This window comes from Rhodospirillales bacterium (assembly GCA_016710335.1).
GTDB lineage: Bacteria > Pseudomonadota > Alphaproteobacteria > Rhodospirillales > Defluviicoccaceae > JADJXQ01.
The window spans coordinates 401922-458484 of the sequence record JADJXQ010000002.1 but is presented as its reverse complement, the minus strand read 5'-3'; the positions used below and the strand labels follow the sequence as shown (position 1 = coordinate 458484).

General features: G+C 66.9%; 51 protein-coding genes, 1 tRNA gene, 1 other RNA gene and 5 pseudogenes (1 of these 58 running past the window's edge). 20 read left to right on the top strand and 38 right to left on the bottom strand.

The window, feature by feature from the left end; genetic code table 11:
- From IPM60_05405 to IPM60_05375, 7 genes and pseudogenes are all read left to right on the top strand, one after another.
- Positions 1-300, top strand: a pseudogene (locus IPM60_05405) (NAD(P)-binding protein) (it extends 1441 nt beyond the left edge of the window).
- Positions 297-3850: pseudogene (gene nifJ / locus IPM60_05400) on the top strand (pyruvate:ferredoxin (flavodoxin) oxidoreductase). The pseudogenes IPM60_05405 and nifJ overlap by 4 nt, the downstream one beginning before the upstream one ends.
- Positions 3851-3891: 41 nt before the next feature.
- On the top strand, positions 3892-4896 hold the full coding sequence (locus IPM60_05395) for a dihydroorotate dehydrogenase-like protein (protein ID MBK8907340.1): 1005 nt from the start codon (positions 3892-3894) through the stop codon (positions 4894-4896).
- A 22-nt stretch (positions 4897-4918) separates the two neighbouring features.
- On the top strand, positions 4919-5383 hold the full coding sequence (locus IPM60_05390; protein ID MBK8907339.1) for an SRPBCC family protein: 465 nt from the start codon (positions 4919-4921) through the stop codon (positions 5381-5383).
- A 17-nt stretch (positions 5384-5400) separates the two neighbouring features.
- The gene (locus IPM60_05385) at positions 5401-5823 is read left to right on the top strand and encodes a VOC family protein (protein MBK8907338.1); all 423 of its coding nucleotides are present in this window, start codon (positions 5401-5403) and stop codon (positions 5821-5823) included.
- Positions 5824-6293: 470 nt separating this feature from the next.
- Entirely contained in the window at positions 6294-7100 is an 807-nt protein-coding gene (locus IPM60_05380) for a response regulator transcription factor (protein MBK8907337.1), read from the top strand.
- A gap of 128 nt (positions 7101-7228) precedes the next feature.
- Positions 7229-9970, top strand: a complete 2742-nt coding sequence (locus IPM60_05375) for a hypothetical protein (protein ID MBK8907336.1) — start codon at positions 7229-7231, stop codon at positions 9968-9970.
- Positions 9971-11128: 1158 nt separating this feature from the next.
- Here IPM60_05375 and IPM60_05370 read toward each other — a convergent pair.
- The 7 genes from IPM60_05370 to IPM60_05340 all read right to left on the bottom strand — a co-directional run bounded on the left by IPM60_05370 (position 11129) and on the right by IPM60_05340 (position 15043).
- Positions 11129-11416 carry a type II toxin-antitoxin system RelE/ParE family toxin gene (locus tag IPM60_05370; GenBank protein MBK8907335.1) on the bottom strand — a complete coding sequence of 96 codons (288 nt, stop codon included), beginning with the start codon at positions 11414-11416 and terminating at the stop codon, positions 11129-11131.
- Positions 11413-11664, bottom strand: a complete 252-nt coding sequence (locus tag IPM60_05365) for a type II toxin-antitoxin system ParD family antitoxin (protein ID MBK8907334.1) — start codon at positions 11662-11664, stop codon at positions 11413-11415. The genes IPM60_05370 and IPM60_05365 overlap by 4 nt, the downstream gene beginning before the upstream one ends.
- Positions 11665-12577: 913 nt before the next feature.
- The gene (locus tag IPM60_05360; protein MBK8907333.1) at positions 12578-13429 is read right to left on the bottom strand and encodes a YmdB family metallophosphoesterase; all 852 of its coding nucleotides are present in this window, start codon (positions 13427-13429) and stop codon (positions 12578-12580) included.
- Positions 13426-14049 (bottom strand): 5-formyltetrahydrofolate cyclo-ligase, encoded by a 624-nt coding sequence (locus IPM60_05355; GenBank protein MBK8907332.1) that lies wholly within the window; start codon positions 14047-14049, stop codon positions 13426-13428. The genes IPM60_05360 and IPM60_05355 overlap by 4 nt, the downstream gene beginning before the upstream one ends.
- Before the next feature lie 44 nt (positions 14050-14093).
- A non-coding RNA gene (gene ssrS / locus IPM60_05350) (6S RNA) lies at positions 14094-14249 on the bottom strand.
- 104 nt (positions 14250-14353) lie between these two features.
- Positions 14354-14689, bottom strand: coding sequence for a cell division protein ZapA (gene zapA, locus IPM60_05345; GenBank protein ID MBK8907331.1), 336 nt, complete (start codon positions 14687-14689; stop codon positions 14354-14356).
- A gap of 75 nt (positions 14690-14764) precedes the next feature.
- A complete protein-coding gene (locus IPM60_05340; GenBank protein MBK8907330.1) occupies positions 14765-15043 on the bottom strand; it encodes a hypothetical protein in 279 nt (92 codons plus the stop codon).
- A gap of 344 nt (positions 15044-15387) precedes the next feature.
- Here IPM60_05340 and gap point away from each other — a divergent pair, with 344 nt between their 5' ends.
- A complete protein-coding gene (gap, locus tag IPM60_05335) occupies positions 15388-16392 on the top strand; it encodes a type I glyceraldehyde-3-phosphate dehydrogenase (GenBank protein MBK8907329.1) in 1005 nt (334 codons plus the stop codon).
- Between the two features lie 58 nt (positions 16393-16450).
- Here gap and ppsR read toward each other — a convergent pair whose 3' ends face one another.
- The 10 genes and pseudogenes from ppsR to IPM60_05285 all read right to left on the bottom strand — a co-directional run bounded on the left by ppsR (position 16451) and on the right by IPM60_05285 (position 24623).
- The gene (gene ppsR, locus IPM60_05330) at positions 16451-17308 is read right to left on the bottom strand and encodes a pyruvate, phosphate dikinase/phosphoenolpyruvate synthase regulator (protein MBK8907328.1); all 858 of its coding nucleotides are present in this window, start codon (positions 17306-17308) and stop codon (positions 16451-16453) included.
- A 37-nt stretch (positions 17309-17345) separates the two neighbouring features.
- The gene (locus tag IPM60_05325; GenBank protein MBK8907327.1) at positions 17346-18098 is read right to left on the bottom strand and encodes an SDR family oxidoreductase; all 753 of its coding nucleotides are present in this window, start codon (positions 18096-18098) and stop codon (positions 17346-17348) included.
- A 70-nt stretch (positions 18099-18168) separates the two neighbouring features.
- Positions 18169-18381 (bottom strand): annotated as a pseudogene (locus tag IPM60_05320) (DUF86 domain-containing protein).
- Positions 18378-18689 (bottom strand): nucleotidyltransferase domain-containing protein, encoded by a 312-nt coding sequence (locus IPM60_05315; GenBank protein MBK8907326.1) that lies wholly within the window; start codon positions 18687-18689, stop codon positions 18378-18380. The pseudogene IPM60_05320 and the gene IPM60_05315 overlap by 4 nt, the downstream one beginning before the upstream one ends.
- A 3-nt stretch (positions 18690-18692) precedes the next feature.
- Entirely contained in the window at positions 18693-19823 is a 1131-nt protein-coding gene (locus IPM60_05310) for a M20 family metallopeptidase (GenBank protein ID MBK8907325.1), read from the bottom strand.
- A 26-nt stretch (positions 19824-19849) separates the two neighbouring features.
- On the bottom strand, positions 19850-20572 hold the full coding sequence (locus IPM60_05305; protein MBK8907324.1) for an ABC transporter ATP-binding protein: 723 nt from the start codon (positions 20570-20572) through the stop codon (positions 19850-19852).
- The gene (locus tag IPM60_05300) at positions 20569-21354 is read right to left on the bottom strand and encodes an ABC transporter ATP-binding protein (protein ID MBK8907323.1); all 786 of its coding nucleotides are present in this window, start codon (positions 21352-21354) and stop codon (positions 20569-20571) included. Before IPM60_05300 ends, IPM60_05305 begins: the two co-directional genes overlap by 4 nt.
- Positions 21351-22541 carry a branched-chain amino acid ABC transporter permease gene (locus IPM60_05295; protein ID MBK8907322.1) on the bottom strand — a complete coding sequence of 397 codons (1191 nt, stop codon included), beginning with the start codon at positions 22539-22541 and terminating at the stop codon, positions 21351-21353. The genes IPM60_05300 and IPM60_05295 overlap by 4 nt, the downstream gene beginning before the upstream one ends.
- On the bottom strand, positions 22538-23458 hold the full coding sequence (locus IPM60_05290; protein MBK8907321.1) for a branched-chain amino acid ABC transporter permease: 921 nt from the start codon (positions 23456-23458) through the stop codon (positions 22538-22540). Before IPM60_05290 ends, IPM60_05295 begins: the two co-directional genes overlap by 4 nt.
- Before the next feature lie 34 nt (positions 23459-23492).
- Complete coding sequence (locus IPM60_05285) at positions 23493-24623, bottom strand: branched-chain amino acid ABC transporter substrate-binding protein (protein MBK8907320.1); 1131 nt, start codon at positions 24621-24623, stop codon at positions 23493-23495.
- A gap of 471 nt (positions 24624-25094) precedes the next feature.
- Between IPM60_05285 and rpmB the strand changes: the two genes are divergently transcribed.
- Positions 25095-25424, top strand: coding sequence for a 50S ribosomal protein L28 (gene rpmB / locus IPM60_05280; GenBank protein ID MBK8907319.1), 330 nt, complete (start codon positions 25095-25097; stop codon positions 25422-25424).
- Between the two features lie 64 nt (positions 25425-25488).
- Here rpmB and IPM60_05275 read toward each other — a convergent pair whose 3' ends face one another.
- Positions 25489-26394 carry a folate-binding protein YgfZ gene (locus IPM60_05275; protein MBK8907318.1) on the bottom strand — a complete coding sequence of 302 codons (906 nt, stop codon included), beginning with the start codon at positions 26392-26394 and terminating at the stop codon, positions 25489-25491.
- A 173-nt stretch (positions 26395-26567) separates the two neighbouring features.
- Between IPM60_05275 and IPM60_05270 the strand changes: the two genes are divergently transcribed.
- Both IPM60_05270 and IPM60_05265 read left to right on the top strand, forming a co-directional pair.
- A complete protein-coding gene (locus IPM60_05270) occupies positions 26568-27527 on the top strand; it encodes a hypothetical protein (GenBank protein ID MBK8907317.1) in 960 nt (319 codons plus the stop codon).
- Between the two features lie 12 nt (positions 27528-27539).
- Positions 27540-29599 (top strand): annotated as a pseudogene (locus IPM60_05265) (CocE/NonD family hydrolase).
- A gap of 66 nt (positions 29600-29665) precedes the next feature.
- On the opposite strand, the gene IPM60_05260 reads toward IPM60_05265, so the two are convergent.
- Positions 29666-29740: transfer RNA gene (locus tag IPM60_05260), tRNA-Val, on the bottom strand.
- 170 nt (positions 29741-29910) lie between these two features.
- On the opposite strand from IPM60_05260, the gene IPM60_05255 reads away from it, so the two are divergent.
- The 3 genes from IPM60_05255 (at position 29911) to IPM60_05245 (ending at position 31089) form a co-directional block, all read left to right on the top strand.
- Positions 29911-30354 (top strand): hypothetical protein, encoded by a 444-nt coding sequence (locus tag IPM60_05255; GenBank protein ID MBK8907316.1) that lies wholly within the window; start codon positions 29911-29913, stop codon positions 30352-30354.
- A 79-nt stretch (positions 30355-30433) separates the two neighbouring features.
- Positions 30434-30727: a nucleotidyltransferase domain-containing protein gene (locus IPM60_05250; GenBank protein MBK8907315.1), complete on the top strand. Its 294-nt coding sequence runs from the start codon at positions 30434-30436 to the stop codon at positions 30725-30727.
- Positions 30724-31089 (top strand): DUF86 domain-containing protein, encoded by a 366-nt coding sequence (locus tag IPM60_05245; protein ID MBK8907314.1) that lies wholly within the window; start codon positions 30724-30726, stop codon positions 31087-31089. Before IPM60_05250 ends, IPM60_05245 begins: the two co-directional genes overlap by 4 nt.
- Here IPM60_05245 and IPM60_05240 read toward each other — a convergent pair.
- The 12 genes and pseudogenes from IPM60_05240 to coxB all read right to left on the bottom strand — a co-directional run bounded on the left by IPM60_05240 (position 31041) and on the right by coxB (position 42741).
- Positions 31041-32408 carry an MFS transporter gene (locus IPM60_05240; GenBank protein MBK8907313.1) on the bottom strand — a complete coding sequence of 456 codons (1368 nt, stop codon included), beginning with the start codon at positions 32406-32408 and terminating at the stop codon, positions 31041-31043. The genes IPM60_05245 and IPM60_05240 overlap by 49 nt on opposite strands.
- 97 nt (positions 32409-32505) lie before the next feature.
- Positions 32506-33498, bottom strand: coding sequence for an adenosine kinase (locus tag IPM60_05235; GenBank protein MBK8907312.1), 993 nt, complete (start codon positions 33496-33498; stop codon positions 32506-32508).
- A gap of 66 nt (positions 33499-33564) precedes the next feature.
- Positions 33565-34533, bottom strand: a complete 969-nt coding sequence (gene ftsY / locus IPM60_05230) for a signal recognition particle-docking protein FtsY (protein ID MBK8907311.1) — start codon at positions 34531-34533, stop codon at positions 33565-33567.
- Positions 34530-35774 (bottom strand): tRNA (N(6)-L-threonylcarbamoyladenosine(37)-C(2))-methylthiotransferase MtaB, encoded by a 1245-nt coding sequence (mtaB, locus tag IPM60_05225; protein MBK8907310.1) that lies wholly within the window; start codon positions 35772-35774, stop codon positions 34530-34532. Before mtaB ends, ftsY begins: the two co-directional genes overlap by 4 nt.
- Positions 35771-36616, bottom strand: coding sequence for a diaminopimelate epimerase (locus tag IPM60_05220; protein MBK8907309.1), 846 nt, complete (start codon positions 36614-36616; stop codon positions 35771-35773). The genes mtaB and IPM60_05220 overlap by 4 nt, the downstream gene beginning before the upstream one ends.
- 73 nt (positions 36617-36689) lie before the next feature.
- Positions 36690-37391: a hypothetical protein gene (locus IPM60_05215; protein MBK8907308.1), complete on the bottom strand. Its 702-nt coding sequence runs from the start codon at positions 37389-37391 to the stop codon at positions 36690-36692.
- 3 nt (positions 37392-37394) lie between these two features.
- Positions 37395-38216, bottom strand: a complete 822-nt coding sequence (locus tag IPM60_05210; GenBank protein ID MBK8907307.1) for a DUF2189 domain-containing protein — start codon at positions 38214-38216, stop codon at positions 37395-37397.
- Positions 38217-38229: 13 nt separating this feature from the next.
- Positions 38230-38610 (bottom strand): DUF983 domain-containing protein, encoded by a 381-nt coding sequence (locus IPM60_05205; GenBank protein MBK8907306.1) that lies wholly within the window; start codon positions 38608-38610, stop codon positions 38230-38232.
- A gap of 37 nt (positions 38611-38647) precedes the next feature.
- Positions 38648-39463, bottom strand: coding sequence for a cytochrome c oxidase subunit 3 (locus IPM60_05200; GenBank protein MBK8907305.1), 816 nt, complete (start codon positions 39461-39463; stop codon positions 38648-38650).
- Positions 39464-39509: 46 nt separating this feature from the next.
- A complete protein-coding gene (locus tag IPM60_05195) occupies positions 39510-40142 on the bottom strand; it encodes a cytochrome c oxidase assembly protein (protein MBK8907304.1) in 633 nt (210 codons plus the stop codon).
- A 34-nt stretch (positions 40143-40176) separates the two neighbouring features.
- Positions 40177-41828: pseudogene (gene ctaD / locus IPM60_05190) on the bottom strand (cytochrome c oxidase subunit I).
- A 46-nt stretch (positions 41829-41874) separates the two neighbouring features.
- Positions 41875-42741, bottom strand: coding sequence for a cytochrome c oxidase subunit II (gene coxB, locus IPM60_05185; GenBank protein ID MBK8907303.1), 867 nt, complete (start codon positions 42739-42741; stop codon positions 41875-41877).
- A 455-nt stretch (positions 42742-43196) separates the two neighbouring features.
- Between coxB and IPM60_05180 the strand changes: the two genes are divergently transcribed.
- From IPM60_05180 to IPM60_05170, 3 genes are all read left to right on the top strand, one after another.
- On the top strand, positions 43197-43646 hold the full coding sequence (locus tag IPM60_05180; GenBank protein MBK8907302.1) for a DUF420 domain-containing protein: 450 nt from the start codon (positions 43197-43199) through the stop codon (positions 43644-43646).
- A 1161-nt stretch (positions 43647-44807) separates the two neighbouring features.
- A complete protein-coding gene (locus tag IPM60_05175; protein MBK8907301.1) occupies positions 44808-46034 on the top strand; it encodes a protoheme IX farnesyltransferase in 1227 nt (408 codons plus the stop codon).
- The gene (locus IPM60_05170; protein MBK8907300.1) at positions 46031-47551 is read left to right on the top strand and encodes a carboxypeptidase M32; all 1521 of its coding nucleotides are present in this window, start codon (positions 46031-46033) and stop codon (positions 47549-47551) included. The genes IPM60_05175 and IPM60_05170 overlap by 4 nt, the downstream gene beginning before the upstream one ends.
- Here the strand turns inward: IPM60_05170 and IPM60_05165 are convergent.
- Together IPM60_05165 and IPM60_05160 are read right to left on the bottom strand one after the other, a co-directional pair.
- Positions 47538-48077, bottom strand: coding sequence for an acyloxyacyl hydrolase (locus IPM60_05165; protein MBK8907299.1), 540 nt, complete (start codon positions 48075-48077; stop codon positions 47538-47540). The genes IPM60_05170 and IPM60_05165 overlap by 14 nt on opposite strands.
- Positions 48078-48271: 194 nt before the next feature.
- Positions 48272-48985, bottom strand: a complete 714-nt coding sequence (locus tag IPM60_05160) for a methyltransferase domain-containing protein (GenBank protein MBK8907298.1) — start codon at positions 48983-48985, stop codon at positions 48272-48274.
- 100 nt (positions 48986-49085) lie between these two features.
- Here IPM60_05160 and gloB point away from each other — a divergent pair, with 100 nt between their 5' ends.
- The 3 genes from gloB (at position 49086) to IPM60_05145 (ending at position 51737) form a co-directional block, all read left to right on the top strand.
- The gene (gene gloB / locus IPM60_05155) at positions 49086-49856 is read left to right on the top strand and encodes a hydroxyacylglutathione hydrolase (protein ID MBK8907297.1); all 771 of its coding nucleotides are present in this window, start codon (positions 49086-49088) and stop codon (positions 49854-49856) included.
- 92 nt (positions 49857-49948) lie between these two features.
- Positions 49949-51151 (top strand): pyridoxal phosphate-dependent aminotransferase, encoded by a 1203-nt coding sequence (locus tag IPM60_05150; GenBank protein ID MBK8907296.1) that lies wholly within the window; start codon positions 49949-49951, stop codon positions 51149-51151.
- 169 nt (positions 51152-51320) lie between these two features.
- Positions 51321-51737, top strand: a complete 417-nt coding sequence (locus tag IPM60_05145) for a hypothetical protein (protein ID MBK8907295.1) — start codon at positions 51321-51323, stop codon at positions 51735-51737.
- 19 nt (positions 51738-51756) lie between these two features.
- Here the strand turns inward: IPM60_05145 and IPM60_05140 are convergent, their stop codons facing one another.
- From IPM60_05140 to IPM60_05120, 5 genes are read right to left on the bottom strand one after another with little or no spacing between them, the layout of a single operon-like run.
- A complete protein-coding gene (locus IPM60_05140) occupies positions 51757-52842 on the bottom strand; it encodes a DUF4340 domain-containing protein (GenBank protein ID MBK8907294.1) in 1086 nt (361 codons plus the stop codon).
- A 7-nt stretch (positions 52843-52849) separates the two neighbouring features.
- Entirely contained in the window at positions 52850-53206 is a 357-nt protein-coding gene (locus IPM60_05135) for a hypothetical protein (GenBank protein ID MBK8907293.1), read from the bottom strand.
- Complete coding sequence (locus IPM60_05130; GenBank protein MBK8907292.1) at positions 53187-54812, bottom strand: Gldg family protein; 1626 nt, start codon at positions 54810-54812, stop codon at positions 53187-53189. The genes IPM60_05135 and IPM60_05130 overlap by 20 nt, the downstream gene beginning before the upstream one ends.
- Positions 54813-54816: 4 nt before the next feature.
- On the bottom strand, positions 54817-55557 hold the full coding sequence (locus IPM60_05125; GenBank protein MBK8907291.1) for a heme exporter protein CcmB: 741 nt from the start codon (positions 55555-55557) through the stop codon (positions 54817-54819).
- Between the two features lie 7 nt (positions 55558-55564).
- On the bottom strand, positions 55565-56536 hold the full coding sequence (locus IPM60_05120) for an ABC transporter ATP-binding protein (protein MBK8907290.1): 972 nt from the start codon (positions 56534-56536) through the stop codon (positions 55565-55567).
- Between the last annotated feature and the right edge of the window lie 27 nt (positions 56537-56563).

The following is a 56563-nucleotide window of genomic DNA, read 5'->3' as shown; positions in this document are numbered from 1 at the left end:
CGATGCCTGTCGTGCGGCAACTGCTTCGAGTGCGACGGCTGCTACGGCGCCTGCCCGGAGAACGCCATCATCAAGCTCGGGCCCGGCCGTCGCTATAAGTACGACTACACGCTCTGCACCGGCTGCGCGGTCTGCTTTGAACAGTGCCCGTGCCACGCGATCTCCATGATCCCGGAACCGGCGGCAGGCCGATCCAGAATTCGGCCCTGTGCGCCCGGCGAGTGCGTGGAAACGAGGAAGCGCCCTTCGGCGCCGCGCAACCGCGCGGTCCGGGGCGGGCTCAGGCGGAGGACAAAATGACGGAACGGCAAGTCACCACGATCGACGGCAACGAGGCGGCGGCCCACGTCGCCTATCGGCTCAACGAAGTGTGCGCGATCTACCCGATCACGCCGTCGTCGACGATGGCCGAGCTGGCCGACCAATGGTCGAGCGAAGGCCGCAAGAACATCTGGGGCAACATCCCCGACGTGGTCGAGATGCAGAGCGAGGCGGGCGCCGCCGGCACCGTCCATGGCGCCCTCCAGGCCGGGGCGCTCACCACGACTTTCACCGCCTCCCAGGGGCTCATGCTGATGATCCCCAACATGTACAAGATCGCGGGCGAGTTGACCGCCTGCGTGTTCCATGTGGCGGCGCGGTCGCTGGCGGCCCAAGGGCTCTCCATCTTCGGCGACCATTCCGACGTGATGGCGGTGCGCGCCACGGGTTTTGCGCAGTTGGCGTCGAACTCGGTGCAGGAAGCGCACGACATGGCGCTGATCGCCCAGGCCGCGACCCTCGAGTCCCGCATTCCCTTCATCCATTTCTTTGACGGATTCCGCACCTCCCACGAGGTCAACAAGGTCCACCTGCTGTCCGACGACGTGCTGCGGGAGATGATCGACGACGACCTGGTGCTCGCCCACCGGCGGCGCGCCCTCAACCCGGACAATCCCTTCATCCGCGGCACCGCCCAGAACCCGGACGTCTATTTTCAGGGCCGCGAGACGGTCAATCCGTTCTACGCGCGGGTGCCGGGCATCGTCGAAAAGGCGATGGACAGGTTCGGCAAGCTCACCGGCCGCCACTACAAGCTGTTCGACTATTTCGGCGCCGCCGACGCCGAGCGGGTGATCGTGGTGATGGGCTCCGCCGCCGAAACGGCGCGAGAGACCGTCGAATTCCTCGCCGCAGCGCGGCGAGAGGGTCGGGGTGATCCAGGTTCGCCTGTCCCAGCCGCTGTCCGTCGGACACTTCCTGGCGGCCCTCCCGTCGACGACCAAAGCAATCGCCGTCCTCGACCGCACCAAGGAGCCGGGCGGGGTGGGCGAGCCGCTCTATCTGGACATCCTCGTCGCGCTGAGCGAGGCCGCCGCCGCCGGCACGCTTCCGACCGCCGCCATGCCGAGGATCATCGGCGGGCGCTACGGCCTGTCCTCTAAGGAGTTCACGCCGGCGATGGTCAAGGCCGTCCTCGACGAGATCGCCAAGGACGCGCCGAAAAACCACTTCACCGTCGGCATCATCGACGACGTTAGCCACACCAGCCTCGACTGGGACTCCGCTTTCAGCACCGAAGGCGACGACGTGGTGCGGGCGATGTTCTACGGTCTCGGGGCGGACGGCACGGTCGGCGCCAACAAGAACTCGATCAAGATCATCGGCGAGGATCCGGAGTTCTACGCGCAAGGCTACTTCGTCTATGATTCCAAGAAATCCGGCTCGCAGACGGTCTCCCACGTGCGCTTCGGCAAGGAGCCGATCCGCTCCACCTACCTCATCAAGGCCGCCAACTTCGTTGCCAGTCACCAATTCAATTTCATCGAGCGGGTCGACGTCCTGGAGAACGCGGCGCCCGGCGCCACGTTCCTGTTCAACAGCCCGTACGGCGCCGGCGACGTCTGGGACCGGATCCCGCGCCCGGTGCAGGAAGAGATCGTCGCCAAGAAGCTCATCCTCTACGTCATCGACGGCGGCAAGGTGGCGCGCGACAACGGCATGGGCACGCGCATCAACACCATCATGCAGACCTGCTTCTTCGCCATTTCCGGCGTGCTGCCGCGCGACCAGGCCATCGCCCGCATCAAGGCGTCGATCGAGAAGACATACGGCAAGAAGGGCGAGGAGGTGGTCCGCAAGAACTTCGAGGCGGTCGACCACACCGTCGCCAACCTGCACAAGGTCGAGGTGCCCGATCGCGCCACCAGCAACCTGGAAATGCGCGCGGCGGTTCCCGACAACGCGCCGGATTTCGTCCAGAAGGTGACGGCGATGATGATGGCCGGCCAGGGCGACCAGTTGCCGGTCAGCGCCATGCCGGTGGATGGCACCTACCCCAGCGGCACCACCAAGTGGGAGAAGCGCAACATCTCCCTGTTCGTGCCGGTCTGGGAGCCGGAGATCTGCATCCAGTGCGGCAACTGCAGCTTCGTCTGTCCCCACGCGGTCATCCGCTCCAAGGTCTACGACAAGGGCGAACTGGACGACGCGCCGGCGGGCTTCCGGTCGGCGCCGATCGACATGCGCGGTTTCCCCGACACCCGCTATACCCTGCAGGTCTACGCCGAGGACTGCACCGGCTGCGCGCTCTGCGTTGAGGTCTGCCCGGCCAAGAGCAAGGAGGAGGTCGGCAAGAAGGCCATCAACATGGCGTGGAAGGACGACCTGCTCGAGACCGAGAAGCAGAACGTCGACTTCTTCGAGACGCTACCCCACAACGACCGCTCGCGGGTGGATTTCTCCACGGTCCGCGGCGTCCAGTTCCTCGAGCCGCTGTTCGAGTTCTCCGGCGCCTGCGCCGGCTGCGGCGAGACGCCCTACCTCAAGCTGCTGTCGCAGTTGTTCGGCGACCGGTTGCTGGTCGCCAACGCCACCGGCTGCTCTTCGATCTACGGCGGCAACCTGCCGACCACCCCGTGGGCAGTGGACCATGACGGGCGCGGTCCGGCGTGGGCCAACTCGCTGTTCGAGGACAATGCCGAGTTCGGCTTCGGGATGCGCCTCGCCGCCGACACCCACCTGGCGGAGGCGCACCGGCTGGCGCGGCGCTGGCCGCCCAGATCGGCGAGGAACTGGTCGAGGAGATGCTCGGCGCCGAGCAGATCACCGAGATCGCAGATCCGCCAGCAGCGCGAGCGGGTGGCGGCGCTCAAGCAGCTGGCCGGCCGTCGACAAGCCGCGGGCCAAGCACCTGCTGGCGGTGGCCGACCAGTTGGTGCGGCGCAGCGTCTGGATCGTCGGCGGCGACGGCTGGGCCTATGACATCGGCTCGGGCGGGCTCGACCACGTGCTGTCCAGCGGCCGCGACGTCAACATCCTGGTGCTGGATACCGAGGTGTATTCCAACACCGGCGGCCAGATGTCGAAGTCGACCCCGATGGGGGCGGTCGCCAAGTTCGCCAACGCCGGCAAGCACGTGGGCAAGAAGGACCTGGCGTTGCAGGCCATCTCCTACGGCAACGTCTACGTGGCGCGCATCGCCATGGGCGCCAACCCGCAGCAGACCCTCGACGCGCTCCGCGAGGCCGAGGCCTATCCAGGACCGTCGCTGATCCTGGCCTACAGCCACTGCATCGCCCACGGCATCAACATGCAGCCCGGCCTCGATCAGCAGAGCCGGGCGGTGCACTCGGGCTACTGGCCGCTGGTCCGCTACAACCCCACCATCCGCGCCGGCGGCGAAAACCCGTTCACGTTGGACTCGCCGCGCCCGACCATGAAGCTCAAGGACTACACCGAGAACGAACTGCGCTACCGCATGCTGCTCCGCACCAACCCGAAAGAAGCGAAGATGCTGATGGAGATGGCGCAGCGCGCCGTCGATCAGAAATGGAAGCTCTACGAAGAAATGGCCGGCATGGGCGGCTAGGCGACAGACGACTGCCGGCACACCGAGGAGGAAACGGGATCATGGATCTACGCACACGCTACATGGGGCTTGAGTTACAGCATCCGATCGTCGCTTCGGCGGGGCCGCTGTCGTCCAGCCTCGACGGCATCAAGCGCCTGGAAGACGGCGGCGCCGCGGCCGTCGTCATGTTCTCCCTGTTCGAGGAGCAGATCCGCCGCGAAAACGACGCCTTCATCCACCTGCACGAGTCCGGCAACGAGAGTTATCCCGAGGCGCTCACCTATTTTCCGGATGTCGAGGACTACCACGTCGGCCCCGATCAGTATCTGGAACTGGTGCGCGGCGCCAAGGAGGCGTGCAGCGTTCCGATCATCGGCAGCCTCAACGGCGTCACCGATGCAGGCTGGATCGACTACGCCAAGGAGATCGAGCAGGCCGGCGCCGACGCCCTTGAGCTCAACATCTTCTACATTCCGGCGGATGTCACGCTCTCCGCCCGCGCCGTCGAGGACCAGTACGTCGAGATCGCCCGCAAGGTCAAAGGCGCCGTCGGCATCCCCGTCGCCCTCAAGATGGTGCCGTTCTTCAGCGCCATCGGCGAGATGGCGATGCGACTGGAAGACGCCGGGATCGACGGCCTGGTGCTGTTCAACCGTTTCTACCAGCCGGACTATGACCTGGACGAGCTGGAGGTGACGCCGAGCCTGGAGCTCTCGACCGCCAGCGAGATCCGCCTGCCGCTGATGTGGATCGCCATCCTCCATGGCCGGGTCAAGGTGTCGCTGGCGGCGACCCGCGGCGTGCAGACGGCGACCGAGGCGCTCAAGTACGTGCTGGCGGGCGCCGACGCGGTCATGACCACCTCCGCGCTGCTCCGCAATGGCGCCGGCTACGCCCGCACCCTCTGCAACGGCATGTCCGAGTGGATGGAGCGCCGCGACTACGCGTCCCTCGCCCAGATGAAGGGCTCCATGAGCCAGCAAAAGGTCGCCGACCCCTCCGCCTTCGAGCGCGCCAACTACATCAAGATTCTGGAGAGCTACAAGAGCCCCTACATGCTTTGACGCCGGACGGACTGCGCCTGCCGTGACCGAAGCGGATCGCGATCTGGTCCTCACCCGCGTCCTCGACGCGCCGCGCGACAAGCTGTGGCGCTGCTGGACCGACGCGCACCTCCTGGAGCAGTGGTTCTGCCCGAAGCCGTGGCGCGCCAGCGACGTGCACATCGACCTGAAGCCCGGCGGCGAGTTCTCTTGCCTGATGCGCGGGCCCGACGGCGAGCGGTTCCCGAACACGGGCGTGTTCCTGGAAATCGTTCCGAACGAGCGCCTCGTCAGCACCGACGCCTTCCTTCCCGGCTGGCGTCCTTCGGAGCGCGCGTTCATGGTTGCCGAGGTGACCTTCGAGGACGCCGGAAACGGCAAGACCCTCTACACGGCGCGCGCCCGGCACTGGACGGCCGAGGCGAAGGCCGAACACGAAGCCATGGGCTTTCACGATGGCTGGGGCAAGGCCGCCGACCAGCTTGAAGCGCTCGCGCGGACGCTCTGAAACCAGGGAGAGGGATCATGGAGCCGACGATCTACCTGTTCTTCAACGGCAACTGCCTGGAAGCGATGACCCACTACGCCGAGACGCTCGGCGGGACCATCGTGCACGTGATGCGAAATGCCGACGCGCCGGACGCCGAGAGCCGCATGCCCGGCGGCGACGACCTCGTCATGCACATGGCCGTCCGGCTCGGCGACACGACCGTCATGGCGTCCGACTGCCCCGGGGAGATGTACCGCAAGCCGCAAGGCTTCGGGGTCAGCATCGCGCCGTCCTCGCCGGCCGAGTTCGACCGCATCTACGACGCCCTGGCGAGGGACGCGGAAGCCGTGGCGATGGCGCCAGGCGAGACGTTCTGGGCCGAGCGCTTCGCCATGTTCACCGACCGCTACGGCACCCCCTGGATGCTGAACTACGAGGGCGCGAAGGCGCAAGCCTGAGCCACGACGCCCATGGCGAGCGCACCGACTTCCACAGGGCGGTGCGGCACATCCGGCTGCAATCGCGTAAGAGCTGCGTAGGTCGGAATAGCCGGAGGCGTATTCCGACGTATGTTTTCAAGCCGGTTTCGCCTGCCTACAGGTCCTCGAGGCCGTTGCTTTCTACGACCTGGCCATCGCGAGGCATGCTTTGACGGAAGGGGTCCGCGCTCCTTTTGCCGGCGGCGGTCGTCGCCGGGCGGGTTTCGGGCGCAAGACGTCGGTGAGCCGGAAGTGGTGATCGCATACAAGGGTCGGGATGACGGTCCTCCGGGCCGACCGCGCGACTGGACCGGGTGCGTTACCGCGGGCGTTGTGCTACCGTCGTTGCAAAATCAAAATAAAATGGAACGCGCGCTGCGCCACCTGCGCGTCGGGGGCGATGCTCGTCGCCTCGGGGAGCGGAGCTTGCGGAGAATGAGGAGACCACGATGGATGCAGCAGCGGCAGGTGCAGCATCGATGGATGCAGCAGCGGGCCCGGCTCCGGAGCCCGGTCTCCGGCCGCCCCTGAACGTATTGATCGCTTCGCACGTCCGATTCTTCCGGGAGGGCCTCGCCGACGTCCTCGGGCGTGACCCGATGCTGTCCATTGCCGGGCTCGCCGCGGACCTGCACGAGGTGGCGGCCCGTTGTCGGCAAGCCACCCTGCACATCCTGTTGCTGGATGCGGCGCTTCCTGACGGCCTCGGCGCTGTTCGTCACGTTCGCGCGTGCGCGCCGGCCGTGCGCATCGTCGCGCTTGCCCTTGACGAAACGGAGGAAAACGTCATGGCCTGGGCGGAAGCAGGAGCCGACGGTTACGTGCCCGGAAACACGGCCCTCGCCGATCTGGCCGCTGCGATCGCCAGCGCCGCACGCGGCGAGCAGACGTGCTCAGCAGCGGTTGCCGGGGGGCTTCTCCGCCGCATCACGGAACTGGCTTTGGTCGCCCGCCGGCAAATTCAGGTACCGGCGCCCGTGCTCACCGCGCGCGAATCACAGGTCATCAGCCTTATCTGCGCCGGGCTCAGCAACAAGGACATCGCCCGCAGCCTCGGCATAGAGTTGGCGACGGTGAAATCCCACGTTCACAATCTGCTTGGCAAGCTCAAGGTGCAGCGGCGGCGCCAGGTGGCAGCCTGTATGCGGGAACAAGAAACCAGCTTGTTGGGCCCGTCGCTCGGCGTGTCCGTGCTTGCCTGCGGCGATGGATCGCCGTCGTTTCTCGGTCGGCGCACGATGGGGACGGAGATCTAGATCCTCTTTGCACCCTTTCTCCATCCAGCGACCGCTAGCGGCCTCCCGGTGCGCTAGCGATAATCGTTCTCACGCCCTGCGCCTCGCCAGCGTCCCGCCGGCGTTGGAGGGGGTGGGAGAGAGAAACGATGCATCAGCCGATCAGCCTCGCCCGGACCGCGGCCCAAGGCTGTGTCCGCTTCCGCGACAACGACAACGCGCTCTGGCTCGGCGCGACCGACGGCAGCATCCTCTCGGTGCGGCTGCTGGACCGCAGAATCCTCACGCATGGCCAGGGCTACCAGAATCCCGTGGCGGTTCTGCCGGCGGATGACGGCCTGTCCCTCTACGTGGTGGAGGCTGCCGGAGCGATCCTGCAGGCCCCGCGGCAAACGACCTCCCGCGCCGCGGCGACCCTTATTACCGACCTCGGCCGCCCGCTTGTTGCGGCTGACCTTGCCGCCGACGGAAACGCGGCGCTGGTGCTGGAAGCCGGCGCGGATGCGCGGCTGCTGACCGTCGACCTCGCCACCGGCGGTGTCACCGTGGTCGCGGAGCTGGCCGCAGCCGCGTCGGCCATCGTCGTCAACCACGCGGCCGGCGCCGCGGTTGTGCTGCAGGGTCTGCCCGGGGCTCACGAACTTGTCCGGATCGATCTGGTTTCCGGCGTCGTCGGCGCGCCGGTCGGGGTCGCCGGCTCCGTTTCGTCGCTGGTGCTGGCGCCGGGCGGGAGCGGCGTCATTCTCGGTGACGTAACGGGAACGCTCAGCGAGGTCGACGTCGCCGGGACGCCCGGTGCAGGCACAGCAAATGTGGGGGCGCCGGTTCTGGCGCTCGCCCGCTGGGGCAGCTTGGTGCTGGCGGTCACCGCCGCAGCCGTGCACCCGCTGGAATGGCATCTTGAAGAAGGCCCGGTGACGCTAGGCGTCCCCCTCGGGCCCGTCATCACCAACGGCTACGCCAACGTCGACGTCGATCTCGGGGCAAGCGGTCTCGCTTGGGGCGACATTCTCCTCGATCTGGAAGACGGTCCCGAAGCCGGCATCGTCTCCGCCGCCGTCGCGCCTCCAACGCCGACCGGGGCGCGGCGGGTTCGCGTCGTGGCGAGCCCGTTTCCAGGCGAGCGCGCCCTGGCGGCGATCCGCATCGCCGACGGCAAGCGCGTCGGACGCGCCAGGCTCCGCGTCGTCCGTCACTGGCCCGATGACGATGTGGGTCCGCCGGTCGCCTTCACCGGTCCGTATCGCACCCTTGCGTCATGGGGCGGCGGTCCGGCGGGACCGGAGAACATCCGCAAGCACGCCGCGCCCGACACCTGGCGTGTCGCCTTCGTCTTCGTGGCGGCCAAGGATCGCGGATTCCAGGAAGCGCTGGCGACTGCTCGTCCGACCTGGGAAGGACGCCTGGTCGGCGGCGGCGCGACGGCCCAGCGCTACTTCGAGGAGGTCTCCTTCCGCAACACCGCCGTCGGCGGCTCATCCCTTGCCGGCACCACCATCGCCCTCGCCGACAGCGGCATCTCCGGCGTCGTCGCCATGCAAAGCGGTTGGGGGGACCTGTTCGAGAACGACGACACAGACAAGATCACCCCCAACCCGTTCGGCGGATGGAAGGTCAAACCCGACGGCCGACACGAAATTGCCGGCGCCTACTGCGACATGCTGATCGACGCCGGCACTGCCGCGACCGTGCTGCCCAAGATCGATGCGGTGGTGTTCGTGATCCAGAACGCCTCGGAGGACGTGGTCAAGGTCGGCGACCGGGTGCTCCGTGCCCGGTTCTGTTGGCCGCAGGCGTGGCAGGGCGTCAACTTCCACTGGAAGGGCCCGACATGGACGACGATCGTCGCCAAGCCGTGCGTGTTCATGCCGACCGCGTACCAGACCGGCCAGCCGCCCGACCCCAGCGGCTTGACCAAGAGCTTCACCAACATCCTCTGCCACGAACTCGGCCACACCCTCGGCTGCGGCGACCTCTACAACAACGGCGACTACGGCGAGACGGTGGACGCGCGCCTCGTCGGCGCGCTTGACCTGATGGGCAACGACTGGTGGCTGCCGCACTTCTCGCTTCCCAACCGCATGCGTCTCGGCTGGATCGATCCGGCGTGGATCGAGAGCATCGACTTCGGCGCGACGCCGACGTCGCGCACCGTGACCCTGCAGGCGGCGGAAACCTTGTTGCGGGCCGGACCGCCGCCGGGGCGCCGCGCCGGGATCGAGATCCGCATCCGGCCGGGGCGAAACTACTACTTTGAATACCGTCGTATGCAGGGCGCCGCCCAGGTCGGCGACAACGGGCTCAACCGGTACTACCCGACCTCGCAGATGCTCGTCGGCAGCGATGTGGTGGGCGACGGCGTCGATCCGATCGCGCGGCCCGACATCCTGCTGCTGCCCACCGACGCCGACGGCGACGGGCCGGTGCTGTTCAACGCCAACACCGACTATTCCGAGACGGACGTCACCGACCCGGAACGCCAGCATGATTTCCGCCTCGTCTACGACCAGGTCGAGCCAGCCGATGGGAATGCGCTGCGGGTGCGGGTGGACTACGTCCGCGCCCATCGCGCCGAGTTGCAGATCAGCCCGGCGCCGGGGCGCAAACCTCCCGGTCCGCCCGACTGGAAGAGCCCCGACATCGACCTGGAAGGGCCCGCCGGCAACAACGTCATCGCCAAGGGGCACTTGGCACACCATCGTCGCGCGGGTCCGCAACGGCGGCACCGTCGATGCGGAGAACGTGAGGATCGAAGTCTACACCAAGGCTTTCACCACCACCGTTGGCGGCGCCATCAGGGTCCTGCCGGCAGCGCCGGCGCAGACCATCCCCAAACAGCAGACCCGCGAGTTCCGCCTCAAGTGGTACTGCCCGGAGCACACCTACATTGATCGCGTCGAGGTCGAGCACTACTGCATCCGCGTCGAGATCGACCGCTGCCATGTCGATCCCCGCGATCCCAGTCGCAACGAGATCGTTGTCCACAACAACGCGGCGCAGTCCAACTTCGACACCACGGCGGCCGCGCACGCGTCGCCATCGGAACGGCGGACCACCGGGCTGATCGTGGAGAACGAACTCGCGCGGCGGGCGACCTACCAGATCGCAGTCGATCAGGACAGCGCCGCCTTTCGCACCTATGTCTCCGCCGCTTGGACGCGGCTCGGCGGCGGCGCCAGCCGGGCGCTGGAGGTCGCCTACGAGTCGCTCGCCGGCGATCCGCTATTCGGCGACGACTTCGACACCGTCTTCCACGGCAGCGACCGGGCGCCGGTCAATGCGCTCGCCCTGACGTCGTTGCTGGCGCCGCCGGAGGGCGGGCCCGGCGCCACCGCCAAAATCGTGTTCGGAGCCAACCTCAATATCCGGGCGGGGCTCCGCACCGCCATCCGCGACGTGGATTTGTTGGGCGAGGTGGTGCGCGGCGCCGTCATCGAGGTCGGCGACGGCGGGCCCCAGCCGGTGACCTTCGGTCGGGTCAACGTTGTGCTGTGGCTCGCACGGCGGCCGGAGGACACCTACCTCACCGGCGACGCCGTCGACGGCGCCGGAACCTTCAACGCATTGACCCCGCGCGAGATCAGGGAAGCCTTCGGGCGCGAGGAGATAATGGGCGAGGCCTTCTATCTGGGAGCGGGACGCTGGGCCCCCTCCCGCTCCGGCATCCGCCGCCTCGGATAACCGGCAGCCAGCGCCGCGCCGCGGCTGGCAGGATCCGGCGCGAAGCGTAAGTCGGGACCGAAGCGCACGATGCCAGGCTGAGAAGGAGGTACGCTCTCCTCCGGAACAGCCGAGGACAACTCCCGTTTCCTCCGAGGGAGCGTCGTTTGATTCAACACTTCAAGTGAAACAAGGCTGCGTTCTTGCCTTCTCTCCGATGATAATCCTGACCGGCCGGTACGAACTACGAGCAATCCCCCCGGATCACGAGCGGCCATTGTTCCTATCGTTGAACGTCCAGCCGCGGCTGTTGGTCTGCGCCTCAAGGGCGTGCCATTGCAGATCGAGGCATTGCTCATCCATAGAGACGCGGGCGTAACCGATTTTCATCACAGATTCCGCTCCCAGTCCTGCCGCCCGTGCAGGACGCGGATAATCAGGATTCCGCCATCCCGGACGATGTAGGCGATCGTATGGGACCGATAGGGGTGCACGCGTACAGGCGGGTCGAATTCGGAGCGTTCGCGGGCGAGATAGGGGTTTTCGCCCAGCAACTCGAAAACAGAAACCATGCCTTCAAGGTAGCGTTCGGCCTGTTCGACGCCGAACGCTCCCGCCCCGTACACGTAAACGTCGATGATATCCTGATCGGCTTTCCGGGTTGTTTTGTAGCTCATGGACTCCGCGCGGCTTTTGCTTGTTGACGCGCGGCCCTGAGTACATCGTCAATCGTCCGGTCGCTGACGCCGCTTTCCAGTCCTTCGGTAAGGAGTTTTTGCAGCTCGGCCAGTTTGCTCGCCCGCTCCTGATCCCGCCGGATCAGATCGCGCACATAATCGCTCGTGTTGCTGTAGCGCCCGGATTTCGTCTGCGCTTCCACCCAGTCCTTCATGGGATCGGGCAGGGACACGTTCATCGTCGCCATGATGCCACCTCCTGCCCTACGCTGACAGAATTCGGCAAACCTTGTCAATAAAGACGGCCGGATCTTGCCGCGCCCTTTCGCCGCTTTCCCATACATAGGATTGTCGTGGGCCTCAACAGGTAGACTCCGGTGTAACGCGCTTCAGCCAGAACTGCGTAGGTCGGAATAGCCGGAGGCGTATTCCGACGTATGTTTTCAAGCCGGGTTCGCCCGCCGGGAGGTCTTCGACGTCTTGCTTTCTACGACCTGTCATCGCGAGGAGGTGGAACCGGCATGGTGACTGCGGCCGAGGCGGCAGACGGCGCCGCGCCGCGGCTGGCAGGATTCGCTGCGTTCTTGACGGCCGCGGCGCAGGGAGCTATGTTCTCTTAAGGTTCCGGACCATCCCGCCGCTGGTGTTCTAACGTTAGTTGCGCATGGTGCATCGTACTTCAACCGGCGCGAGAACCAAGTAACTTCAAAGGCTTAGCTTTGGTTTTGCATACATCCGCATACATCCGCATACATTCTTTGTGCAGGCTCACACCTGAATCGGACACATTCCTATTGATTTCAGCGGGTTAGCCTGGAGAGGGCTTGTGCAAAACCGCCACAATCGCGACACAGCCGGCTGCGATCGCGTCGGAACCCGAGAGGGACGGCGGTGGCGCAACAAGCCTCGTCCGCGGCGGAGCGCGCCGCCTCGTGCTCGCCCAAGAGAGCGCCGTGCCTCAGGATGGCGTCCGGGGATGCCGGTGTCGGGAGGCTCGCGGACATCGGGGCGACGTTTCGCGAGACGCCCCATAGAAACGGCCCCCGGCGTCGCTTGGAAGCCGGGGGCACCGAGTTTCAAGGATGTCTGCGCGGGGGGTAATGGGGGGCATGGAACATCCTCTGACCTGTATAACTCCCTGACCCGCCCCCGGTTCCCCGCTTACACGAATTTTTCAGCCTGTCCCATGTCCGGATCACGGGGCGACAGGCAGCCGCCGAGGCGGATCGCTTCGACGCGGCGGGCGAGCCCGGTGGCGTCGTCGGTCTCCAGCACGACACCGCACAGGGTCGCCTCGCCGCTGGCCGGCTGCAGGCGCCCGGCGGGCACCTTGCGGGTGAACCGGGCGCTGGCTTCGTCCTTCTCCATGCCGATGACCGAATTGTAGTCGCCGCACATGCCGACGTCGGTGATGAACGCGGTGCCGCCCGGAAGAATGCGCGCGTCCGCGGTCGGCACGTGGGAATGGGTGCCGGCGACCAGCGACACGCGTCCGTCCAGGACGTGCCCGAACGCAGCCTTCTCGCTGGTCGCTTCCGCATGAATATCGGCGATGATGCAGTCCAATGTCCCGCCGAAGCGATGACCCCCGAGGCGGTGATTGAGCAGCGCGCGCTTGGCCGCCGCGAACGGATCGTCGAGCGGTTCCATGAACAGGCGGCCCATGACCTGCAGCACCATCACCCGCCGGCCGGTGCGTGTTTCATAGGTGGCGGCGCCGACGCCCGGTGTTCCCTCCGGGTAGTTCAGCGGCCGCAGCAGGCGCGGGTCGGCGCTGATGTGGGGGATGATCTCGCGCTGGTGCCAGGCGTGGTTGCCGGTGGTGATGGCGTCGACGCCCACATCGTAGAAGCCTTGGCAAATGTCGCGGGTGATGCCGAAGCCGTGCGCGGCGTTCTCGCCGTTGACCAGCACGAAGTCCAACGCCAGCCGCTCCCGAAGCTCCGGAATCCATTTGTGAATGGCGTCCCGGCCGCTGCGCCCGACCACATCGCCGCAGTAGAGAGCCCTCACAGCGGAAACCGTTGCAGACCGTCCTCGGTGACGATCCAGTCGAGGGGCTGATCGTGGGGCTCGTGGGGCACCATGTCCAGCCGTTGCAGCGCATAGGCGACGCCGATCGCCGTCACCGGTCGCGCCCTGCGCAGCGCGGCAAGAGTACGGTCGTAATAACCGGCCCCGTAGCCGAGGCGATGGCCGGCGGCGTCGAACGCCAACAGCGGCGCCAGGACGACCGACGGCGTCACCGTCTCGCGGGTGGCGAGCGGCTGCCGCGTGCCGAACCGGCCGTCCTCCAGGTCGTCGCTCGGCGCCCAGCGGTGAAACCGGAGCGGCGCCCCAGGCTCGACGACCCTCGGCAGGGCGCAGACCACGCCGCGCTCGTGAAGCCTTGCCAGCAACGGCCGAACGTCGGCCTCGGTGTCGATCGGCCAGTACCCGGCGACGACGCTGCCTGCCGCGACGCCCAGATCGTCCGGCGCTGCAAGACCGTGTTCCTTGATACGCATCGCCGCGTCCGGCCCGAACTTCTGATCGGCGATCAGGCGCAGTGACCGCGCCCGGGCGCGGCACGCCTGCTTTGCCGCGCCTATGTCGTCCGCGCCTGCGTCGTCAGTGGGGGGAGGGACTGCCATCGGCCGTGCTGCGTGTGGGGGAGGGCGGGGATGTGACGGAAGGTGACGGCGCCGCCGCAGCCGTTGGTTCGATGATCCTCTGTGGCCTGCGAATGCAGGTGGGCGCCATTTACCGAACCCACGGGTCCGGCAGGGACAGCTCCCAAGAGGTCATTATTGGCCCCAGGGATTGCGAACGTTGACGCACTCGGCAGCAACCGTCAGAACCGAGCCTACCATTTATTCATGCGTCTGCAAACCCCGGCTTCATGCGCCTGCAAACCCCGGCTTGAACATCACGGCGTTCCCGGGCTGCGCCTGTGCGTCAGGCCGGATGAAGCCGAGACGCGATTGCCTCGATCTTCTGCGCCAGCGCATCGATGTCGGCGCTGATTGCATCCTCGATGGCGCGGATCGAGCGCGCATTCTCATCGTCTGCGGTTGGCTCGAGGACGTGTGCGCGAACATCCGACAACTCGTCAGCGATCAGCAAGCCCGCCATCAACAGGAGCCGTGCCTCGCCGACCTGGCCGATGCTGGTCACCAGTCCCCGCACCCGCTGATCGATGTCCCCGGCGAGACGCACGAGGTGGTCTTCCTGCCCGTCGTCGCAAGCGATTTCGTAGCTGCGACCGTTGACCGTTACGGCGACTTGCCCCATGCCCGTTCACTCACCATGCCGTTTTTCGTTCAGCCACGCGCGCAGGCGCTACTCGTTCAGCCACGCGCGCAGGCGCTACTCGTTCAGCAACGCGCGCAGGCGCTCGATGGCGGAGTCCAGCCGCTCCGACACCGCCTGATGAGCGGCGCGCAACGACATGGCCTCTTCCCGCGCCGCTTGCAGATCGGCGTCGTCACGGGCGCCGCCGCCGTTGCCGAGGGCGGCCTCGACCGCCTCCTCGAGCCGGGCGACGGCCACCGCCAGGCGACTGCAGGCCCGAGCCACCGGACGTTGCTCGCCCGCCGGATGATGCTCGCCCGCCGGATAATGCTCGCCGAAGTGTGTAGAAACCACCTGCGCCCGCCTTCCGCATCCGGAGCCGCTGTCTCAGGCTCCATCCATGGGCCGCGAACATAGGCAGGAGCCGTGCAGGCCGTCAACAGCCCAGAAGCGGGTATCGAAGGACGAAAAGGCCCCTGCCGCCACGGCGCAAGACCTCCCGCGGAGCCGGGGAAAAGACCGGGCGAAAAACCATTGACGGATCAGCGCAATCGGACAATGGTGCGCCCTTGTCAAAGGATTCGCTCCGCAGCGACCGGCGGTAATAGTTGGCTGCGCTTGCGGGGCAAACCTCACTCGGCGCCCGAGCGAGGCAGGGATCGACATCAACGCAAATGTTTTAACAGAGGAGGTAACGAATGGCGGTTCGTGTAGGAATTAACGGTTTCGGCCGGATCGGACGGCTGGCGCTGCGCGCGGCGGCGGAGGCAGGCCGCAACGATATCGAGTTCGTAGCGGTCAACGACCTCGGCTCCGTGAAAACCAACGCCCATCTGCTCAAGTACGACTCGGTACACGGCACCTATCCGGGCACGGTGAGCGCCGACGATGCCAGCATGACCGTCGACGGCAAGACGGTGAAGGTCATGTCGGAGCGGGATCCGACCAAGCTTCCGTGGGGCGACCTGGGCGTCGACGTGGTGTGGGAATGCACCGGCATCTTTTCCGCGCGCGACAAGGCCGCCGTGCACCTTGAGGCCGGGGCGCCCAAGGTCATCGTTTCGGCGCCCTCGAGCGGCGCCGACGCCACCATCGTGTACGGCGTCAACCACAACACGCTGAAGGCCGAGCACAAGGTCATCTCCAACGCGTCGTGCACCACCAACTGCCTGGCGCCGCCGGTGTTCGTGCTGAACAAGACCCTCGGCGTCAAGCGCGGCTACATGACGACGATCCACGCCTACACGGGCGACCAACGCATCGTCGACACCCTGCACTCGGACCTGCGCCGGGCGCGGGCAGCGGCCCTGTCCATGATCCCGACCTCCACCGGCGCCGCCAAGGCCATCGGCCTGGTGATGCCGGAACTGGCCGGCAAGTTCGACGGTTCCGCCATCCGGGTGCCGACGCCGAACGTCTCGGTTGTCGACCTCGTCTTCGAGTCCAACAAGTCGACGACCAAGGAAGAAGTCAACCAGGCCATCGAAGCTGCGGCCAACGGCGACCTCAAGGGGATCATGCACTACAATACAGAGCCCCTGGTCTCCATCGACTTCAACCACGACCCGCACAGTTCGGTGTTTGATGCCTCGCAGACCCAGGTCATCGACGGCACGATGGTTCGCATCGTCGCCTGGTACGACAACGAGTGGGGCTTCTCCAACCGCATGTCCGACACCACCCAGGTGTTCTGCGCGCTGTAGGCTCTTGCGCCGCGGTTGATCCAATCCAAGGCGGGGCGCCTGCGTGCCCCGCCTTTCTTCATGGCTCCGGAGAAGTGGCGCCCGGAACGGCGGGGGCCGCCTGGGCTGCGCGGCGTTCTTCCAGCATGCGGATGATCATTGCCGCGGCCTGTTCGATCGAGCGCTGGGTGACGTCGATTACCGGCCAGCCGCGGCGGACGAAGGTGCGGCGGGCCTGGCGCAGTTCCTCCCGCAGCGAGTCGATGTCGGCGTAGTCGAATGCGGCGGTCTGGTGCAAAGCCCTCAGCCGCGCGGCGCGGATGGTGGCGAGGCGGGTCGGATCGACCGTGAGGCCGACGATCAGCGGATGCTTCGCCTTGATCAGCGACTCCGGTAGCGGTACCCCCGGCACCAGCGGCACGTTGGCGGCCTTGACGCCGAGCGAGGCCAGATACATGCAGGTGGGCGTCTTGGTGGCCCTCGACACACCGACCACCACCACGTCGGCGTCATCGAGGTCACCGGTCGCGACGCCGTCGTCGTGGGCGAGGGTGAATTTCATCGCCTCGACGCGGCGGTAATAGTCCTCGTTGATGATGTCGCGGGCGCTGGTGCGGAACTGGATCGGGGCGTCGAAGTGCTCCGACAGGCGGTTGACCAGCGGCTCCAGCGAGAACATGCAAGGGACGGCGAGCCGCCGGCACCCGTCCTCGATAGCTTCTCGAATATCGACGGCGGCGATCGAGTGAATGACGAAGCCGCGGGTTTCGGACACCGCCGCCAGGATCTCCGGGACCTGGCCAAGGTGCCGCACCATTTTCCATAGGCGGCGCTCCACGTGCACGTCCTGGAGCTGAGCGACGGCATTGCGCGCCAGCATCTCGATCAGCTCTCCCGAGGCGTGGGAAATCAGGTTGAGTTGGATGGTCGTGGTCACCGCACGGCGCGCTCCCCGCCCGAGGCCGCTCCGATCTTCACCGGTGGAGTCCGCCGTCGAGGCGCAGCACGGTGCCGTTGACCATGACGTTCTTGATCACGTGCACCACCAGCATCGCGAACTCGGCCGGGTCGCCGAAGCGGTGCGGGAACGGGATGGAGCGGGCGAGGCGCGAATCCAGGTTGCGCTCGATGGCGAACAGGGTGGGGGTGCCGAACAGGCCGGGGGCGATGCCGACGACGCGGATGCCGAGCGGCCCCAGTTCCCGTGCCGCCGGCAGGATCATGCTGACGACTCCGCCCTTGGAGGCGGCGTAGGCCGCCTCGCCGCTCTGCGCTTCATAGGCGGAGACCGACGCCGTCGAAATGATGATGCCGCGCTCGCCGTTCGACGTTTTCTCCAGCGCCGCCATATCCGCGGAGGCGAGGCGGATCATGTTGAACGTGGAGATCAGATTGACCTCGACCAGCTGTCGGAAGTCGTCGAGGGGCATCGGGCCGTCGTCGCTGACCAGCTGCCTCGAGTGGCCTCGGCCGACGCAATGCACCAGCACCCTCGCCGCCCCGTGCGCCTCTCGCGCCTGGCGCAGCGCCGCCTCGGCGGCTTCCGCGTTGGAGACGTCGCAGGGAATGGGCAGGGCGCCGATCTCCTTGGCGAAGGCGTGGAGGCGCTCGGCGTCGATGTCGATGGCCGCCACCTGCGCGCCTTCCTCCACCAGATAGCGCGCCGTCTCGGCCCCGAGTCCGGACGCCGCGCCGGTGACCACTGCGGATCGCTGCCACAGGTCCATGACTGCGCCTCTCCCGGTTGCTCTTGTTGTGACACTTTGTGTAGAGCCCCCCGCATGCCGGCGCAACCGGCGCAACGATTTGCGGCAACTCCGGGATGCGCTCCGCCAACTCGGGCGTCGCCTTCGCCAGCTGATTCAACGCCTCGCCGATGATCTCGAACTGCCGTTCCACGGCGGCGCGCAGCATTTCATCGGCCAAGTAGTCGTCGCGGCTTCGATCCACCGTGAAGTGGCGGATGCGGTCGGCGCAGTCGCACACGTCCCATAGCAGGGCGCGGATCACGGCGCATAAATGGTCTTTCGCGAGCGGTTGATATGTTCGCGAACGAAGGGGTTGCGCACGCACGACGACATGAGGAGATCGACGGGTCGAGCGAACATCGTGGCGAGCGCATCCCGCAGCGCCGGATACTCGGATAGCGACGGCGGCGCGTGTTCGGGCTCGTAGTCGATCAGCAAGTCCACATCTGAACTTTCGGCATCGAAATCAGTCTCGCGCGCGGCCGAACCGAAAAGTTCGAGCCGGTGAACATGAAATCGCCGGCACAGTTGGGCGATGTCGTCTCGACGTGATTCGATCAGGTCGTGCATGCCCTACAGCCCGCACCAGCGGCGGGTCAGTTCGATGTAGGCGGCGACCGCTTCGTCGATTGCATCGACCCGGCAATACTCGTCAGTCTGGTGGGCCATGGCCGGCTCCCCGGGGCCGAGGATCACCGTCGGCGGCCCGCCCATTGCGGGCGTCAGATATGCGGCGTCCGTGAAGAACGTGGCGCCGCTCACCGCCGGCGGTTCGCCCCGCAGATCCTCCATGACCGCGAACACCTCGCGGATCCACGGATCGGCGGGGTCGGTCCAGACGCCTTCCACATCGGTGATGGCCGAGATTTCGACTTGGTCGCCGAGATAAGCCGCCATCTGGTCCCGCAAGTGCGCGTGCTTCTGGCCGGGGACGGTGCGGATGTCGATGCCGATGTCGGCCTGGTCCGGCACCGAATTGATGTTGATGCCGCCGTGGACGGTGCCGACGTTGAGGGTCGGCGCGCCGAGCACCCCGTGCCGTTCGACGTTGAAGTCGAAGTCCTCCAGCTTGCCGATGGCGCGCGCCGCCTTGTAGACGGCGTTGACGCCCTTCTCCGGCATCGAGCCATGGGCTGTGACGCCGCGGGTGCGCGCCTTCAGCCACAGGGCGCCCTTGTGGCCGACGAACGGCACGTTGGCGGTGGGTTCGGCGACCACTACGGCGCCGGCCGCACCGAGCACGCCGCCGGCCGCCACCATGCCGGCGGCGCCTTCGCAGCCGGTCTCCTCGCCTGCGGTCAGCACCAGCACTACCCCCGGCGTGCCGCCGAGGCGGGGGGCGAGGGCGGTCACCGCCACCACGAATGCGGCAATGCCGCTCTTCATGTCGCTGGAGCCGCGGCCATACACCCTGCCGTCGGCGATCTCCCCGGCGAACGGATCCCGCGACCACGGCATGGCGCCGAGCGGCACGGTGTCCATGTGACCGGTGAAGCAGAGCGCCCGCCGCTCCCCATCGCCGCCGATGCGGGCGACGATGTTGGGTCGGCCCGGCGCCAGGTCATGGAAGCTCACGGCGAACCCGGCGTCTTCCAGCAGCGCCGCCAGGTGCTTCGCGCACGCAGCCTCGGCGCCCGGCGGGTTGATGGTGTCGAACGCGAGAAGCTCGCGGGTGAGCGCGATGGCGGTGGGGGAACGGGTCATGGTGTCGTCTCCTCCGCTGTGCGTCGTCAGCCGAAATAGGCCTGGTGCACCTCCGACGCCGCCCTCAGCTCATCCGGCGTGCCCGAGGCGACGACACGGCCCTTGGACAGAACGTATCCGAAGTCGGCGATGGCAAGGGTCTGGTGCACGTTCTGCTCGACGAGGAATATGGTGATCCCTTGCGCGTTGATGCCGCGAATGATGGCGAAGTTTTCCTTGACCAGCAGCGGCGACAGGCCGAGCGACGGCTCGTCGATCAACAAGAGCCGCGGCGCACTCATCAGGCCGCGGCCGATGGAGACCATCGCCTGCTCGCCGCCCGACATGGTGCCGGCAAGCTGGTTCTTGCGCTCGGCCAGTCGCGGAAAGGTTCCGTAGACGCGCTCGAGCCGCTCCGCCAGTATCACCGCCGACGACTCCTGATAGCCGCCGAGGCGGAGATTCTCCTCCACCGTCAGCTTGGGAAACACCTTGCGCCCTTCCGGGATGCAGGCGACGCCGGAGGCGACGACCTTGTGGGTCGGGCGCCCGCTTAGAGCGGCGCCGCCAAAGGCGATGCGTCCGCGGTTGATCGCTGTCAATCCCAGGATGGCGCGGATCAGGGTGGTCTTGCCGGAGCCGTTGGAGCCGAGCAGGCAGGTGATGCGCCCCGACGCCGCGGTCAGCGACACGTCCTCGAGCACGTTGGCGCGGTCGTACGCCGCGCTGACGCCTTCCACCACCAGCCCCTGCTCACGCTGTTCCGTCATTGGATCCCCAGGTAGGCTTCCTGGACCTGCCGCTCGGCGGCGATCTCGCGGTAGGTGCCCTCGGCGATCTTCTGGCCGAAGTTGAGCACCACGCACCGGTTGGTGATGCGTTCGATCACCTCCATCTCGTGCTCGACGATGATGATGGTGAGATTCTCGAAGCGCCCCTTAACCTCCATGATGTCATCCATCAGCACCCGCGTCTCCTCGGCGGTCATGCCCGCCGACGGCTCGTCGAGCAGCAACAGCTTGGGCTGGCTGATCAGCGCCCGGCAGATCTCGATGCGCCGGCGGTCGATCATCGGAATGCCGCCGACCGGGTCGAACATGCGATCGGCGAGCGGCGCATCGAACACCCGCACCAGGTCGCGCGCAGCCTCGAAGCTGGCCTCCAACTCGCCGCGGAACGCTCCGCGGCGGACGAGGTTGAACCACAGGCCGTGGTTGAGGCGCTTGTGGTTGCCGATCATGATGTTGTCGAAGATCGACAGCGGCAGCGACAGCCGCGAGCGCTGAAAGGTGCGGGCGATGCCGGCGCGGTAGACCGCCTGCGGCGAGCGATTGGTGACGACGCTGCCGTCGAAGCGGATCTCGCCGCGGGTCGCCGGGTAGATGCCGGTCACGACGTTGAAGAACGTCGTCTTGCCGGAGCCGTTGGGGCCGATCAGTCCGAGGACGTCGTCGGGAAAGACCTCCAGGTTCAGCGTGTCCAGGGCGACGACGCCGCCGAACAGCTTGCTGAGATCGCGGGACGCCAGCAGCGGCGCATGCTCGCCGCTCATCGGCCGGAAAATCCGGGGAAGTAGGCGCGGAGCGGCCGCGGCAGCAGCCCCTCCGGCCGGAACAGCAGAATGAGAATGACCATCGAAGCGTAGAGGAGGAACCGGTACTCCTGAATGGCCTGCAGCTTCTCCGGCAGGATGACCACGATGGTGGTGGCGACCACCAGCCCCCAGGCGTTGCCGATGCCGCCGAGGAGCACGATGGAAACGAGGATCAGCGAGTCGCCGAAAGTGAAGTTGGCCGGGGCGATGAATCCCAGCATCATCCCGTAGAGCGACCCGGCGACGCCGGTGAGGAAGTTGCCGATGGTGAACGCGGTGATCTTCCAGCGCACCAGGTTGAGGCCGAAGCAGGCGGCGGCGGTGTCGTCGAGCCGGACGGCGTCCAGGTTGAGGCCGATCCACGAGCGATCCAGCCGCCTGACGAAGACGAAGGCGATCACCAGCAGCGCCAAGGACAACAGGACATAGTTGGCGTAGAACGACAGCTCGAACGAGTCCCCGATCCGGATGTTGTCGTTGAAGTCCCAGCCGAACAGGTTCATGCCGGCGACCGACAGACCCTGCGGGCCGCCGAGCACGTCGTTGACCTCCAGGAACGTCTTGAACAGCAATGCGAACGCGATGGTGACCACGGCGGAATAGTGGCCGCGGGTGCGCAACACCGGCAACAGCAGGATGGAGCCGATCACCGCCGCCATCAGCCCGCCGACGAGCAGCACGAGGATATGGGGGAGGGCGGTGTGCTGGGTGAGGACCGCGGCCGTGTAGCACCCGATGCCGAGGAAAGAGGCGCCGGCGAAATTGATCAGGCCGGTGTAGCCGAACTGGATGTTCAGTCCGAGGGTCGCCAGCACGAACAGGATGACGGTGGCGACCATCAGCAGCGTGAAATGGTCTTCGTGGAAGTACGCGGTCACCACCAGCACGCCGACCACGCTCAGCACGCCGAGCACGTCCTCGCGTTGGATGAGGAGGTCGCCGACCGGGCTCAGCAGGCCGAAGCGCGCCGCAATAACGATGGCAGCGGCGGCGCCGGCGAGAAGAACGACAATGCCTACCTGGGATTCGACCGCGAGCAGTGCGATGACGAAGGCAGTGCCGGCGGCGGCAAGCGCCAGCGCGGGAAGCAGCGCTCTCAGACCCGAAGGGCCGGCCGCCCGCTCGACGCTGTCGTTCCCGCTCATACGCGCTCGCTGACTTTTTCTTCGATCAGCCCGGTTGGCCGCCACGCCATGATCAGAATGACCACACCGAACGCGAACACGTCCTTGTAGGCGCTGGCGAAGGGAAGGGCGACGGCGCCGATGGTCTGCAGCAGAGCGAACAGAAAGCCGCCGATGATGGCGCCGTAGATGTTGCCGAGGCCGCCGACGATCGCCGCTGAAAAGCCGATGACGCCCAGCAGCAGCCCCATGCCGAAGTTGATCTCGTTGTAGTAGAGGCCATTCATGATGCCGGCGATCGCCGCCAGGGCCGAGCCGAGGGCGAAGGTGATCAGCACGATCAGCGTGAAATTGATGCCCATGGTCCGCGCCGTCTCCTCGTCCTGGGCGACGGCGCGGATGGCGAGGCCGAGCTTGGTGCGGTTCAGCAGGAGCTGGACGCCGACGATGACGGCGCCGCCGGCCACCAGCATCAACACGCTGTCGAGGCGCAGATAGAGGTTGCCGAACGTCACCGAGTCGGCCGGCAACAGCGCCGGAAACGGCTTCGGGTTGGCGCCTTCGGGATAGAACAGGCGGACGCTCTCACGCAGCACCGTCCCCAGCATCAGGGTGATCAAGAGGGTGTTGAGGGCCGGCGCCGCCCGAAGCGGCAGCACCAGAGCGCGGGCGATCAACGCCCCGAGCAGACCCATCGCGACCCCGGCGACGAGTACGATGGCGACGATCAGGAGCAACGGCGAGGTAACGCCGGCGCCGCTCAGCCCGAGATACGTCCCCAGCGCCGTGAACGCGCCAACCGTCAGCACATCGCCGTGCGAGAACTTGATCACGTCCAGCACCCCGAAGAACAGGGTGAAGCCGACGGCGACCAAAGCATACGTCATGCCCAGCATCAGGCCGTTGATGACGTACTGGGCGAGAAGGCCGACATCCATGGCGGAGTACGCTCAAGAAAGCGTCAGCCCCGAACTAGGGCTGGCCGGGCAGCTTGCGGTCGCCGCTCGCATATTCGCTGTCCTCCCAGACCGCCCACTTGCCGTCCTGGATCACGTACTTGGTGATCAAAGCGACGGTGTTCTGGCCGTGGTCGTCGAAGGTGATGGTGCCGACGATGGAGTCGCGGTCCTCGACGCCGTTGAGGTAGTCGCGGACTTTCTTGCGATCCGGGCCCACCGTTTCGATGGCGTCCAGGATCAGGTTCATCGCGGCGAACGCGAAGGCGCCATAAGCTTCCGCCGGGTCGGCGTAGCCCTGCTTGGCGTATTGCTCCATGAAGAACTGCCCGCCCGGCAGCTTTTCGGTCGGCGCACCTTCACGGAAGGCGAGGGCGCCTTCCGCCAGGTCCCCGGTGCCCTCGATGAACGCGTCGGAGACGATTCCCGACGTTCCCTGGAACACCGCGTCGACCCCGAGCTTCTCCATCTGGGAGCGGATGCGCACCCCGATCGGCGTCAGCCCGCCGAAGAACACCACTTCCGGATTGAGCGACTTGATGTTGGTGAGTTCGGCCGTGAAATCCTGCTGATCCGCGGTGACCCCGAACGTGGCGAGGATCTTGCCGCCGTTCTTTGCCAGGCTTTCGCTGAAATACTGGTTGTGGCCTTTGCCGTAGTCTGTGGTGTCGTGGATGACCGCCCAGGTCTTGTAGCCGAGACCGGTCATGAACTCGGCCGCGGTCTGGTTCTGGTTGATCATCGTGCCGTTGACGCGGTGGATCTCCTTGTAGTCGTTGCCATAGGTGATGTCCGGCAGCACGGCGCCCCAAACGATGACCGGCAGCCCGAACTTGTGGTAGGTATCAACCGTGGCGATGGCGACCGCCGAGCAGTAATGGGTGGCCGCGGCGACGACGTCCTTGTCGGCGGCCAGCTTGGTCGCCGCCTGCACGCCGATGTTGGGCTTGCACTCGTCATCCTGCACAACGAGTTCGTACGCGTACTTGGCGTCCGCATCGGCGTTGCGGAGCCGCACCGCCAGATCCGCCGAATTGCGCCCGCCGATGCCATTGGCGGAAACGCCGCCGGTCAGCGGCCCTATGAAGCCGACCGTCACCGTGTCCTTGGCATTGGCGGGGCCGGCCATCAGGCCGCCGATCCCCATGGCCACGAGCAGGCCAGTCGCCACCGTCTTCCATCGCCATGCGCCCGCCGAACCCTGCATCACCATCGCGCTCTTCCTTTTCCGCTCACACGCTCTTCCAGCCGCACGCCCTGCCGGCGCCCCTTGCGGCAAGAGCGGCATCACCCTAAGCGGCCCGCAACAGGCTGACAAGGCTGCACGGAGCGCTTGCGCGGGAACGGCCACGGGAGCTGTCGCGTCAAAGCGCTGCAACTTGCCGAACCTACCATGAAGAAACGGATGATTGCGGCCTTGGTGAAGGGTGCTCTTGACGGCAAGGCGGTCGGTCGCCTACAAGGTCGGGCTGCCGGGGTCGTTTGCGGTCCCGGCGCGTTGTGCGGCGTGGTGTCGCCAACACGAGACGCGGCAGATCATGCAAGCGGCAGATCATGCAAGCGGCAGATCATGCAAGCGGCAGATCATGCAAGCGACAGGTCACGAAAGGCGGGGACTATGGCAAGGCGGTGCGGATTGACCGGCAAGGGGGTGCTGACCGGCAACAACGTCAGCCACGCTCACAACAAGACCCGCCGTCGGTTCCTCCCCAACCTGCAGGAGATGTCGGCGTTGAGCGAGTCGCTCGGGGAGTCCGTGCGCCTCAGGATCAGCACCCGGGCGATCAAGACCATCGACCACAAGGGCGGCCTCGACGCATTCCTGCTCGACACGCGCGACTCGGAACTGACGCCGCGGTTGCGCCGTATCAAGAAGCGCGTTCGCGCCGCCCAGAGGGTGTCTTCAGCCGCCGAGTCAGACGGTCAGCCGTCGCCGTCTTCCGCCTAGGCTGGCTGAATCGGCGCGCATCCGCCGCGCGAATGCTCTCAATGACAATGTTCACGACGGTCCGCTAGCCGTCTGCGGCCCACGGTGCGATGCGCGGTGTCAGGATGGCCTCTCCCGCTGTCAGGGTGCCGCCCGCTCCCGCTTGCTCCAGCGCCTCGATGCGCAAGAAGGCGAGGGCCATCGCGTCGACGCCGGAGCGGATGTCACCCACCTCCTTGTCCTCCAGCAGCACCGGCGTGCCGGCGGCCGGCAACGGCCCCGCCACCGCCACCGGCACCAGGCGCTTCCTGACCAGACCGCGGTACTTTGTGCGGGCAGTCAGTTCCTGACCCATGTAGCAGCCCTTTTCCCAGTCGACGCCGTTGAGTTCGTCGAAGCCGTTCTCGAGCAGGATCGACTTGTCCGGGATAAGGTCGCGGCTGCCGTCGGCAAGGCCGAGGTGGATGCGATGCCGGTCGTAAGCCTGCGCGTCCGCCGGAGCGAACCCGGCCGATTCGAGGACAGCCGCTGCATCGGCCGACGGCAGCACGGCCCGCGCGCCGGCAATCGCCAGGCGCGGATCCATGTAGGCGACGCCGTCGTGGAAAGCGGTCGCCGAACCGGGCTCCGGCGCGAGGCCGAGCGCTCCGGGCACGTCTCCACCGAAGAGGGCGGCGACCGTCAGCGCCGCGCTGCGATCCGTCAGCGTCACGTCGGAGCGGAGCTTGAAGATCCCGAGGCGGCGCTGCAGATCGGCGAGACGCTCCGCCTCGCAGTCGATGAGGATCGACGCGTCCTGCGCCACCATGAAAAAGTCATGCAGGTACTTGCCCTGCGGGGTCAGCAAGGCGGCATAGATCGCGCGATCCGCGGCAATGCGCCGCACGTCGTTGGACACCAGGCCCTGCAGGAACGTGCGGGAGTCGGCGCCGTCGACGGCGAGAACGCCGCGCCGTTCGAGGATGACGTAGTGAACCGGTTCGGTCTTCATTTTTCTCGCTGACGCCTTCTGGTTGGTCAGCCCATAAAGTCGGACGGCGCGCCGGTCTTGGCAAGGGCGCAGTGGCCTCGGCAAAACGTGTGCTATCGCTGCGGTTCTGGTATTCACGGTCCGCGGTCCGCTTCGTTCCCCTCAGCCGATGAGTTCGAAGGCAGCAAACAGACATGCCGATCCACGAAACCGATCCCTGGCGCATGCAGTATTTCGAGCATGTTCCATGCCCGGAAGGTGTTCATGTCCCGACCGAGGACGGCGACGCGTGGGCGCGCTACCCGAACTACAAGTGGATTTACAACAAGCTTTCCATCGCCGAGAGCCAGAACGTACCGTGCGGACCGCATGGCCTCGAGCCGCCGTCGTTCCCGGTGTTCAGCAAGCCGATCTACAACATGCGCGGCATGGGCGCCGGCTCCCGCGTGCTGCGCAGCCTGAAGGAATACAAGAGCCAGCAGCGCCCCGGCCACATGTGGATGCCGCTGTTCGAGGGCGAGCACGTGAGCACCGACGTGGCGATCGTCGATGGCGAGCCGAAGTGGTGGCGCCACGTCATCGGCAAGGCGCTGCCTGGCGGCATGTTCGACTACTGGACGGTGCTGGCCGAGCCGCGCGCGGACGTCGAAACCTACTGCGCCGACTGGACCCGACGGAACCTCGCCGGGTACACCGGGATGCTGAATTTCGAGACCATCGGCGCGCGCATCATCGAGGTGCACCTGCGTTTCTCGGACCAGTGGCCGGATCTGTACGGCACCGGTTGGACCGAAGCGCTGGTCGATCTCTACGCCGAGGGCCGGTGGCAGTTCGACGACAGTGACCGGCGGGAGGGGTACAGCGTGGTGCTGTTCGGCGCGCATGGGGTGCAGTATGCCCATCCGCCCCTCGATCTGGTGGAGGAGTGGCGGCAGACGCCGCAGGTCTCCAGCATCCAGATCACTTTCCATGAAGATCGCCCGCCGGCCGCCCATTCCATGCCGCCCGGGGGCTTCCGCCTCGGCATCGTCAACTGTTGGGAGTTGCAGACCGGCCTCAACCTTCGCGAGCGGCTGGCGCTCAGCTTCTGGTCGACGCAACAGCTTTTGCCGCGTAATCGTCGCAAGGGGAAGCGCGCCACCGAAGGCGCGTGAGGGCTGCGGAAGATGCAGGCGCGGTCGCAGGATCGGAGCGATGTGACCGAGACGGACCTTGCCGGGATCGAGGACATCGAGAACGTCTGGATCGCCATGTCCGACGGCTGCCGGCTGGCGGCACGGATCTGGATGCCGAAGGCGGCGGCAACCGAGCCGGTGCCGGCGATTCTGGAATACCTCCCCTACCGCAAGCGCGACTTCACCCGCGCCCGCGATGAGCCGATCCACCGCTACTTCGCGATCAACGGCTACGCCAGCGTGCGGGTGGACCTGCGCGGGTCCGGCGATTCCGAGGGGTACTGCACGACGAATACACCGTGCAGGAGCACGCGGATGCGCTGGAGATCATCGCCTGGATCGCCCGGCAGACATGGTGCAGCGGCGCCGTCGGCATGATGGGAATCTCGTGGGGCGGGTTCAATGCCCTGCAGGTGGCGGCGTTGCGGCCGCCGGCGCTGAAGGCAATCATCACGCTATGCTCCACCGATGACCGCTACGCTGACGACGCTCACTACATGGGCGGCTGTCTCCTCAACGAGAACATGCAGTGGGGCGCCATCCTGACGCTGTTTTCGGCGCTGCCGCCGGACCCGCACATCGTCGGCGAGCGCTGGCGCGAGATGTGGCGGCAGCGGCTCGAGCGCCTGCAGCCGTTCCCGGAGCTGTGGATGCGCCATCAGTGGCGCGACGGCTACTGGAAGCACGGCTCGGTGTGCGAGGATTACGCTGCGATCACATGCCCCGTGTACGCGATCGGCGGCTGGGCGGACGGCTACTCGAATGCGGTGCCGCGGCTGATGGCCAACCTGAGCTGTCCGCGGAAGGGGCTGATCGGGCCGTGGGCGCATCTCTTTCCCCATGACGGCGTGCCCGGACCGGCGATCGGGTTCCTGCAGGAGGCGGTCACCTGGTGGGACCACTGGCTGAAGGGACGGGCGACCGGCATCATGGACGAGCCGCTCCTGCGGGTGTGGATGCAGGAGAGCGTGGCGCCGGCACCGCAATACGCGGTTCGGCCGGGGCGCTGGATCGCCGAGGACGCCTGGCCGAGCGCGCGCATCCGCCCGCTCCGTTTCTTTCTCAATCCCGGTCATTTGTGGCGGGACGGGGCGGCGCCCGGCGGCGAACTCAGCTTTTCATCGCCGCAGACGACGGGGATGCGGGGCGGCGAGTGGTGCGGCTTCGGCGCGGAGGGCGAGTTCCCGCGCGACCAGCGCGCGGACGACGGCGGCTCCTTGGTGTTCGACAGCGATCCTTTGGATGAGCGCCTGGAGATACTGGGGGCCACGGTCATCACCCTCGATCTCCGCTGCAACAAGCCGGTGGCGCTCCTGGCGGTGCGCCTCTGCGACGTGGCGCCGGACGGCTCGTCGCTCCGGGTCACCTACGGCCTGCTCAATCTCACTCACCGCGGCGGCCACGAGCGGCCGCAGCCGCTGGTTCCCGGCGAATGGACGCAGGTCCGGATCCGCCTCAACGACATCGCCCATGCCTTCCCGGCCGGCCATCGCATCCGTCTCGCCCTGTCCTCGAGCTACTGGCCGATCGCGTGGCCGTCGCCGGCGGGGGCGGTGATCGGGGTGCGCACGGGGCAGAGCGTAGTCGATCTGCCGGTGCGGCCGCCACGCCGGGAGGACGACCGTCTACGCCCGTTCCAACCGCCGGAGGCGGCGCCGGGCACGTCCTACACCACGCTGCACCACTTTCCGACGCGGCGCCGTCTGGAGACCGACCTCACCACCAACGAGGTCGTCTACATCCTCGAAAGCGACGGCGGGGAATTCGGCGGCGCTTCCCTGGCGCGGCTCGAGGCCATCGACCTCGAACTCGGCTACACGCTGATCAAGCGCTACCGGATCATCGAGAGCGATCCGTTGTCGGCAGAAACGGAACTCGACCAGACCACCGTGCTCCGCCGCGGCGACTGGTCGATCCGCATTGAATGCCGGATGCGGTTGTCGGCGACGGCGCAGGTGTTCCAGCTCGCCGGCGACCTGGTTGCCTCCGAAGGCGACGCCACCGTCGCCCGCCGCGACTGGCGCGTCGCCCTGCCGCGGGCGCTGGTGTAGGGCCCATCCCACCACCCGGCGGGCGGCGCCGGGGCGGCATACGAGAACCCGTTGTCCCGATGAAACTGGTGGGCGCGACAGGATTTGAACCTGTGACCCCTACGATGTCAACGTAGTGCTCTCCCGCTGAGCTACGCGCCCCGTGCGCCGGCTTTCACTTGCAGCCGGCCGGAAGCCGAAGTCTTAGTGCCAACCCTCCGCGTTGACAAGACCCCGATCGCGCAGCGCCTGTCGCTCCTCATCGCAGCCATGCGCTTCAGGCGGCGAACTAGGTGGATTGGCTTCAGGCGGAGAAGTGAAGTGGTTCACGTATGGTGTGGGAGAAGGCTTCAGGCCACTTCATGATTGCCCGGAACATGGCGACGTCGCATACACTGTGCTTCAGGGACCAAAGGGGGAAGCTGACAATGCTTGCGAAAAAGAAGGCAACGGGCAGACGCGGTTCTTGGTTTGCATCAGTTGATGGTATATGCTATCCGGTGTTACACTCATACTGGTATAGCCAGAAGCAGTACCACGACGTCAACATGACGCCGGCATTCTGCGACAAGAACCCGAAAGCGCAGGACTTCATCAAAGCGCTGCTGTCCGGCGACAAGGCGATATTGGCGAAGTCGGGTCCATCAAATCCGGATGATACACTTGAACACTTCGTGCGGCGCGGCTACATCGCCCTCTTTGTATACGAGTTCGTATCATACGATGTCGACGGGCTGAAGCTTAGCCTGAAGGAAAGGCTTGTCGATTTGGAGTAGTATGCTTGTGTCTCGACAGACCGACATGAGCGGCTTGCCGCCGGTATTGAGAACATCGCGACCGGGCGGAGAATGAGCTTTGAACGACCTCGACACATTGCTCGCCGAGTTGCGCCGGCTGCAGCCGGAGTTGCGAAAGCGCTACCCGATAAGGTCGATGGGGGTGTTTGGCTCCTACGTGCGAGGCGAGCAACGCGACGATTCTGATCTCGACTTGCTGGTCGATGTCGACGATAGCGTCACGTTAATCGACCTCGTCAGGCTCGAACGCGAACTGAGCGAAGCCCTGGGCGTGACCGTCGACCTTGTCTTCAAAGAGGGCCTGAGGCCGAGGATCGGTGAGCGGATCTTCGCCGAGGTCACGGCGGTATGAAGCGCGATGTTCGGGATGATCTCGATGACATGCTGACATACGCGTTGCAAGCGCAAGCCTTCGTTGGTGGGTTCAGCGCGGAAGACTTCATCGCCGACAAGCGAACGTGCTATGCAGTGACTTATTCCCTCCATGTCATCGGTGAAGCCGCCAAAAAGGTGCCTCCCGAGACCCGCGAGAGGTATCCACACATTCCGTGGATGGACATCGTGGGGATGCGCAATCGCTTGGTTCACGACTACCTCGGCACCGATCCGAACATTATCTACCAGACTGTTGTTCGTTTTCTTCCGGAACTGAGTGCCGCTCTTCCTCAAGTCATTTCCGATTTGGACGAAACAGGCGATCGCGCAGCGCCCTGAGACGCCGAGGATCGCGCGGCGTGGGCGTCGGCCGGTCGAGGCGCGAGGCCGTCCGCTTCGGGATCGAACCGGCGCCACATCCAGAGGAGTAGGAGCAGGCCGGGGAGGGCGGCGAGGGTGGTGGCGAGGAAGAAGGACGGCCAGTCCAACACCTCCGCGAGCCAGCCGGCGCCGGAGGAGAGGACGGTGCGCGACAGCGCCATGAGGGAGGTGAGCAGGGCGTATTGGGTGGCGGTGTAGGCGACGTTGCAGAGCGACGAGAGGTAGGCGACGAAGGCCGTGGTGCCCATGCCGGTGGTTACGTTCTCGACGGCGATGGTCAGGCCGAGCATGGCGACGTCGGGGCCGACCCAGGCCTGGACGACGAAAACCAGGTTGGAGAGCGCCATCAGCACGCCGCAGAGGAACAGCCCCGGCACGATGCCGAGGCGGGCCAGCAGCACGCCGCCCATGAGGCCGCCGCCGATGGTGGCGACGGTGCCGAACAGTTTGACCACCTCGGCGATCTCGGTCTTGGTGAAGCCGAGGTCGAGGAAGAACGGCACCTTCATGACGCCGAGGACCGCGTCGCCGAACTTGTAGAGCATGATGAACGCGAGGATCGCCAGCCAGCCGCGGCGGCCGATGAATTCCAGCAACGGCAGGACCGCGGCGGCATAGAGCCACGCCAGCGCCTCGGCCAAAGCCCGCGGCAGATGCCGGCGGGTCTCCAGGAAGCGTTCGGCGTGGCGCTCGCGCTCCAGGGACTGAGGGGTCATGCGCGCCGCGGGTTCGGGGTTGACCAGAATGGCGGCGACACCGACCAGGACCAGGGATGCCAGGATCAGGAACACCGTCGACCACGGCAGGAGGTCCGCCAGGATCAGGCCGCCGGCGCCGGCGGCGAACTGGCCGGTGCGCCAGCCGAACACGGCGGTGGCGGCGCCGGCGGCCAATGCACGCTCCTCCAGGATCTCGACCCGGTACGCGTCGATGACCACATCCTGACCGGCCGACGCAAAAGCCACGGCGATGGCGAATGCGGCGGTCCAGGCGATCTGGTGGCCTGGGTCGGTAAAGCCCATGCCGGCGATGGCGACGAGCAGCACCCCCTGGCCGCACAGCGCCCAGCCGCGGCGGCGCCCGAACGCGGCTGTCAGCAGCGGCAGCGGCAGGCGGTCGATAAACGGCGCGGTCAGGAACTTGAGGGAGTACGGCAGGCTGACCAGGGCGAACAGCCCGACCCCGGTGAGGCTGACGCCGGACTCGATGAGCCAGGCGGAGAGCGGTTCGGCCAGCACCCCGAATGGCAGCCCGCTGGAGAAGCCGAGGAAAAGCATCGCCAGCACCCGCGGATCGCGATAGACCCGCGCCGCCGCCGACCACGACCTCGCTGGCTCTCGCTGCGGGCCGGGTTGATCCGTCACGAGGGCAGGCTCACGCGCGCTTCAGCTTCACCAGTTCGGCGAGGGACACTTCGGGTCGGGCGCCGACGTGGCTGATGACCTCGGCGGCGGCGATGGCGCCCAGGCGGCCACAGTCGGTGAGCGGGCGGCCGAAGGTTAGCCCGTAGAGGAAGCCGGCGGCGTAGGCGTCGCCAGCGCCGGTGGTGTCCACCACCATGTCGGCAGGCTCCGCCTCGAGAACGTGGAGCTGTTCCTTGGACAAGACGACGGCGCCTTTCTCGGAGCGGGTCAGCGCCGCCACCTCGCAGTGGCCGCGCACGTGGCGGATCGCTTCGTCGAAGGCGTGGACCTGGTAGAGGGAGACGATTTCATCCTCGTTGGCGAACAGCACGTCCACATGCTCGGTGACCAGATCGAGGAAGTCGGCGCGGTGACGATCGACGCAGAACGGATCGGAGAGGCTCAACGCGACCTTACGCCCCGCCGCATGGGCGGTGTTCGCCGCCTTCACGAACGCCTGCTTGGCCCGCGGCCGATCCCACAGATACCCTTCGAGGTAGGTGATGCCGGCGGCGGCGACGGCGGCCTCGTCGATGTCCTCGGGATCGAGCTCGGCACTGATCCCGAGACAGGTCTGCATGGTGCGGTGGGCGTCCGGGGTGACGAAGATCAGGCAGCGGCCGGTGGCTGGTCCGTCGCGAGCCGGGGCGGTGTCGAAGGCGATCCCCAGCGAGCGGATGTCGTGGCGGAAGATGGCGCCGAACTGGTCGTCGCGCACCTTGCCGACGAACGCGCCACGGCCGCCGAGCGACGCCAAACCGGCGATGGTGTTGGCCGCCGAGCCGCCGGAAACCTCCACCGCCGGGCCCATGCGGTCGTAGAGGGCGTCGGCGGTCGCGGCGTCGATCAGGGTCATCGTTCCCTTGTTGAGGCCGTTGGCGGCGATGAACGCCTCGTCGGCATGAGCCAGGACGTCGACGATCGCATTGCCGACACCGATGACGTCGTGTTGCAGTTCCGCCAAAGCGACACCCCCTTCGAAGCGTGATGGTGCGGGAGTATAGCCGGGGAAACGCCGGCGACAAGCGGCTCAGGCGTTGATGCCGAGGAGGCCGCGGGCGAAAGCCTTGGGGTCGAACGGGCGCATGTCTTCCAGTTGCTCGCCAACGCCGACGACGTGCACCGGCAGCCCGAACCGGTCGGCGAGGGCGACCACGACGCCGCCCTTGGCCGAGCCATCGAGCTTGGTCATCACCAGGCCGGTGACGTTGACGATGCTCCGGAACGTCTCGACCTGGCTGTGGGCGTTCTGGCCGACGGTGGCGTCGAGCACCAGGATGGTGTCGTGGGGGGCGGTTTCGTCGACTTTCTTCAGCACGCGGATGATCTTGGTGAGTTCAGCCATGAGGTCGGCGCGGTTGTGCAGGCGGCCGGCGGTGTCGATCAGCAGCACGTCGGCGCGCCGCTCCCGCGCCGTCTCCAGCGCCTCGTACGCCAGCCCGGCAGCGTCCGTGCCCGGCGGCCGCGCGATCACCGGGCAGCCGGCGCGCTCGCCCCAGATCTGGAGTTGCTCGATGGCGGCGGCGCGGAACGTGTCGCCGGCGGCCAGCATGACGTTGAGGCCGACGTGCTTGAACAGGGCCGCCAGCTTGGCGATGGTGGTAGTCTTGCCGCTACCGTTGACGCCGCACACCAGGATCACATGGGGCTTCCGAGCCTGGTGGATGCTGATCATCTCGGAGACCGGCGCCAGGATCCGGGTGATTTCCTCGGCAAGCGCGGCGCGCACCTCGTCGGCGGTGACCTCCTGGTCAAAGCGGGACCGGGCGAGCGCGGATGTCAGCTTGGCCGCCGTGGCGACGCCGATGTCGGCGGCGATCAACAGGTCCTCAAGCTCCTCCAGCGCAGCGCGGTCGAGGCGGCGGCCGGTGAACAGCTCGGAGATGCCGCCCCCGAGCCGCGCCGACGACCGGCTCAGCCCCTGGCGCAGGCGGCGGAGCCAGCCCTTGCTTTCCTCCTCCGGCTCGGCGCCGGACGAGGCGGGGGAGGTGTCGTTCATGGGATGAGGCTCCCGGTCAGGCCATCGCCGTCGAACCCGTCGATCCGCACCGGGATCAACGCGCCGGGCACGGCGTCCCGGTCGAGACGGACCACGGCGTAGTGGCGGCATCGCCCGATGCGTCCCGCTTCCACCAGCACCTCGGTGCGGGCGCCGACGCGGCGCTCATGAAAGCGTCGCCGCGCCCGTTCACCGGCTTCGCGGAGGCGGGCCGCGCGGGCGCGCCGCTCCGGCCCCGGCACCTGCGGCATCCGCGCGGCCGGGGTGCCGGGACGAGGCGAATAGGGGAACACGTGCAGGTAGGGCACGTCGAGCGCCTCGACGGCGTCCAATGTCGCTTGAAACATGGCCGGGCTCTCGGTGGGGAAGCCGGCGATCAGGTCGGCGCCGAACACGATGCCGGGGCGGGCATGGCGCAGGCGCTGTGCGAGGCTGAACACGTCGCCGCGCCGGTGCCGGCGCCGCATCCGCTTCAACACGGTGTCGTCCATCGCCTGGAGGCTGAAATGCACGTGCGGCATCAGGCGCGCGTGGTCGGCGAAGGCCGACACCAGCGCATCGTCGACCGCCGCCGGATCCAAGGTCGACAGGCGGAGGCGCGGCAGCGCCGGCACCTCTGCCAGCACCGCCGGCACCAGGTCGCCGAGCCGCGGTCGTTCTGCGAGATCGGCGCCGTAGGAGCAGATGTCGACGCCGGTCAGAACCACTTCACTAATGCCGCGAGCCACCAAGGCGCGCACCTTAGCGATGATCCGCTCCGGCGCGACGCTGCGGTTCGGCCCCCGCGCCGCCGGGATGATGCAGAAGGTGCAGTGGTGGTCGCAGCCCTGTTGGATCTGGACGAAGGCGCGCGCGCGGCCCTCGAAGCCTTCGAGCAGGGGCGGCGTCGCCGAGGGCTCGGCGGCGATGTCGGCAACGGCGACGACGCTGTCGCGGTCGTCGAGGCGGCGGCGGTCGAGCTTCTCCCGGTTGCCCAGCACCTGATCCACCTCCGGCATGGCGGCGAAGGCGGCGGGCTCCAGTTGCGCGGCGCAGCCGGTGACGACGATGCGGTCACCGGGGCACTCGCGGCGAAGCCTGCGGATAGTCTGGCGCGCCTGGCGGACGGCTTCGCCGGTCACCGCGCAAGTGTTGACGATGACGGCGCCGGTGACGCCGGCGGCGGCGGCCTCGGCGCGCATCACCTCCGATTCGAAGGCGTTGAGCCGGCAACCCATGGTGACGATGCGGAGTTCGGTCATGACGCGGCCGCCGTCAGCGCCGCAGGATCGAAGGCGCCGGTGAAGCTGACCACGGCGGGGCCGGTCATCAGCACATGGTCGTCGCGCAGCAGCCTGATGGAGAGGGTGCCGCCATCCAGCACCACGTCGACCTCGCGGCCGGTGAAGCCGCGGCGATGGGCGGCTGCGACGGCGGCACAGGCGCCGCTGCCGCAGGCCTCGGTGATGCCGGCGCCGCGCTCCCACACCCTGAGGCGGAGCCGGTCCGGCGCCAGCACCTGGACCACCTCGACATTGGTGCGTTCCGGGAACAGGGGGTGGCGTTCGATCATCGGCCCGTAGGCGTCGAGCGTGATGGACGCCGCGTCGTCGACGAAGAACACCGCGTGCGGGTTGCCGACGCTTACGGCGACGGGGTCGTGGAGGGGGCCGGCGGCGACTGCGAGGCTGAGGGTGTCGGCGGCTTCGGCGAGCGGGATATCCCGCCAGTCGAAGCTGACGCGGCCCATGTCGACGGCGATCAAGCCGCCCTCCGTGGTCTCGGCGTCGAGCAGGCCGGCGGCGGTCTCGATGACGGCATGATCCGCTCCGCTCCCACCCATTACCAGGGCGGCGACGCAGCGGGCGCCGTTGCCGCAGGCTGCGACCTCATGGCCATCGGCATTGAAGATGCGCATGGCCACGTCGGCGAGGCCGTTGCGGGGCGGCTCGATGACGATCACCTGGTCACAGCCGATGCCGCGCCGCCGGTCGGCGATGGCGCGCGCCTGCCCGGCGTTCGGGGCGAACGGCCGCTCACGCGCATCGACGACGACGAAATCGTTGCCGAGGCCGTGCATCTTGATGAAGGGGACGGCGTCCATACGTCGCTTAATATGATCGGGCAGCGCCGAAAGTCTACCCGGTTGCCGCATCCGCCGTGGAACGGTGCCCGCCTCAAGCTGCGTGCGCGGCGCGAAAGCGCTCCATATGGAAGGCGACTTGATCGGGGTGGTAGGGCTCGGCGGCACCGACGGGGCAGGCGCGCCGCGCCCGGCAGCCGAGGGTCATGCAGTCGGCGCCGGCCGCCGAAGCGAGATGACGGACACAGGCGGTGACGTCGTAGACGCCGGCGCCGATGGCGCCGACCGGGCAGGTGCTGCGGCAAGGTTGGCCGGCGCACGTTGCGCAGGGACTGGTTCCCGCCGGTCGCGGCGTTGTCTCCAGCGGCTCCGAAAAGAGCAGCACGGCGCGGTAGGCGTGCCACAGGCCGAAGTGCGGGTGGATCAGCGAGCCGATCGGCGATGGAAACACCATGTCGGCCCGTTGCGCCCATTGCAGGAACGGATGGAACGGCGGGCCGTCGAAGGGAAACACCGCTCGCGCACCGAGCCGTCGGGCGACGTCGCCGATGCGGTGCCGGATCCAGTCGTCGAGGGGGTGCGTCGCCGCCTCGCGCTCGGCTTTCGGAACATCGGCGGTGAAGGCATGCCACATGGCCGCTCCGGTGTTGCCGATCATCACCAGCGCGGTCAGCGGCGGGGCAACGTTGTCGTCCGAACCGACGCGCGTGTCGCCGCGGCAGATCAGGCCCAGGGAAGCGATGGCCGGAGCGATGGTCTCGGCGATGGTCTCGGCGATGCCGTGGAAGTGGATCACGCGTTAGATCGCGTCGGATAGTGGCGCCGAGGCCGGCTCCGTCGGGTGGGGTTGGTGCGGCGGGGCGATGAGGTCGCGGTAGCAATGCCATGTGGCGTAGGCGAGGACCGGCAGCGCCACGGCCAAGCCGAGCCCGAACGTCGCGATGCCGCAGGCGGTCACCAACGCGATCAACGCCGCCCAGCCGAACATGACCTGCCAGTTGGCGCGAACCGTCAGGATGCTGGCTCCGATGGCGGTGACCACGTCGACCCGGCGATCGAACATCATGGGGATCGACACCGCGGTGACGGCGAAGATCACCAGCGCGAACCCGGCGCCAAGCAGGGTCCCGATCGACAGGAGCAGGGCGCCCTCGAGGGTGAACGGCACCTCGAGGATGAAGTTCTCCAACGGCGGCGGAGGGCGGTTATAAACGATGGCGAACAGGAAGATTGCCACCTCGACCCATATGAACCAAATGAACATCAAGACTATGCCCATCGCCGAAAGCTGGCCGATGTTCTCCCGGAACGCCGAATACGCAGGATGCAGGCCAACGGCGTGTCCGCTCTCCAACCGCCGGCTGACGTCGTAGAGGCCGACCACGAGGATGGGTGCAAGCAACACGAAGCCGCCGGCAAGCGGCAGAACCAACGAGCCCAGGTCCGCGGCGATCACTCCGTAGCCCAAGACGATGCTGAGCAGAGCGAAGGCGCCGCCATACACGATGCTGATCACGGGTGCCTGCAGAAAGTCTTGCCAGCCGGCGGCGAGCCAGTAGCCGGAGCGGTCGACGGAGACTGTCCTGATGCCGACCGGCAGGCTATACGCTCGGTGGTTCATTGCGAGCCGCTCCTCACGAACCGCCCGGCCGGGTATGCTCGTCGACGGAGCGGACGCTGTACTGGGTGGCGATGGTCAGCCCCTTCAGCGGCCCCAGGAGGGCGACCGCGCCCAACACCGTCGCCGGGAGCCAGATGACGGCATGCAGCCACAGCGGCGGCTCCAACAGCCGTTCCAGCAGCCAGACGAGGCCGACGATGCCGAAGCCGAGAATGAAGATGCCGGCGACAGCCGGGGCGTCGCCGGCGTCGTGACCACCGAACTCAAGGCCGCACACCTGGCAGCGATCGGTCACCTTGAGGAAGCCGTCGAACAGGGCCCCCTGGCCACAGCGGGGACAGCGGCCGCGCAACCCAGCGACGAAGGGATGCGCGGTGCGTCCGCCGTTCACCATGATCATCGCCCGCGGGCCAGGGACCCGGTCGCCGGGATCAATGCATCGGTCCGCTGTAGCCGGCGCTTCCCCACCAGTAGACACAGGTGAACAGGAACAGCCAGACCACGTCGACGAAATGCCAGTACCACGCCGCCGCTTCGAAACCGACATGCTGCTCCGGCGTAAAGTCGCCGCGGCGCGCCCGGAAAAAGCAGACGGTGAGGAAACAGGCGCCGATGAACACGTGGAAGCCGTGAAACCCGGTGGCCATGAAGAAGGTCGATGAGTAAATGCCCTCGGTGAAGCCGAACGGCGCCTCGGCGTACTCGATCGCCTGCAGCGCCAGGAACAGGAAGCCGAGCAGCACGGTGGCGCCGGTCCAGAATACCAGCTTCTGGCGGTCGCCGTGCACCACAGCATGGTGAGCGATGGTGACGGTGGCGCCTGAAGTCAGCAGGATCAGGGTGTTGAGGAACGGCAGCCCCCAGGGGTCCATCGGCACCACCCCTTCCGGCGGCCACACCTCGGAGGCGGTGCGGCTGATCAACGGCAGGCTGGCGTCGAAGTAAGCCCAGAAGAACGCGAAAAAGAACATCACCTCGGACGCGATGAACAGCAGCATTCCGACCCGAAGGCCGTGGCGGACGACGCTGGTGTGGTAACCCCTGTGGGCTTCGCGGACCACGTCCCGCCACCAGAAATAGAACGTCGCCAGCAACAGGGCGAAGCCGGCCAACAGCACCCAGGGGATGCCGGTGTGCATGAAAATGATGCCGCCGATCGCCATGCTCAGTGCGGCGACCGTCCCCACCAGCGGCCACGGGCTCGGGTCCACCATGTGGAAGGGATGTGTCTTCGTCTCGCTCGCCATCTCTTTCCCCTGATTATCGGTGCGTTGTTGACGGTTCCCGTTGTGGTTACAGGTCCGCGGCCTTGCCTTTGGCTTCGGCGACTGTAGGCGGGCGCTGTCCCTGCGTCTCGTCGTCAACGGCCGGACCGTCCGCCGGGTAGAAGGTATAGGACAGGGTCATCTTCTTCACGTCGCGGGTGGCCGGATCTTCGTAGATCTCCGGATCGACGTAGAACAGCACCGGCATTGAGACACGTTCGTCCGGCGCGAGGCTTTGCTTGCTGAAACAGAAGCAATCGATCTTCGTGAAATAGCTCGCCGCCTTGTAGGGCGTGACGCTGAATGTGGCGGTGCCGGTGATCGGATCGTCGGAGAGGTTCTCCGCCTCGTAGTGCACCAGCATCTCCTCGCCAAGCCGCACCTGCACCTCCCGCTGCACCGGCCGGAATGCCCAGGGCAGCTTCGAGTTGACGTTGGCGTCGAAGCGGACGGTGATGACCGCGTCAGAGGGTCCAAGGGCATGAGCCGGGGCGTCGATGGTCGGCGTGCCGCCATAGCCGGTGACCTGGCAGAACAGCCGGTAGAGCGGCACCGAGGCGAATGACAGTCCGACCATGCCGAAGACGAGTGCGGTAAGTGCCGCTGCGGTCACGCCCCGCCGCCGGTTTCCGCCACGCTTCTTCGATGTATCGGTGCTCACCGTCGCCTCGTCGCCATCCCGTCCCCGAGTGTTCCTACTCCGCCGCTGAATGGGCGTGGGCAGGACCGTGACCGTGCCCGCCCGCGGGACCGATCACCGGCAGTTCCTCGTGGGTGTGGAACGGAGCCGGCGATGGCACGGTCCACTCGAGCGTCGTCGCGCCCTCGCCCCACGGATTGGCCGCCGCCTTCTCGCCGTGGCGGAACGTGTGCCACACGATATAGAGGAAAAGGAACGTCCCGACCATCGTGATCAGCGCGCCGATGGAGCTGACCAGGTTCCACCCGAAGTACGGGTCGGGGTAGTCGGGGATGCGCCGCGGCATGCCGGCGAGCCCCGAGAAGTGCTGCGGGAAGAACAACACGTTGACGCCCGTAAAGAAGACCCAATACTGGATCTGCCCGAGGCGCTCGTTATACTGCCGCCCCGACATCTTGCTGATCCAGTAAAAGTAGCCGCCGAACATGGCGAAGATCGCCGCGATCCCCATGACGTAATGGAAGTGGGCGACGACGTAGTAGGTGTCGTGCATGACGAAGTCGATGCCGGCGTTGGCAAGCAACACGCCGGTGACGCCGCCGACCACGAACAGGAAGATGAAGCCGATGGCGTAAAGCATCGGCGTCTTGAGTTCGATCGACCCGCCCCACATGGTCGCCAGCCAACTGAAGATCTTGATGCCGGTGGGGACCGCGATGATCATCGTCGCGATGGTGAAGTAGGCGCGCGTATCGACGCCGAGCCCGACGGTGTACATGTGGTGGGCCCACACGATGAAGCCGACGAAGCCGATCGCGCCATGGCGTAGGCCATGCCGAGGTAGCCGAACACCGGCTTCCGCGAGAAGGTCGAGACGATCTGGCTGATGATCCCGAACGCCGGGATGATGATGATATAGACTTCCGGGTGGCCGAAGAACCAGAACAGGTGCTGCCACAACACCGGATCGCCGCCCGCCGCCGTATCGAAAAACGCGGTCCCGAAGTTGCGGTCGGTGAGCAGCATGGTCAGGCCCCCGGCCAGCACCGGCAACGCCAGCAGCAGCAGGAACGCCGTGACAAGGATCGCCCAGACGAACAGCGGCATGCGATGTATGGTCATGCCGGGAGCGCGCATGTTCAGAATGGTGGTGATGAAATTGATCGCTCCCAGCACGGAGCCGGCACCGGCGACGTGCAGCGCCAGGATGCCGAAGTCCACGGACGGGCCGGGATGGAAGGTGGCGGCGCTGAGCGGCGGATAGACCGTCCACCCGGTGCCGGGCCCGGCGCCGACCAGCGCGGAGAGGATCAGGAGGATGAGGCCCGCCGCGGTCAGCCAGAAGCTGATGTTGTTCATGCGCGGGAAGGCCATGTCCGGCGCCCCGATCATCAGCGGCACGAACCAGTTGCCGAAACCGCCGATCATCGCCGGCATGACGACGAAGAACACCATCAGGAAGCCGTGGGCGGTGACCAGCACGTTGTAGAACTGGAAGTCGTCGATGAACTGAACGCCCGGAGCCGCCAGCTCGAGACGGATGTACCACGACATCATTCCGCCGATAATCGCCGCGATGATCGACAGCACGATGTACATCGTGCCGATGTCCTTATGGTTGGTGGAGTAGGCCCACCGCCGCCAGCCGGCTGGATGGTGTGCATGGGCCTCATGCTCCGCGTGTCCCGCAACAGCTCCGTATGCCATAGTCGTGCCTTCCCTTGATCCCTGAGCCTGAACTGTCCCGCGATGCCTACTGCGTTTCCGAAGCGCGCGGCGCTTCCGCGACGTTGGTCGCCGGGCGTCCGCGATTGCTCGCGAACTGCTCCTGCGCCTCCTTCGTCCACTCTTCGAACCGCTCCTTGGAGACGGCCTCGATCTGGATCGGCATGAAACCGTGATTGACGCCGCACAACTCCGAGCACATGCCGTAGTACATGCCCTCGCGGGTGATGCGGGTCCACGTCTCGTTGACCCGTCCCGGCACCGCGTCCATCTTCAGCCCGAGCGAGGGCACCGCAAAATTGTGAATGACGTCATCGGCGGCTACCAGGATCTGGATGGTGGTGTCGACCGGCAGGACGATGCGGTTGTCGACCGTCAACAGCCTTGCCTGGCCCTCTTCCAGGTCTTCCTCCGGCACCATGATGCTGTCGAACTCGAACTCTCCGTGGTCGGGGTAGCCGTAAGTCCAGTACCATTGATGGCCGGTGACTTTCAGCGTCATGTCATAATCCGGCGCCTTGTCCGAATAGTAGAGCAGCCTGAGCGACGGAATGGCGATGATCACCAGGATCACGATCGGCAGGGCCGTCCATGCCACTTCCAGCAGAGTATTGTGCGTTGTCCTGGTGGGGACCGGATGGCGCGCGGCGTTGAACCGGTAGATCACGTAGGCGAGAATGCCCAGCACCAGCAGCACGATCAACACCTGGATGACCAGCAGCAGGTTATGGAAGTCCTGGATCTCCTCCATCACCGGCGAACCGGCATCCTGCAGGCCCATCTGCCACGGGTTGGAACGGGCATCCACCTTTTCGTCAGCCGCGGCGGCCAGTCCAGGGTGGAACACCCATCCGAGAGCGTAAACCGAAACGATCGCCAGAAGTCTGTTCAGCATGTCCCTCACCCACGCACCGTGTTCAGTGCTCAGTTCTGTGGTCTCTAGTGGTCCAGTCCCATGGCCCGGTTCTATCCGCAGCCCAGTATAGTCGATACACCCGCAGGTTTGCCAATATCCCGGCTCGGCCGCCCGTTGAACGCATAGGCGGAGTTCCGGGGGATTTCCCCTATCGCGGATTGAAGGCTCGATCGAGGTAACATGAGCGAAACCGAATGAAAAGGATTTTCTTTCGCAGTTGCAAGGTGTACTTCTCGTGCCGAACGATTGGCGTCGGGCGCCGGGGGCAAGGCGACAACGGCAGCGTGGGCGACGAGCTTCGAAGGGACAGCAAGGATGCAGAGAAAGTGGCTGTGGGGGGTCGTCCTGGGAGCGGCGGCCCTGTTCATGTATGTGAGCATAATCGCCCGCGTCGGCAGCGGCGGCTGAACCGGATCGGATAAGACCGCTCAGCGATGCTGGAAATCGTCGACCTGCCCCATGTCAACGCCGCGCTCAACGGCCTGACCATCGTGTTTCTGAGCGCCGGCCTGGTATTCATCCTGCGCGGCGACCGGGCTCGCCATCGCGCCTGCATGGTGGGCGCGCTCGTGGCCTCGGGCGCGTTCCTGGTGACCTACCTGACCTATCATTTCAATTCGGGGCTGGCCCGATTCGGCGGCGAAGGCGCGGTGCGGCCGGTGTACTTTACCCTCTTGATCGTGCACATCGTCGTCGCCGCGGCGATCGTCCCGATCGTCCCGATCACCGTCTATCGGGCCGCCACCGGGGTCTTCGACCGGCACCGGCGCATCGCTCGCTGGACCTGGCCGCTGTGGATGTTCGTCGCCGTCTCCGGGGTCATCGTCTACGTGATGGCCGTGCACCTCTATCCGCACGCGGAGGGGCCCCATGCCGGCGCTTGAACGCTCCAGTCCGGTTGGCCCAGTACGGCCGATCGCCGGCGCAGCCGCCCGCGAGCTCTGGGGCTGGAGCGCCCTGGCCGTCGGATCCCTTGCCATTGCCGGCGTATTCGCGCTGCTGCTCGCCGTCTCCCGCATCCCCGGCATCGAGACGGTGTTTCCATGGCCGGTGGATTTCTTCCACAAAGGCCTCGTCATCCACGTGGTGTTCTCGTTCGTGGTGTGGTTCCTGGCGGTGTTCGGCGCCATGCTGTTGATGGGCGTCGAGCCGCGCCCAGGCGAGTCCGGGAACGTATTCCGCATGGGCGCCACCGCAGTGGTCGCCGCGGCGGCGGCGCTGCCGCTGCTGTTCGTGCCGGCGCTGATGGATCGAGGCGCCGCGACGCTCAACAACTACGTCCCGGCAATCGTCGATCCCGTCTATTACGCCGGCCTGGTGCTGTTGGCGTCGGCGCTTGCCATCGTCTCCATCCGCACCCTCGTCGCCGTCGGGACCGGCTGGGCGCCTCGCGACGTGACGGCGATCGTCATCGCCGGGGCGGCGGTCGTCTATCTCCTGGCGCTCGCCTGCTTCGGCATCGCCCTGTTGCTGCTCGTGCTCGGCGGCGAGCCGGCCGGCCACACGTTCAACGAGGACCTGTTCTGGGGCGGCGGCCACGTGTTGCAGTTCCTCAACACGCTCCTGCTGCTCGTCGCCTGGACCTGGCTGGCAGAGATCGCCATGGGGCGGCCGCTGGTGCCCCCGCCGGTGTTGATCGCGGCGACGGTGCTGCTCGTCCTGCCGGCGCTGGCGGCGCCGGTCTTCTACCTGGTATTCGCGCCATTTTCCGCCACCCAGACGCAGGCGTTCACGGACCTTCAATACGCCCTTGCCCTGCCCCCGGTCCTCGTTGCCGGCGCCATTGTCGCCGGTTTGGTCGGCGGGGACGGGCGGCCGCTGCCATGGCGCGACCCGGCGTGGATCTGCCTCGCCGCATCCGTCGTCGTGTTCGCGGTCGGAGGGGGACTTGGATTGTTCGTCGACGGCGCCGACACGCGCACGCCGGCGCACTACCACGGGGTCATCGCCGGTGTCACCCTCGCGTTCATGGGCCTGTTCTACGCCCTGTTCCTGCCGGCGCTCGGGCGCGCGGTGAGACATGGCAAAAGCGTGTGCGCTCAGATATGGTTGTTCGCCGGCGGGCAACTCACCGCCTGCATCGGACTGTTCCTTGCCGGCGGCATGGGCGCACCGCGCAAGACCGCCGGCGCAGCGCAGGGACTGGACCATATCGGCGCCATGGTCGGCATGGGGATGAACGGCATAGGCGGCCTTGTTGCCGTGATTGGCGGCGTGTTGTTCGTGTGGATCGCCGCGACGGCGCTGCTGCGGCGCCCGGCCGAAGCGTCCGTGGCGCCATCCGGCTATCGCGCCTGACATCGGCTCGCGAGGAGAGGAGGAGACCAGTGTCGACCGTGCAGACCGCAGAGGCCCGTGCCGCCGGCGATGCGGCGGCCGCCCCCGGACAGCGGGTGGAGCCGCGCTTTCGCGTCAGAGACTACGCAGTCCTCCTGAAGCCGCGAGTGATGTCGCTGGTGGTGTTCACCGCGCTGGTCGGCATGGCGCTGGCGCCGGGCCACCTCGCGCCCGCGACCGCCGTGATCGCGCTGGCGTGCATCGCCCTCGGCGCCGGCGCCTCCGGAGCCATCAACATGTGGTACGACCGCGACATCGACGCCGAGATGATGCGCACCATGCAGCGGCCGCTGCCGGCCGGTCGTCTCAACCCCGGCGCCGCGCTGATCTTCGGCTCGGTGCTCGCCGTCGCTTCGGTGGCGGCCATGGCACTCCTGGTCAACGCCATCGCCGCCGCTTTGCTGGCGCTCACCATCGCCTACTACGTGTTCGTCTACACCATGTGGCTGAAGCGCCGCACGCCGCAGAACATCGTCATTGGCGGCGCCGCCGGAGCCTTGCCGCCGATGATCGGCTGGGCGGTGACTGCGGGCGAGCTCGGCCTCGGCGCCGTCGCACTGTTCGCCATCATTTTCCTGTGGACGCCGCCCCACTCCTGGGCGCTGGCGCTGTTCCGCCGGGGCGACTATGACCGGGCGCAGGTGCCGATGCTGCCGGTGGTGGCCGGTGACCGCGAAACCCGCCGGCAGATGCTGATCTACACCCTGATCCTGCTGCCGGCGACGTTCGCGCCGGTTCTGATCGGGCTCTCCGGGGCGGTCTACGGCGTTGCAGCCGCGGCGCTGGGCGCCGGCTTTCTCTATCACGCCATCCGGGTGTGGCGGGACGACGGGCTGGCGACGGCGCGGGCCATGTTTTTCTTCTCGATTCTCTATCTGTTTCTGATCTTCGCCGCACTGCTGGTCGATCGTGCGGTGCAGATGGTCGCCGCGTGACCGCCAGCGCCGAGGCCGCGCCGCCGGCATACCGGCGGCTGGAGACGATTTTCGCCCGCATCCACGCCGTCGGCGACGCCCAGGCGATGCTGCACTGGGACATGGCGACCATGATGCCGAAGGGCGGCGCAGCGGCGCGCGCCGAGCAACTGGCGGTGCTCGCCACCCTCCGCCACGGCATGCTGATCAGTACCGAATGCGGCGAACTGCTTCAGGGCGCCGCCGACAGCGACGGGCTGAATCCATGGCAGGCGGCCAACCTCCGCGAGATGCGGCGGGCATGGCTGCATGCGACGGCGCTCTCCGAGGATCAGGTGGAGCGCCTGTCGCGGGCCACGTCGGTGTGCGAGACGGCGTGGCGGGGGGCTCGCGCGGACGACGATTTCGCTGCCGTGCTGCCGAAGCTGGAGGCCGTGCTGGCGCTGGTGCGCGAGACCGCTGCGGCCAAGGCTGAGAGGCTGGAATTAGGTCCGTATGACGCGCTGCTCGACGCTTTTGAGCCGGACGGACGCGCCGCCGAGATCGACCTTATTTTTGCCGATCTCGAGGCCTTCCTCCCCGACTTTCTGCAGGAGGTGCTGGAGCGCCAGGCGCGGCGGCCGGAAGTCGTCGTTCCCGAGGGGCCGTTCCCGGTCGATGCCCAGCGGGCGCTTGCGGTCCGCCTGATGCGGATGCTCGGCTTCGATTTCGATCACGGCCGCCTCGACGTCAGCCTGCATCCATTCTGCGGCGGCACCCCCGACGACATCCGCATCACCACCCGCTACGACGAGGGCGATTTCGCCAAGGCGCTGATGGGGGTTCTGCACGAGACCGGCCACGCGCTGTACGAGCGCGGCCTGCCGCCGGCGTGGCGCAGACAGCCGGTGGGCGAGGCCCGCGGCATGGTGTTGCACGAGAGCCAGTCGCTCCTGATGGAAATGCAGGTCTGCCGCTCGCGCGCCTTCATCGCGCATCTGGCGCCGCTGCTCGCCGAGACGTTCGGCGGCAATGGGCCGGTGTGGGAGGCCGACGCCCTCTACCGCTCCTACACTCGCGTCGCGCCCGGCTTCATTCGCGTCGACGCCGACGAGGTGACCTACCCGGCCCACGTCATTCTGCGCTACCGGTTGGAGCGCGCCATGATTGCCGGCGATCTGGAGGCGCGCGATCTGCCGGCGGCTTGGGCCGACGGCATGCAGCGCCTGATCGGCCTGACGCCGCCGTCGGACGCGCTCGGCTGCCTGCAGGACATTCACTGGTACGACGGTGCCTGGGGCTACTTCCCCACCTACACCCTCGGCGCGCTGGCCGCCGCGCAGCTCTTCGAAGCCGCCCGCACCGCCGACCCGGCGATTGCGCCCGGCATCGCCGTCGGCGACTTTGCGCCGCTGACGACGTGGCTACGCCGCGAGATTCACGGCCGCGGGTCGCTCATGTCGACGTCGGCGCTGATGACCGCCGCCACCGGCCGTCCCCTCGCCACCGACAGCTTCAAGCGCCACCTGCAGCAGCGGTACGCTACTAAAACGGGATAGCGTAGGTGACGTAGACTTCTTCTTCGCCCGGGTTGTTGTCGTGGATGCCGGCGTTGGAGATGTGGGCGATGTTGAGGCCGAGGCGGGACTGGTCGGCAAACTGGTAATTCAGCCCCAGCGACAGGCGAAACTGAAAGACGCCGCCGAGGTCGCTTGAGTCGTCGCGGCTGTAGCCGCCGAGGCCCGCCAGCGGCGTCACCACGAAGTTGCCGTAGGCGAGATCGGCATAGATGGCGCCATAGCCGAAGATGCCGCCGTCGGCGTTGACCATGAGACCAACGGCCGGGCCGAGGCCCCACAGCTTGTCCCCGCCGCGCGCTTCGATCCTGCCGGCTGCGGATGTTTTGGATGCGTTGAACGGCGCGCGGATGTCGAACACGCCGAGCCCGAAGTCGACGTAGTTCGGCGCGCGGCCGAGCAGGTCGATGCCGCCGAGCCTGGCCGCGACGGCCGCGGGTTCGGCTGCCGATGCGCCGCCGGCGGCCAGCAGCCACACCACCGCGACGGCGACCGCACGCCGCACCATCCTGTCCCCCAGCCGCAGATGCTGCCGCCAGCCTGTCGCATTGGCATTCGCAACCATTGCTGTCTCCCGCGCTTCGGTCTGTTTCCACTGCGGTCTTCGGACGATGTGCCGCACTTGACCTTGTTCGGCGGCCATACACGAAAATGCCGCCACAGTTCAAGCATTTAACGCAGCATCGGCTCCGGGTGGGCCGGTCAGCGGGGAACAACCGGCGCGAACGCCTTTTGCGGTGCGTCTTCGGTGACGAAGCTGCCGGCGTAGATCTGTTTGCCGGCTTCGACGATGACGACGCCGGCAAAGGTCGAGAACCAGCGCTGTCCGATCTTTTCCCACGCCGCTGCCGACGACAGAATCATGCTCGAGTGTACCGGCGGGACGTAGAGCGCGGTCGACCATCCGAGCGGTTCGAACAGGCCGTCCCGAAGGCTCCGCGACAACTGTCCCGGCGAATACGGTCGGCCGTTGCCGAACGGGGTCCGCTCGAAGCGCGCCCAAACGCCACGCCGATTCGGCACAACCACCATGATGCGGCCGCCGTCCGCCATCACCCGCCACAGTTCCCGCATCATCGGGCGCGGCGGCTCGGCGCATTCGTGGGCGTGGACCACCAGCACCCGATCCATCGAGCGGTCCGGGATCGGCAGGTAGGTCTCGTCGGCGAGGGTGGTCAAGCCCGCCCCATCGCGCGGCCAGTGCAGAACCCCCTGGGCGGCCGGCATCACCGCGAGCACGCGCTGGGCCTCGGCGCGGAACGGCCCGAGGAACGGCGTCGCGTAGCCGACGCCGAGGATGTTGAGGCCGTGCCCGTCCGGCCACAGCTCCCGAATCCGGCGGATGATCATCCGCCGGGCCACCCGGCCGAGACCGGATGCGTAGAAGTCCTTCAGTTCGAGAGCGTCCGTCCACATGATCCGAAACCCGGTAGTGCGGCAGAAATCTAGCGCACCCGCGCCCCGCAGTGGTAGTGTCGGGATCGGCGAAATCCTTGCAGCGGACGTGAATCGGCCAATGGCGCAACTTCAGGTGCATCAGATTCCGGTTCTCAGCGACAACTACGTCTACCTGGCGCGAGAGCCGGAAAACGATGTATGCGCGTGCGTCGATCCGGCGGTTGCGGAGCCGGTACTGCGCGCTCTCGACCGGCTCGGGTGGCGCCTCACCCACATTCTCAACACTCATCATCACGGCGACCACGTCGGCGGCAATCTTGAGTTGAAACGCGCCACCGGGTGCACCATCGTCGGAAACGCCGCCGACGCCGACCGCATTCCCGGCATCGATGTCGAGGTGCGGGACGGCGGCACGTTCCGGCTCGGAACCGAGAACGCGCGCATCATCGACGTCTCCGGTCACACTCGCGGCCACATCGCCTACTGGTTCGAGGCATCGCGGGTGCTGTTCTGCGGGGACACCCTGTTCTCCCTCGGGTGCGGCCGCCTTTTCGAGGGAACGCCGGCGGAGATGTGGGCGAGCCTCCGGAAGCTTCGCGATCTGCCGGACGACACGGCGGTGTATTGCGCCCATGAATACACGCTATCCAACGCCGCCTTCGCCCTCGCCGTCGATCCGGACAACAGCGCGCTGCGGGCGAGGGCCGAGGAGGTTCGTGCGTTGCGCGCCGTCAACAGGCCGACGGTGCCGTCGACCATCGGCGCCGAGCGCGCCGCCAATCCGTTCCTCCGTGCCGACGCAGACGACCTGCAGCAGGCCGCCGGTCTCGCCGGCCGCGATCCCGTCTCCGCGTTCGCCGAAATCCGCCGGCGCAAGGACCGCTTCTGAGTGACGCGGCCCGCGGCCAACGCCCCCGTTGCTCCTCGGCGCGGCTGCCTCTAAGGTTCCGGCCGCCAGAAACCTGCAGCGGAGACCGCCCGATGTCCTTTCTCGCCACCCGCATCGGCCGCATCAAGCCGTCACCCACCATCGCCGTGTCGCAACTGGCGGCCGATCTCAAGGCCGCCGGACGCGACGTGATCGGCCTTGGCGCCGGTGAGCCCGATTTCGACACCCCGCGCCACATCTGCGAGGCCGCGAAGGCGGCCATCGACGCCGGCGACACCCGGTACACTGCCGTCGCCGGTACGCTCGCGCTGCGCCGGGCGATCTGCGCCAAGTTCGAGCGCGACAACGGCCTCCAGTACACGCCGGACCAGGTCACCGTCGGCTGCGGCGGCAAGCAGATCATCTTCAACGCGATGATGGCGACCATCGACGCCGGTGACGAGGTGGTCATACCGGCGCCCTACTGGGTGTCCTACCCGGACATCGTCGAACTGGCGCATGGCCGGCCGGTCATCGTCCCCACCACCGCCGAGTCAGGCTTCCGGCTGAACCCGGCCGATCTGGACGCCGCGATCACGTCGAAGACCAAGTGGGTGATCCTCAACTCGCCCTCGAACCCGTCCGGCGCCGCTTATACTGAATCGGAGTTGCGCGGGATCACCGACGTCCTGGTGCGGCACCCTCATGTGTGGGTGCTGACCGACGACATCTACGAGTTCATCGTTTACGACGACTTCGCCTTCACCACGCCGGCGCAAGTGGAGCCGCGCCTCCACGAGCGCACCCTGACCCTCAACGGCTGCTCGAAGGCGCACTGCATGACCGGCTGGCGGGTGGGCTACGGCGCCGGGCCGATCCCGTTGATCAAGGCGATGAACAACATCCAGTCCCAGTCGACCACCCACACCAGTTCCATCTCGCAGGCGGCGGCGGTGGCCGCGCTCAACGGCCCCCAGGATTTCATCGCTGCCAACAACGCGGTGTTCAAGGAGCGCCGCGATCTCGTCGTCGCGATGCTAAACCAGGCGGACGGCCTGCACTGCCCGACGCCGGAGGGCGCGTTCTACGTCTATCCGTCCTGCGCCGGCGTCATCGGCAAGCGTATGCCGGACGGCCGGCCGATCGCCAGCGACGACGACTTTGTGACGTATCTGCTCGGCGCGGAGGGCGTGGCGGCCGTGCAGGGCTCGGCGTTCGGTCTGTCGCCCCACTTCCGCGTCTCCTACGCCACCTCCACCGCAGCGCTCGAGGAGGCCTGCAGGCGCATTCAGCGCGCGTGCGCGGCATTGAGTTAGAACTCGCCGCACACCGTAGGGGGCCGGGAACCTTAAGCCTGGAACTTTAGGCCCGGAACCTTCAGCCGCGGGCAGGCTTATCCTCAGCAGCGGCGAAGGCTCTGCGTATGGCTGTTGTTCCTTTACTCGCGACTTTGCTCAGGCGAGAGGGGTAGGGAGGATTGTTGAAATGGGCAACCTGGATTGGAAATGGGTCGGGATCGGCGTCCTGATCATGCTGGTTCTCTCTCTGCTCGGCGGCATCGTGCTGACCCTGTTGATGCCGGAGGTGCGCAGCGCCGCCACTGTCGAGGAACTCGAAGCGATGACGCTCAGCGGCGGGCAGGCGTTTCTCGCGGCTGCGATCAACTTTCTGGCGTTCGTGATCGGCGGCTTCATCGTCGGCTGGAAGTCGGCCGGGCGGACCATCATCGAACCGGGCATCTCGGCCGCCGTTGCGGTTCTTATCGCGCTGCTCTTGGCCGGAAACTTCACGGTCATGAACCTGCTCGTCGGCGGACTCATTCCCTTTGCGGCAGGCGTGCTCGGCGGCTGGCTTGGAGAGCGCCGCCAGGACGCGACGCGCGCTCACGGCGCCAGTATGTAGAGAGCCCTGGCCAATCCGCTCAGCGGCTCGGCCACGCTTGCGGGAGCGGGCCGGGGCCACCGTCGGCGAGGAGGCTTTCCAGCGGCGTTCGCAGGCGGGCTGCGAGTGAAGCGCCGATCCTGTACACCCAGCCGCTGGCGCGGTCGTTGATGGCGCGGGCGATTTCGCGAACGGCGTCGACTTCGTCGCTTGCGTCCGCGGCGTCCACCGCCGCTTCTGCCGACGCCACTGCCCAAATCTCGCCGTCGATGTCGGCCGTGCGCACCGTCACCTCCAGGCCGTCGAAGGTGCGGACGCGGGCGACGGCGGCGTCCTCCGGCACCGTCACGTCGCCAGCCGGGCGCACGTCTTCGAACCGGACGTCCGTCAGCAGCGACGCCATGCGCGCGACCGCCGGCGTTTCTCCGGCGCCGCCGACCGGGGCGCCTTCAACGACCGCCAGATTCGCGTCGGGAGTGTCCCTGGCGAGGGAGTAGGTCGGGCCGCGCGGCGGCGAGATGGTGACTTGGGCGACCGTCTCGGGGGCGATATCGACGATGCTGTCGTCGAGCCAGGCGGACGGGGAGGTGTTCACCACCAGGCCGCCGCTCGCCAGCCACGCCCGTTCGTCGACAGCGCGGCGGAGGTAGGTGCCGGTGTCGCGGCCGCCGGTAAAGCCGTGGCGGCGCTTGCCGACGACGACATCCGCCAGCACCTCGCCATCGGCGTCTTCCAAGCGGACGCGACGGGATTGGGCGTCGGCGGCGGCGATGTCCTCCACTTCGAGCCGGGTGAACTTGTCCGGCTTGGCGGTCTTGCTCTCGATCAAATCCATGGCGGCCATGGTCGCCACCAGCTCGCGGACCGCGTTGGCAGACGCCGGATAGTCATGCTGGTCCGGCGCAACCCACAGCCCGCCGTGCTCGCGAACCACCGTAAAAGATCGATCCTTGTCGGCAATGATGATGCGGGCGACGGCATCCGGGGCGTCGCGAAGGCGGGGAAAGGCGGGCTCGCCGCTGAGTTGGGCCACATCCACGCCGGGCCGATCGAGAACCGCGACGACGGCAGCGATCAGGGTGATGAGGGTGACGATGGCGGCGGCGAGGACAAACTTGCTACTCATCGCATGCTCAACCCGTTGCCTGTCCGGCGTGAAAACGCGCGGCGCGCCGCCGGCGCACGATCGCCAGCCCGACGGCAACCATTGCGACGATGGCCGGCACCAGCCAGATGTTGAGCACCTGCAACCACGTCTCCAGCCTCTCCACGTCATTGCGCAGCGCGAACTGCACGTCGCGAAGCTCCGTGCGGAGGTTGATCAATTCGCCGCGAAACTGCTGGACTGCGTTCTGTTGCTCTGCCGTCAGCAGCACCTCAGATCCCGGCTCTTCCGTTTGCAGCGCGTTGATCCGGTTGCGGATTTCCTCGATCTTGGCGAGCAGCTCCTGCTCCTTGTCGCGGAACTGGTCATCGGCGCTGCGCCTCATCGCTTCCACGACCTCGAAGCGGCGATCCGTGATGCCACGGCCGCGCAACCCCGCCATGGCGGGTCCTCCGGCAAGGCTCTCCAGCGCCGCAAGGGCGAGATCGGCGTTGTTGGCCGTCGGCACCGAGAACTCCTGACCGAGCAGGGACTGGCTGCGCACCCAGTTCTCGTCGGCCAACATGTCGGCGTCGCTCACCAGGATGAGCTGCAGCGGCTCCCTGATCTGGTGAGATGGAAAGCGCATCCGCGGCGCCCTCGTCTTGCTGCGGGTCGCCGGCGGCGCCCCCGGTCTGCGCGTCGTCCTCTGTGTCGCCGTCCTTTGGGGGTCCGTCGGGAAACGCCGTGGACACCGGTCCGGTAACGCGGGCGGCGACGGTGAATGGCTGACCGGCCGGAACGAACGCCTGCAACAGCTTGATCGGCTCCGGCAGGAACTGGATGGACTGGACGTCGATCAGCATGGCTTCCGGGCTGGTGGTGATCAACGGCTCCACCGTGGTCGTCGCGCCGTCGCGGCCGCGAATGGCGCCGGCGCTTTTCATGACCACCACCTGGAGGTCGCCGCTGACCGCATCGTCGGCCGCCATCTGCGCCTTGCCGAGCGCCAGCCACACCACGTAGTCGGTGATGACCGGCCGACCCTGATGGCGGGCCCGCACCCGCAGCGCCGTGTTGCGGTCGCCGACCACCTGTCCCGGCGTCACCTCCACCCCCCAGGCCGTGAGGAGCGGCTCCAGCGTCTGCACGGCGCTGGCGGCACCCGGCGGGCGACCAGGCACCGCGAGGGTTTCGGCGAACGGATCGACGAACGCGAGAACCTTGCCGCCTCTGAGAACGAACTGGTCGATGGCGTAGAGGGTCTTGTCGTCGATGGTCGTCGGCTGGGCGAGGAGCAGGATGTCGACGTCGTCGTCGACCTCGAGCGAGCCGCCCTTCAGCATGCGCACGGTGAAGAACGCCTGCAGGCTTTCGGCCACCATCCACGGCTGTCCGCGGCTGAACTGGTCGCCGAACAGGGGAAGGTCGCCGATGACGCCGACCACCTGCTTGTCGGGGTTGGCGAGATCGTGGATCAGGCGCGTCAGGTCGTACTCCAGGAACTCGGCCCGCTCCGGCGCCAGGTACGGGATCGCTTCATCATCGTCTGTAGCGTTGGTGCCGGCGATGCCGAAGTAGGCGAGAGACCCGCCGTTGCCGACGGTAAGCGGGCTGATCCCGTCCGCCACCGCCAGATCTTCCTCCGGCGCATAGGGCTCCGGATCAAACCGCTCGATCTCCAACCGCCCATCGGCAATGCGCGCATACTGCTCCAACAGGGCGTCGACCCGCGCCGCGTGATTGGCGTAGTACGGGCCGAACGTCTCGAGTTGGGAGGACCGGTAGTAGCGCAACCGGATCGGTTCGTCGATCGCGGCCAGAACCGCGCGCGTCGCGTCGGTCAGCGTGTAGATGCCGTCCTCCGTCAGGTCGAGGCGCGCCGTTTTCAACGTACTTCCCGCAAGAATATTGACCGCGAAGAAGAACACGATGGCGAGGACGATCGCGATGGCGGCCAGGGCGGTGGAGCTGGGAGAAGTGGAACCGAGGATGCGCAGCGACAATGCCATGGCGTCACGCGCTTTTCTTGAGTTCGATGATGGCGGTGTTGATCACCAGGCCCGCCCCGATCAACGACAGGAAGAACACGACGGTGCGAAGCTCGATGACGCCCCGCGCCAAGGAATCGAAGTTGGAAAGGAAGCTGAAATCGGCGATGGCGTCGACGAAGACCGGCGGCAGCCAGCCGCGGATGATCGATTGCACCACCTCGACGCCGCTCATCAGGAACAGGAAGCCCAGCGTGGCCCCGAGCACGAAGGCGATGACCTGGTTGGGGGTCAGCGCCGAGGCGCAGGCGCTCAGCGCCAGGAAGCCCCCGGCCATCAGCCAGCTCCCGATGTAGGCGGCGGCGATGACGCCGTTGTCCGGGCTGCCGAGCACGTTGACGGTGATCCACAGCGGGAAGGTCAGCACGAGCGCGATGCCGGCGAACAGCCACGCCGCCAGGAACTTGCCGACCACCGCATCGGCAGCAGTGATCGGTAAGGTCATCAGCAACTCCAGGGTGCCGCTCTTGCGCTCTTCCGCCCACAGACGCATGCCGATTGCCGGAATCAGCAGCAGGTAAAGCCACGGATGGAACTGGAAGAACGGTTGCAGGTCGGCTTCGCCGCGAACGAAAAAGCCGCCGACGAAGAACGTCAGCGAACCGGCCAGCGCCAGAAAGATACAGATGAATACGTAGGCCAGCGGCGACGTGAAGTACGCCGTGAACTCGCGCCTGCAGATTGCGGAAACGGCAGCCGGGCTCATCTGCGTCCTATCTCGCCTCGGCTGGCGATGGTCGCGGCGAATCCGCGGTCAGAGCGCGGAAGACATCGTCCAGGCGACCGCGCTGCTCGCCGATCTCCTCGACCGGCACGCCGGCGCCTTCGATCGCGGCATGGACATCGTCGAGGATTTCCGCGCCGTCTGCCGGGAAAGCGACGATGCCCATGGCGCCGTCGACGGCGCGCTGGGTTTCGACCCGCGCGACCGTCGCGACCCGGCGCAAGGCCGCCGCCGCTTCATCATGGCGGCCGAAAGCCACCCGCACCGTCACGGCGTTGTGGAACCGCGAGCGCGCCAGCAAGGCCTCCGGCGTTTCATCGGCGACGACCCGCCCACGTGCGATGATGACGGCGCGGCTGCACACCGCCTCCACCTCTTCAAGGATGTGGGTGGAAATGATGATCGCCTTGTTGGCGGCCATCTCCGTCAGCAGCGCCCGCACCTCGTGCTTCTGGTTGGGATCGAGGCCGTCGGTCGGCTCGTCGAGGATCAGCACCTCGGGATCGAGCAGGATGGCCTGCGCCAAGCCGACCCGACGCTTGAATCCCTTGGAAAGCGTATCGATCGGTTGCAGCCAGACCGGACCCAAATGGAGAAGCTCTCGCACGCGATCAAGACGGCCGGCCCGTTCGCCGGCCCGGACGCCCCGCACGTCGGCGACGAAGGCGAGGAACGAGGCAGGGGTCATGTCGCCATAGAGCGGCGCGCCTTCCGGCAGATAGCCGATGGTGCGCTTGACGCTGATCGGGTCCCGGCTGACGTCCTTGCCGACGACGATGGCGGTGCCGCCATCGGGGCGCAGAAATCCTGTGATCATGCGCATCGTGGTGGTCTTGCCGGCGCCATTGGGGCCGAGAAAGCCCATGACCTCGCCGCGGTGGACGCGGAGGGAAACGCCGTCCACGGCCGCGATCGCGCCGAAGTGCTTCTTCAGCCCTTGAAGGTCGATGAGGACGTCCATGGTTTCCGATGCGAGAGGGCGGAGCCT

What these genes read in the sequence shown, in the direction of transcription:
- IPM60_05125 (MBK8907291.1), bottom strand. Translation starts at nt 55,557, where the DNA reads ATGAGCCCGGCTGCCGTTTCCGCAATCTGCAGGCGCGAGTTCACGGCG.
- IPM60_05240 (MBK8907313.1), bottom strand. Translation starts at nt 32,408, where the DNA reads ATGCTTTTCCTCGGCTTCTCCAGCGGGCTGCCATTCGGGGTGCTGGCC.
- IPM60_05290 (MBK8907321.1), bottom strand. Translation starts at nt 23,458, where the DNA reads ATGGATGTCGGCCTTCTCGCCCAGTACGTCATCAACGGCCTGATGCTG.
- IPM60_05365 (MBK8907334.1), bottom strand. Translation starts at nt 11,664, where the DNA reads ATGGCGACGATGAACGTGTCCCTGCCCGATCCCATGAAGGACTGGGTG.
- IPM60_05120 (MBK8907290.1), bottom strand. Translation starts at nt 56,536, where the DNA reads ATGGACGTCCTCATCGACCTTCAAGGGCTGAAGAAGCACTTCGGCGCG.
- IPM60_05245 (MBK8907314.1), top strand. Translation starts at nt 30,724, where the DNA reads ATGAAGCGCGATGTTCGGGATGATCTCGATGACATGCTGACATACGCG.
- IPM60_05255 (MBK8907316.1), top strand. Translation starts at nt 29,911, where the DNA reads ATGGTGTGGGAGAAGGCTTCAGGCCACTTCATGATTGCCCGGAACATG.
- IPM60_05220 (MBK8907309.1), bottom strand. Translation starts at nt 36,616, where the DNA reads ATGGACGCCGTCCCCTTCATCAAGATGCACGGCCTCGGCAACGATTTC.
- IPM60_05380 (MBK8907337.1), top strand. Translation starts at nt 6,294, where the DNA reads ATGGATGCAGCAGCGGCAGGTGCAGCATCGATGGATGCAGCAGCGGGC.
- IPM60_05180 (MBK8907302.1), top strand. Translation starts at nt 43,197, where the DNA reads ATGCTGGAAATCGTCGACCTGCCCCATGTCAACGCCGCGCTCAACGGC.
- IPM60_05200 (MBK8907305.1), bottom strand. Translation starts at nt 39,463, where the DNA reads ATGGCGAGCGAGACGAAGACACATCCCTTCCACATGGTGGACCCGAGC.
- IPM60_05310 (MBK8907325.1), bottom strand. Translation starts at nt 19,823, where the DNA reads ATGACCCGTTCCCCCACCGCCATCGCGCTCACCCGCGAGCTTCTCGCG.
- zapA (MBK8907331.1), bottom strand. Translation starts at nt 14,689, where the DNA reads ATGGGGCAAGTCGCCGTAACGGTCAACGGTCGCAGCTACGAAATCGCT.
- IPM60_05285 (MBK8907320.1), bottom strand. Translation starts at nt 24,623, where the DNA reads ATGGGGATCGGCGGCCTGATGGCCGGCCCCGCCAATGCCAAGGACACG.
- mtaB (MBK8907310.1), bottom strand. Translation starts at nt 35,774, where the DNA reads ATGACCGAACTCCGCATCGTCACCATGGGTTGCCGGCTCAACGCCTTC.
- IPM60_05160 (MBK8907298.1), bottom strand. Translation starts at nt 48,985, where the DNA reads ATGTGGACGGACGCTCTCGAACTGAAGGACTTCTACGCATCCGGTCTC.
- IPM60_05130 (MBK8907292.1), bottom strand. Translation starts at nt 54,812, where the DNA reads ATGGCATTGTCGCTGCGCATCCTCGGTTCCACTTCTCCCAGCTCCACC.
- IPM60_05270 (MBK8907317.1), top strand. Translation starts at nt 26,568, where the DNA reads ATGCCGATCCACGAAACCGATCCCTGGCGCATGCAGTATTTCGAGCAT.
- gloB (MBK8907297.1), top strand. Translation starts at nt 49,086, where the DNA reads ATGGCGCAACTTCAGGTGCATCAGATTCCGGTTCTCAGCGACAACTAC.
- IPM60_05385 (MBK8907338.1), top strand. Translation starts at nt 5,401, where the DNA reads ATGGAGCCGACGATCTACCTGTTCTTCAACGGCAACTGCCTGGAAGCG.
- IPM60_05145 (MBK8907295.1), top strand. Translation starts at nt 51,321, where the DNA reads ATGGGCAACCTGGATTGGAAATGGGTCGGGATCGGCGTCCTGATCATG.
- rpmB (MBK8907319.1), top strand. Translation starts at nt 25,095, where the DNA reads ATGGCAAGGCGGTGCGGATTGACCGGCAAGGGGGTGCTGACCGGCAAC.
- IPM60_05325 (MBK8907327.1), bottom strand. Translation starts at nt 18,098, where the DNA reads ATGGACCTGTGGCAGCGATCCGCAGTGGTCACCGGCGCGGCGTCCGGA.
- IPM60_05205 (MBK8907306.1), bottom strand. Translation starts at nt 38,610, where the DNA reads ATGGTGAACGGCGGACGCACCGCGCATCCCTTCGTCGCTGGGTTGCGC.
- IPM60_05275 (MBK8907318.1), bottom strand. Translation starts at nt 26,394, where the DNA reads ATGAAGACCGAACCGGTTCACTACGTCATCCTCGAACGGCGCGGCGTT.
- IPM60_05315 (MBK8907326.1), bottom strand. Translation starts at nt 18,689, where the DNA reads ATGCACGACCTGATCGAATCACGTCGAGACGACATCGCCCAACTGTGC.
- gap (MBK8907329.1), top strand. Translation starts at nt 15,388, where the DNA reads ATGGCGGTTCGTGTAGGAATTAACGGTTTCGGCCGGATCGGACGGCTG.
- IPM60_05175 (MBK8907301.1), top strand. Translation starts at nt 44,808, where the DNA reads ATGGTTGTTCGCCGGCGGGCAACTCACCGCCTGCATCGGACTGTTCCT.
- IPM60_05165 (MBK8907299.1), bottom strand. Translation starts at nt 48,077, where the DNA reads ATGGTGCGGCGTGCGGTCGCCGTCGCGGTGGTGTGGCTGCTGGCCGCC.
- IPM60_05355 (MBK8907332.1), bottom strand. Translation starts at nt 14,049, where the DNA reads ATGGCAGTCCCTCCCCCCACTGACGACGCAGGCGCGGACGACATAGGC.
- IPM60_05370 (MBK8907335.1), bottom strand. Translation starts at nt 11,416, where the DNA reads ATGAGCTACAAAACAACCCGGAAAGCCGATCAGGATATCATCGACGTT.
- IPM60_05375 (MBK8907336.1), top strand. Translation starts at nt 7,229, where the DNA reads ATGCATCAGCCGATCAGCCTCGCCCGGACCGCGGCCCAAGGCTGTGTC.
- IPM60_05300 (MBK8907323.1), bottom strand. Translation starts at nt 21,354, where the DNA reads ATGAGCGGCGAGCATGCGCCGCTGCTGGCGTCCCGCGATCTCAGCAAG.
- IPM60_05305 (MBK8907324.1), bottom strand. Translation starts at nt 20,572, where the DNA reads ATGACGGAACAGCGTGAGCAGGGGCTGGTGGTGGAAGGCGTCAGCGCG.
- IPM60_05135 (MBK8907293.1), bottom strand. Translation starts at nt 53,206, where the DNA reads ATGAGGCGCAGCGCCGATGACCAGTTCCGCGACAAGGAGCAGGAGCTG.
- IPM60_05295 (MBK8907322.1), bottom strand. Translation starts at nt 22,541, where the DNA reads ATGAGCGGGAACGACAGCGTCGAGCGGGCGGCCGGCCCTTCGGGTCTG.
- IPM60_05140 (MBK8907294.1), bottom strand. Translation starts at nt 52,842, where the DNA reads ATGAGTAGCAAGTTTGTCCTCGCCGCCGCCATCGTCACCCTCATCACC.
- ftsY (MBK8907311.1), bottom strand. Translation starts at nt 34,533, where the DNA reads ATGAACGACACCTCCCCCGCCTCGTCCGGCGCCGAGCCGGAGGAGGAA.
- coxB (MBK8907303.1), bottom strand. Translation starts at nt 42,741, where the DNA reads ATGCTGAACAGACTTCTGGCGATCGTTTCGGTTTACGCTCTCGGATGG.
- IPM60_05210 (MBK8907307.1), bottom strand. Translation starts at nt 38,216, where the DNA reads ATGAACCACCGAGCGTATAGCCTGCCGGTCGGCATCAGGACAGTCTCC.
- IPM60_05395 (MBK8907340.1), top strand. Translation starts at nt 3,892, where the DNA reads ATGGATCTACGCACACGCTACATGGGGCTTGAGTTACAGCATCCGATC.
- IPM60_05150 (MBK8907296.1), top strand. Translation starts at nt 49,949, where the DNA reads ATGTCCTTTCTCGCCACCCGCATCGGCCGCATCAAGCCGTCACCCACC.